This is a genomic window from Gemmatimonadota bacterium (assembly GCA_039715185.1).
Taxonomy (GTDB): Bacteria; Gemmatimonadota; Gemmatimonadetes; order Longimicrobiales; family RSA9; genus DATHRK01.
Map to the genome: position 1 here is coordinate 1 of JBDLIA010000004.1, position 57,671 is coordinate 57,671.

Below are 57,671 nucleotides of genomic sequence, written 5' to 3' on the forward strand. Positions count from 1 at the left end.
GAGATGGGCGCGTCCCGGCCCTGGTCCGACGCGCTCGAGGCGTTCACGGGCTCGCGCGAGATGGACGGGTCCGCGGTGGTGGAGTACTTCGCGCCGCTCATGGAATGGCTCGCCGAGCAGAACGCGGGACGCCAGTGCGGTTGGTAGGCGTCGGCCGTTGAGGAGACGCGAAAAACCCCGCCTCATGGCGGGGTTTTTCTTTGCCTGCGGGGTCGCGGACCTCGCCCGCGGGCTGGCGGTGGCGCAGGCGCAACTCCGCCTCGGGGCACTTCGCAACTAGTTCAGAATTTGAACTAGTTGCTTTCTGCGAATGTGGAGGTCCTCGCCCTCCGCTACGACGTCGCGCGGGCGACTTCGCTCGCGCCCGCCGGCAGGTGCTCCTCCAGCCAGTTCGTCAGCATCGTGAACAGGTGAGGCTGCGCGTTGCGCCGGCGGATGGCGTGCGCGCGGCCCGGATACATCATGAACTCGAACTGGACCCCGGCGTCGATGAACGCGTCGACCATCTGCGACGACTGCTGGAAGTGCACGTTGTCGTCCGCGGCGCCGTGGACGAGGAGCAGGTCTCCCGTCAGCTCGGCCGCGATGTTGGTCGGCGCCCAGTCCTCGTAGCCGCCCGGGTTCTCCCGCGGCGTGCGCATGTAGCGCTCGGTGTAGATCGTGTCGTAGAGCTTCCAGTGGGTCACGGGCGCGACGCTTATGCCGGCGCTGAAGACGTCGCCGCCTTCGCGTAGCATCGACAGCAGCGTCATGTAGCCGCCGTAGCTCCAGCCCCAGATGCCCAGCCGGTCGCGGTCCACGTAGGGCTGGTCCGCAAGCCAGCGCGCCGCCGCGATCTGATCGTCTGACTCGAGCTTGCCGAGCTGCAGGTACGTCTGCTTCTTGAAGTCCCGTCCGCGCGCGCCCGTGCCGCGGTTGTCCACGCTCACCACCACGTAGCCGCGCTCGGCGAGCGCCTGGTGCCACAGGTAGCGGTCGCCGCCCCAGGAATCGCGCACGGTCTGCGAGCCGGGGCCGCCGTACACGTACATGAGCACCGGCCAGCTCTGGTTCTCGTCGAAGCTGGCGGGGCGCGTGATCCACGCGTTCAGAGGCGTGCCGTCGGCGGCCGGGACGGTGATGAACTCGGGGTCGCGCAGCCCCATGCCGGCGAGCTTGGCGACCAAGGCCTCGTTGTCGACGAGGGTGCGCACGGCGCGCCCGTCGGCGCGGTGCAGCACGGTGCTGCCGGGCCGCGCGACGGTGGTGTGGGTGTCGATGAAGTAGCGGAAGCCTGGCGCGACCGCGACCGCGTGCGAGCCACCTCCCCGCGTCAGACGCTCGGGCTCGCCTCCATCCAGCCGCACTCGGTAGAGGTCCCGCGTGAGGGGGCTCTCCTTGGCCGCGCTGAAGTATGCCCAGCCGTTGTCGCGGTCCAGCCCGTGGTAGGCGTTGACCTCCCACTCGCCGTCCGTGAGCTGACGCTCGAGTGAGCCGTCACGGTTGTACAGGTACAGGTGGTTCCAGCCGTCCCGCTCGCTGGTCCAGATGAAGCGCTCGCCGCCGTCCACCCAGGTGAAGTCGAAGTCCACGTCGACGTACGCCTCGTCCTCATCGACCATGACCACCGCGCTCTCTCCGCTGGCCGGGTCCGCCGACAGCATCTCGAGCCGGTTCTGGTGTCTGTTCAGGCGTTCGATGAAGAGCGCTTCCCCGTCCGGAGTCCAGCGCATGCGCGCCAGGTAGATGTCGGTCTCGTCCCCCGTGTCGACCCACGTGATCCCCGAGCCCGTGCCCTCCGCCATGCCGGCCTCTCCCAGGTCGATCACGCCGATGGACACGATCGAGTTGGGATCGCCCGCCTTGGGGTAGGGAAGGTCCAGCGATGTGGGGTAGAGCTCGGACAGGTCTTGCACGCTGAAAATGTCGATGGGGCTCTGGTCGCTGTGCCAGAACGCGATGCGCCCGCCGTCCGGGCTCCAGCTCCAGCCGTCCACCACCGACAGCTCCTCCTCGTAGACCCAGTCGAAGGTGCCGTTGATGACCGTCTCCGAGCCGTCGAAGGTCAGGCGCCGCTCGGCCCCCGTCGACAGGTCCGCGACCCAGACGTCGTTGGCCCGCACGAACCCCACCCGATCCCCGTCCGGCGACAGCTTGGCGTACTGCTGATCGCCGGTCGAAGCGGCGATGGGCTGGAGCGCCCCGGTCGCCAGGTCGAGCACGTAGTAGGTACCCCTGGTGGAGCGCCGATAGATGCCCTGCTGGTCGGTCTGGATGAGGAGTCGGCGCTCGCCGTCGTCGAACGCGTAGGCGTCGATCGTGATCGGCTCATCGTCCCCGGGGCGAAGCAGGCTCGAACCGTCCACCAGCACCGACCGGTCGCCGGATGCGGCGTCCTCCACGATCAGGTCGGTGGCGCCGTCGGCGCGCGTCTCGATGAACGTGAAGCGCTGTCCGTCCGCCATCCACGCCAGGTTGGGCAGGCGGGCGGGCGCGAACTCGCGGTCGGCAAAGATCCGGTCGATCGTGAGCTGTTGAGCCGCCAGCGGGGCGGCGAGCAGGGTTGCTGATGCGAGCGCGGCGAAACGGGGGAGTCGGGTCATTGCGCGCGTGGGTTGAAGGTGTTGATCCAAGTGGCCGGCAGTGGTACCGGGGCGGGTCGGCGTGGTTCCGGCGACCGGCCGAGCCCTACCTTCCCGCCAGCGCCTCCAACTGCGCCGGCGCCACCGCCCCAACCTCGCGCGCGACCTCCTTGCCGTCGCGGAAGAGGATGAAGGTCGGGATCCCTCGGATTCCCAATTTGGCGGACACCTCGGACGCGCGGTCGGTGTCCAGCTTGCCGACGAGGAGCTCGCCCATGCGTTCTCGGGCTATCTTGTCGATGATCGGTGCCATGACCTTACACGGCGCGCACCAGTCGGTGTAGAAGTCCACCAGAACCGGAGCGGTTGAGTCGGCGATGGTCTTGTCGAAGGCTTCCTGCGTGAGCTTGACCGGACGGTCGAGCAGGAACGGCTTGGCGCACTTGCCGCACTTGGGGCGGTGCTCTGCCTTGGAGAGGTCCACGCGGTTGTTGGCGCCGCAGAACGCGCACGGCACGATGGCCGTCGGAGGGGCCTGGGCTGCTTCGGGGTTCATCGATCCACCACGCTCTTGTATTGGCTAACGTAGCTCGCACAGTTTTGGGCAACGATGCGTTCACCCCCGTGGGATAGGAAGGGTCCGCGCTCGGCTCGGGTCGGCACGAGCTTGCCGATCGCGGACACTTGGCTGGCAATCGGCGTTGTTTTCGCCTCGGCCTGTGGCGGTTCGAGCGAGGGCGGTGTGGACGCGGCGGCCGCCCTGGCCGCCGATCCTGCAGCGGCAGGGTACCGCCTGGCGTCTTCGTACGGCGACCTGCCGGGCGAAGAACTCACGTTGGTCGCGGGCCTCGAAGTGCTTCCCTCGGGCAACGTGGTTGTCCTGGATACGGGGGGAGGTCGTTTCATGGTGCTCGACGCCGGCTTGCGGCCGGTCTCGTCGATAGGGCGCCTGGGACAGGGCCCAGGCGAACTCGAGTTTGTCCCATGGGCTCGCTTCGGACGCGCGCCCGACCTGCTTGCCGCCGACGACACCCTCCTCTACGTGGCCAACGGGGCCGCGGCCGTCAGCCTGTTCACGCACGATGGTGCGTTTCGCCGCAACCTGCTCTGGCGACTATCGGCCGCTTCCGGGGTCGACGCGAACCGGAGCCTTCGCCAGCTGGTCGGACTGTCTGCGGACGGAATAGCGGTCAGAGAGCGCCGGCTCGGGCCCGAAGGGGTCGCCGAGAGGTTAGCCGTTCTTTCCTGGGAGGCCCTGGAGCGTCGCACCGCTTCAGGCCGGGATCCGTTGCTCGCTTCGGAGTGGGTATCTCGACCGATCGTGCCCGGGCCCAACGGCGCCCCGGGGACATTCTCTCCGCCCTGCGAAGCCGGTCCGCTTTGGTTCGCCGACGGCGCCACGGTCGTGGTGAGCGACGGTCTCGACTCGGCGATTGGCGGGGTCGGCGGAGCCGTCCGCACCACGGATCTACCAGATCCCGACGCGATCTGTGCGGCGGGAAGCGATATCAAGCGACGCGCGGAGGCGCTGATCGGCGTCGAGAACCTTCCCAGCGTGCGCCGCCGGCTACGGTGGACCGCAATAGCTCTCGACCCCGCCGGATCGCTCTGGCTGCGGGAGTGGCGCCCACCCGGGGAATCTGGACCCGTCGCGGTGATCGTACGTCGCGATGGGAGCGTGGCGCGGGTGCGCCTGCCGGACTTCCCTTGGGCGTTCACTCCAGACGGCGGGTTCGTGGCGGTGCATGAGGACACGGAGACTGGCGTTCAGTCGATACGGCTGTACGCGGCCGAGCCGGGTGCTGACGGCGGCTAGGGCTCCTCCGCTTCATCCTCCGGCTCGGCCGTCAGGATCTCGCGGGCGTCTTCTAGAGCCTCCGAAGGGACAAACACGCGCACGGGGATCGGAGACAGGCCGGCCATTCCGGGCCCGAAGATCCCGGCGCCGGGACCCTTGAGCATGGTGGGGATGCCCGCCGCGGCGAGGATGGCTACGGCGAGGTCGGCCTCGTACTGGGCCGCGTACTCGATGACCTGGGTCCAGGTTGGTTCGCTCATACCTCTGATACCTGTCACTCGCGATCGGGTTCATGCAGGCGTTCGGGCAACCCTTTGCGCTCGGCCCGAATCGGATTGGCGGTTCGGGCGCGCAGCGGCCCGTCTCGCTATGTCGCGAACTCAAGAAGCGAGGCTAGATTGAACAGGTTGCTCTCCCAGCCCGAAGGATCCCTCCCATGACCCGACGATCCTGGCTCGCCCTGGCCGTCGCCGTCCTCGTCGTTACCGCGCTGGCCGCGGGCGTGGTCCTTCGACTCGGCGCGGTCGACGGCGCTTCTGAAAACGCCGCATCCGAGGCCGGCGAAACCGTAGAGGCCGGTGGAGCGGCGCGCGCGTCGGACGTGCCGATCCCCGTGGAGGGGGCCGAGGCGGTGCTGGACACGCTCGTGCTCGCGGTGAAGGCGAACGGGCGGGCGTTTCCCGAGCGGTCGACGACGCTGCTCGCGCAGGTGGGTGGCCAGGTGGCCCGCGTTCCGGTCGGCGAGAGCGACAGGGTAGGCGGCGGGCGCGTGCTCCTGTCGCTGGACCCGACCGAGTACCAGCTCGCGGTCGACGACGCCGAGGCCCAGGTGCGCCGCGCCGAGGCCGAGTACCGCTCCATCACCCTCTTCGACGACCGCATCGAGGACACCGCGGTGCGCGAGGAGCGCGGCCGCGTCGCCCGCGCGCGCAGCGGCCTGGACCAGGCTGAGATCGCCTTGCGGCGCGCCGAGTTGGACCTGTCCAGAACGCGCGTCACGTCACCTTTCGGGGGCCGAGTCGCCGACGTCCAGGTCGTGGCGGGTGAGTGGGTGCGGGCCGGCGATCCTCTGCTCACGGTGTCCGATCTCGACCCCATCCGCGTCGAGGCGCAGGTGCTGGAGACCGAGGTCGGCTATCTCCAGCCGGGCGGCGACGCGGCGGTGAGTTTCGCCGCGTGGCCGGACGAGCCGTTCCGCGGCACCATCCGCACGATCAATCCCCTGGTGGAGGGCGAGTCGCGCGTCGTGCGCGTTACCGTCGAGGTACCAAACCCCGACGGCCGCATTCTGCCGGGCATGTTCGCCGAGGTGTCGCTCGACGCGAGGCGCTTCCCGGACCGCGTGCTGATCCCGCGCGAGGCCGTGGTGGAGCGCGACCGGCGCAGCGTGGTCTTCGTGTACGAGGGCGATCGGAGCTCGGGGCTCGCCAAGTGGCGCTACGTGACGCCCGGTCTCGAGAACGACCTGGTCGTGGAGATCCTCGACGATCCCGAGACGGACGGGGTCAGCCCCGGCGACGTCGTGCTGACCGGCGGGCACTACACCCTCATCCACGACGCGCGCGTCCGACTGGTCGAGGACGCGGCGCGCTCCGGTGGGAGGCCGGACTGATGCGGGGCGCGACGGCGGTGGTGGCGCTCGCGCTGCTCACGTTGCCAGCCTCGGCGGCAGCCCAGGCGGACGCGGTCCCGGTCGACCTCACGCTCGAGCGCGCCCTCGAGATCGCGCGCCTGCGGAGCCCTGCGCACGCGCGTAACCGTAATGACGCCGGCACGGCGTCCGCGCGGGTGAGAGCCGGCTGGGGCGGACTGCTGCCCAGCGTGGACGCGTCCATGGCGCTGTCCGGCTCGGACGCGCGGCGCGTGACCGGCGAGGACGACTTCGGCGAGCCGGTGCGGCTGTCCCAACCGCTGGAGTTCCAGAGCAGCAGCTCCAGCCAGCGCTTCTCCCTGGACTTCACGCTCTTCGACGGCGGCGCCAACTGGAACCGCCTTGCTTCCGCCAGGGCGCAGGAGCGCGCCACCACGGCGCGCATCGCGGGATCCTGGATCGCGGTCGCGGCGGCCGTTGAGAGAGCCTATTGGGACGTGGCTCGCGGCGACCTGCTGGCGGGGCTGGAGGAGCGACTGCTGGCTGCCGCCCGGGAGCGGCTCGAGGCGACCGAGGAGCGGCTGCGGGTGGCGGCGGTGTCGCCCGTCGACGTGCTGGGGGCGCGCGTGGACGTGGCCACGCAGGAGCAGTCGCTGGAGGCCGCGCGGGGAAGCGCCCGCAAAGCGCGCCTGGCGCTGCTGGAGGTGATCGGCGTCGGCGGGTGGGTGGAGGTCAGCCCGAGCACCACACCGCCCGCCGTCTTCGACCCGGCCGGCTTGGCGGGCGACGACATCGTGGCGCTCGCGGTGGGGTCGAATCCATCCGTTCGCGAGGCGGACGCGCTCCTCGACGCCGCCGCCGAGGACGCGGACGTCGCGCGCGGCGACTGGTGGCCGCGCATATCGGCCAACCTCGGCCTCACGCGCGGCGCCAGCGTGAGCAGCTTCGACGCGCTCAGCGAGTTCAACCCCGAGAACCGCACGCTGAGTTTCGGCTTCGCCGCGTCGCTGCCGATCTTCGACCGCTTCGACAGGAGCTCGCGGACGGCCGCCGCCAACGCCGCCGAGGACGACGCGCGCCAGGACCGGCGGGCCACCTCGCTGCGCGTGGAGCGGGAGGTGCGTGAGGCGCTCATCGACCTGCAGAACGCTTACCGCGCCGTGCTGCTCGCGCGGCAGGCGGCTTCGCTTAGCGTGGAGCGACTCGAATTGCAGCAGGAGCTGTTCGCGCTGGGCTCGGTGCAGTTTACCGACCTGCAGCGGGTCATCGAGGAGGCCGCCGCGCAGGAGCGCCGGGCGATCAACGCGCGCTACGACTTCGAACGCGCCCGCGTGACGCTGGAGGAGCGCGCGGGCGCGGCAGTGCGCCCGTGAGCTTGCCGCGCCTGTCGATCGCGCGCCCCGTGGGCGTCGCGATGCTGTTCATCGGCGTGCTGGTGCTGGGCGCGATCTCCTTCGGCCGCCTGCCCACGGACCTGCTGCCGGACGTGTCCTATCCGCGCCTGGTTGTGTTCACCGCGTACCCGGATGTCGCGCCCACCGAGGTCGAGCGCCTGGTCACCGAGCCGGTGGAGGCGCAGGTGTCCGCGGTGGCCGGAGTGGAGCGCATCGAGAGCGTGTCGCGCGAGGGCGCCTCCTACGTGACGCTGCGCTTCGCGTGGGGCATCGACATGGACTTCGCGGCGCTGGGCGTGCGCGAGAAGCTCGATAACCTGCGCGACGTGCTGCCGGACCTCGCGGACCGCCCGGTGGTGCTGCGCACCGACCCCACCGCGGACCCCGTCATGGCGCTCAGCGTCACGGGACCGGTCGACCTGTGGGGGCTCAAGGAGCAGGCCGAGTCGGTCTTCAAGCGGCGCCTGGAGCAGATCGACGGCGTGGCGCAGGCGGCCGTCGTGGGCGGGCTCGATCGCGAGATCCAGGTGGACGTGGACCCGCGCAAGCTGGACAACCTGGGCCTCACCGTCGCCGACATCGCGCGCGCGCTGGACGACGCCAACGTGAGCGCCCCGGGCGGCAGCGTGCGGCGCGGCCGCTACCGCTACTCGCTTCGTACGCTGGGCGAATTCCAGGCCGTCGATGAGATCGCCCAGGTCGTGATCGGCCCCGCCCGCGGGGCACCGGGGTTCGATCCATCCTCTCCGGCCGGCTCGACCGGAGAAGAGAGCGCGACGGGCGCGGCGCTGATTCGGGTGCGCGACGTGGCGACCGTGCGCGACGGCTTTCGCGAGCGCGAGTCGATCGCCCGCGCCAACGGCCGCGAGGCGGTCGGGCTGCTGCTGTTCAAGGAGTCGGGCGCCAACACCGTGCAGGTGGCCGAGCGCGTGGAGGACGCGCTCCTCATCCTGCGCGCGGAGTATCCCGACCTGGATTTCGCCGTGCCGATGAGCCAGGCCGGCTTCATCTCGGACGCCATCTCCAACGTCGCGCAGGCGCTGCTGCTCGGGGGCGTCCTGGCGTTCCTGGTGCTCTTCCTGTTCCTGCGGGACGCGCGCTACCCGGTCGCTATCGCGCTCGCCATCCCCATCTCGGTCGTCGGCACCTTCGCCCTGCTGGACGCGGCGGGTGTGTCGCTGAACATCATGAGCCTGGGCGGGCTCGCGCTGGGCGTCGGCATGCTGGTCGACAACTCGATCGTGGTGCTGGAGAACGTCTTCCGGCACCGTGAATCCGGCGAGAGCCTCAGCGACGCGGACAGCGCGGCCCTCGGCGCGGAGGAAGTGACCGGCGCCATCACCGCTTCCACGCTGACCACAATCGCCGTGTTCGGTCCCGTCCTGTACGTGCGGGGAGTGGCCGGCGAGTTGTTCGGAGACCTGTCGCTGGCGGTGGCCTTCTCGCTGCTCGCGTCGCTGCTGGTGGCGATCACGCTGCTGCCCGCGTTGGCGGCGCGCTGGGTGGGAGGGGGCGCGGACGCCGGGCCCGTGAGGCGCATCGCGCGCGCGGCGGGCGGAGCCATCGGCGCGCTCATCGCGGCCGCCGCCAGGCCCGCTCTGGACGCCTTCGACCGCGCCTTCGGGCGCTTCGCCGAGTGGTACCACGGCGTGCTGGAGGCGGCCCTCGCGCGGCGCGCCCGGGTGGTGGCGGTGTCCGCCGCGCTGCTGGCGCTGGCCGTCCTGGTGGGCGTCTTCACGGAGCGCTCGGTGCTCCCCGAGGTTGAGCAGGGCGCCTTCCAGGCCCGGCTCGAGCTGGCCCGCGGCACGCCCCTGGAGGCCACCGACGAGATCGCCGCGCGTGTGGAAGCGGCGCTGCTGGAGGACGCCGACGTGGAGGCCGTCTTCACCCGGGTGGGTCGGCAGAACGCCGTGGGCACGCTGAACGAGGACGAGGGCGGCCTGCACACCGCCGTCCTCGAGGCGCGGCTCACGCCAGGGGCCTCCAGCCGCGACGTGATCGCCCGCACCCGCGCCGCGCTGCCGGGACTGCCGGCGGGCGCGCTGACCATGGAGGCCGGCCAGGCCACCGCGCTGGGTCGGCTGGTGGGGGGAGATGACGGCTCTGACCTGGCGGTGCGCGTGCGCGGGGAGGAGCTGGAGCCGATGCTCGCCTACGCGGCCGAACTGGAGAGTCGGCTCGCCGAGCGACCCGGCCTCGACAACGTCCGGCTGGGCGTCGAGCTGGGGCAGCCCGAGGTGCGCCTGAGCGTGGACCGAGACCGGCTCGCCTCCTACGGACTGCGGCCCTCCGAGCTGTCGGGCACGGTGGAGGCGTACATGCGCGGGAGCGTCGCGACCGAGTTCGTGGCGTTCGACCGCAAGGTCCCGGTCGTGGTCCGCCTCCCCGAGGACGCCCGCCGCGATCCCGCCACGCTCGACCGGCTGCGCGTGGGTGACGTGCCGCTGCGCCAGCTCGTCCGCTCGACCGAGCAGCTCGGCCCGGCCGAGGTGCGTAGGCTGGACCAGAACCGCGTCGTACCGGTGCACGTGGACGCCGCGGGGTCGATCGAGGACGGCGTCGCGGAGGTTCAGGCGGCGCTCGCCGGGCTGCCCACGCCGCGCGGCATCCGCGTCGAGGTGGCCGGCGAGAACACGGAGATGCGGCGCAGCTTTCGCGAGCTCGCGTTCGCGTTCACGCTGGCGCTGCTGCTCGTCTACATGATCCTGGCGGCGCAGTTCGAGAGCTTCCTGCATCCCTTCACCATCCTGCTCAGCGTGCCGCTCGCGCTCGTCGGCTCGCTGCTGGCCCTGGCGGTCACCGGCAGCGGCCTCAACACCATGAGCCTCATCGGCGTGGTGATCCTCGTGGGCATCGTGGTGAACGACGCCATCATCAAGGTGGACTTCATCAACCAGGCGCGCGCCCGCGGGGCGGAGGTCCACGCGGCGATCCTGGAGGCCGGTCGCGCGCGCCTGCGGCCGATCCTGATGACCACCGTGACGACCGTCCTGGGCCTGACCCCCATGGCGCTCGGCATAGGCCGCGGCGCGGACCTGCGGGCGCCGCTCGCCATCGCCGTAATCGGCGGCCTCCTGACCGCCACCGCGCTGACGCTGATCGTCGTGCCGGTTGCGTACGCGCTGGTGGAGGATGTGCGGTTGGCGTTTGTCGGCGCCCCGGCGAGCGTGGAGGCCCCACGGTGATCCGCCACATCGTGCGCCGGCCCGTGGCCGTCACCATGGCCTACGTGGCGGTGGCGTTCCTGGGCGTGGCGGCGTGGCGCAACGTCCCCGTGGAGCTGCTGCCGGACGCGGACCTGCCGCGCCTGAGCGTGCGCGCGGAATGGCCGGGGTCATCGCCCGAGACCACCGAGGCGTTTCTCACGTCGCCGCTGGAGGCCGCGGTCCAGCAGGTGCGCGGCGTGGAGAAGGTCACGTCGGTGTCCAGCCAGGAGTTCGGGAGAGGGATAGCGAGCGTGGACGTGGAGTTCGCGCGCGACACCGACATGGACTTCGCGCGCCTGGACCTGTCGGAGCGGGTCGCCGCGCTGGAGAACGACCTGCCGCCGGGCGCCGGGCGCGTGGAGGTCTCCGACTGGGTCCCCGACGAGTTCAGCGACCAGAACCAGCCGGTCCTGGCCTACACGGTCACGGGACCGCACACGCTGGAGGCGCTGCGCGAGCACGTCGAGGAGAAGATCGCGCCCGAGCTCAGGCAGGTCGAAGGGGTGTCGGAGGTATTCGCCTACGGCGGCCGCGACCGCGTGCTCGAGGTCGAGCTGGACGAAGCTCGAGTCCGCTCGCTGGGACTGGGGGTGGGCGAGGTGCGCGACCGGCTGCTCGAGCTGGAGCAGGTCATCGAGGCCGGCGCCGTGGAGGCCGGCGGCGTGGTGCGCAACGTGGCCATCCGCGACCGACCGGAGTCGCTGCAAGCGCTGCTGGACGCGCCCGTCATGACGACTGCGGACCGCACCGTCCGCCTGCGTGACATCGCCAAGGTGCGCGCCACCTTCGACGAGGCGCGCGGCTACTACCGCATCGACGGCAGGCCCGCGGTCCAGTTCGTTGTCTACCGGCGGTTGGGCGCCAACACGGTGCGGCTCGCCGACGACGTGAAGGAGCGGGTGGCCGCGCTGGAGGCCGGCTTGCCCCCGGGGGCGAGCGTGATCCTGGACGACGACCAGAGCCGGGACATCCGGGCGCAGCTCTCCGACTTGCGCTTCCGCGCGTTCTTCGCCGCCGGCGTGATCTTCCTGGTGCTGCTGGCGTTCCTGGGGTCGGTCGCGTCGGCCGTCATCGTCTTCGCCACCATCGCCTTCAGCATCCTGCTCGCCGTCAACCTGATCTACTTCGGCGGGCTCACGCTCAACGTGCTGACGCTGATGGGCCTGGCGATGGGCTTCGGGCTGATCGTCGACAACGCGATCGTCGTGCTGGAGAACATCTTCCGGCACGTAAGCCGAGGCCAGGCGGGCGGGCGCCTCCAGGCTGCGGAGGCGGGCGCCTCCGAGGTGATCCTGCCCATTCTGGCGGCGACGGCCACCACGCTGGTCGTGCTGATCCCGTTCGTGTACCTCCAGGGTGAGCTGCGGGTGTACTACGTGCCGCTCGCGACCGTGGTGGGCTTCGGATTGCTCGCCAGCTTGTTCGTCGCGTTCACGTTCATCCCCGCGATGGCCGGGCGCGTGCGGCTGGAGGGCGGCGCCCGCGCGGCGCGCGGCAGGGAGCGGCCCCCGAGGTACCTTCGCCTGTACCGCGGCCTGGTCGGCATCACGCTCAGATTTCCGATCGTGACCGTAGCCATAGCTGGGTTGATGCTAGGCGGTTCCGCGTTCTTGTTTCAGCGATACGTGAGTCGAGGCGTGGTCTGGGGCGGGCTGAGCCAGCAGGAGACGTTCGTCGACGTGCAGATCCGCATGCCGCGCGGCGAGGAGCTGGCGCGCGCGGACGACCTGGTCAGGCACTTCGAGGCGCGCGTCGCCGGGCTGGGAGACATCGACCGCTACGTGAGCCGGGTGCGCCCCGGCTGGGGCTGGATCCGGATCACGTTCCCCGAGGACGTCGAGCGTACCGACTATCCTCTCGCGGTCCAGGACGAGCTCACCGCCTACTCGTACCTGTTCGGCGGCACCAACGTGCGCGTTTTCGGCCGCGGGCCGGCCTTCTACGGAGGGGGCAGCTCGCCGCCCAACTACTCGATCAAGGTCCTGGGCTACAACTACGTCACGGTGCGGGAGATCGCCGTGGACCTGGGGCGCAGGCTGGAGCGCTTCAGCCGCATACGCGAGGTGGACACCAACGCCAGCGGTCAGTTCTTCCAGCGGGATAGGGCGACCGAGGCCGTGCTGGCGCTGGACCGCGTGGCGCTGGCCCGACACGGCCTCACGGCGCGCGACGTCGTGGAGGAAGTGAACGCCGCGGTGCGCACCAGCGAGCGCGGCCGCCCTGTGCGCATCGAGGGCGACGAAATGCAGGTATCGGTCAAGCTCGCGGGGCACGAGACCATCGACAACGTGGAGCTGCTTCAGCTCCTGATCCCGGCGCCCGCGGGCGGCACCGTGCGCTTGGCCGACGTCGCTACGCTGTCCGAGCGCGACGTGCTGGCGCGCATTACGCGCGAGAATCAGCAGTACGAGCGACGCGTCGCCTACGAGTTCCGGGGGCCCCGCAAGCTGGGCGACGAGATCACGCGGCGGGTCATCGAGGCCACCGCGGTCCCCACCGGTTACACGATCGAGTCGGGCAATCTGTGGGCATGGTCCCTGGGCGAACGGAACCAGATCTACGGCGTGCTGCTGGTGTCCCTCCTGCTGGTGTTCGGCGTCACCGCGACCTTGTTCGAGTCGCTCAGGCAGCCGTTCGTGGTGTTGTTGACCGTGCCGATGGCGCTGGTGGGAGTCTTCCTGGTGTTCTTCTACACGGGCGCGAGCTTCACGCGCGAGGCGTACGTCGGCGTGATCATGATGGGCGGCATCGTGGTCAACAACGCCATCCTGCTCGTGGACCACGTGAACCAGAAGCGCCGCCGCGACGGCCTGGCGCTGCGGGACGCGGTGCTGGAGGGGACGCTCGAGCGGGTCCGGCCCATCCTGATGACCAGCGCCACGACGATCCTGGGCCTGCTGCCGCTGGTGTTGTTCAGCGGCGCCGCGGACGCGAACATCTGGAACGCGCTGGGCTACGCGCTCGTCGGCGGCCTGGCCGCCAGTACCGTGTTCGTGCTCACCGTGACGCCCGCGCTCTACCTGCTGGCCGAGCGACGCGCGGAGCGCAGGGCAGGGGAATCGGTGCGTCCGCCGCGCACCGGCGCTGTCCTGCCCGCGGCCGCCGGATCGTTCTCGGGAGGAGGGAGCATCTAGGCCTTTCCCGGGAGACGAAGACACGCGATGTCCTGCATGCCACGACGTTCGATCCCGTCCTTCGTTGTGTTTCTCTCTTGCCTGGTCTTCGGCTGCGGCGATGACGGAACCACGCTGGCGGGAGATCCGCCCGATTCGGGGCCTGAATTCTCCGGCACGCTCCTGGTGGTCAACAAGAGCGCCGCCAGCCTCTCCTTCGTCGACCCCAACGACGGCTCCAGGCTCGCCGACGTGACTACCGGCTTCGGGCCGCACGAGGTCGCGCTGTCGCCCGACGCGTCCACCGCGTACGTGACCAACTACGGCAGCGGCCCCTCGCCCGGTAACTCGCTCACCGTGGTGGACGTGGCGACCCGGAGCCGGCTGGCGACCGTGGACCTGGGAACCGACACCGCCCCGCACGGGATCGCCACGTCGCAGGACGGGCGCGTCTGGGTCACCACCGAAGGACCCGGGCGGGTGATCTGGGTGGACCCCGACGCGCTCACGGTGGACGACGGCTTCGCCACCAACCAGGCGGTGACTCACATGATCGCGGTGACGGCCGACGGCGGTCGAGCCTATGCGGCGAACATCGGCGGCGGCAGCGCCACCCGCATCATCACCTCCACCGGCGCGGTGACCAGCGTGGCGACGGGCGCGGGCGCCGAGGGGATAGCGCTGTCGGCGGACGGTTCGCGCCTCTACGTGACCAACCGGGCCGCCGGCACCGTGAGCGAGATCGACACGGGTTCGTTTCAGGTGCTCCGCACGCTATCGACCGGAAGCTTCCCCATCCGAGTGCAGATGCGCGCGGGCGCCGGGCAACTGATCATCACCGACCCGATGGACGATGAGCTCGTCGTGGTGGACATCGGCGACTGGATCGTGTCGACCAGGGTGGCGGTGCAGGGAGCTCCCATCGGCGTCCTCCTGGACCCCTCCGGCCGCTACGCCTTCGTGGCGCGAACCGCCGCCGACCGAGTGGCGGTCGTGGATCTCCAGGACGGCTCCACCGTGCGACAATTGCCCACCGGGGCGAACCCCGATGGTCTCGCCTGGCTGCCTTGAAGTGGCGATCTTGAAGGAACCCCACCCGGGCGTCGTAGGGGTGCGGGGACTTCACACCACGCCACGCGGAGGCAGCCATGGACGAGTACTCCCAGCAGGAGCCGCCGGTCCAGGAAGAGGCGGCTAGCGAAGCCGGCTTGTTCGAGGATCTGATCGACGTCTTTTTCAACCCGAGGGAGCTGTTCGCGCGTCGTCGGGACGGGAAATTCTGGGGCGGCCTCATCACCCTCGTCGTGCTGTCGGCCGTGCTCGTATACGCTGCGGCGAGCGCGATCGGCCCGGTCCTGCAAATGGAGGCTATCCGCCTCATGGCGGCCAACCCCAACGTCGAGCCCGGAACGGCGCCGCCAGGCTTCCTGACCAACCCGGTCCTGCAGGCTGGCTTCGGTGCGGTCATGACCTTCATCAGCATGTTCGTCTTGGGTCTGTTCATCTGGGCGGTGGGACGAATCCTCGGCGGTGAGCTCGGCTACGGTCACGGCGTGGCGATCGGCACCTTCGCCGCGTTCCCAAGGCTGCTCGCGCCCATCGCCGAAATCGTCCAGAGCCTCTTCGTGGACCTCAACGCTCTTACCGCGCGCGCCCAATTGTCGCTGGGGCCTGCCCGCTTCCTCGATCCGGAGACTTCCAGCGCCGTCACCCAGGCGATCGCGGGGCGGCTGGATCTCACGGTCGTGTGGGCCACCATCCTGATCGGCGTGGGTTACGTCGTCACCGCGCGCCTGACGCGGGGCAAGGCTGCCACCGGGGCGATCCTGATCTGGGGCGTCGCGACCGTGCTCGCGCTGGGCGGCGCCGCCCTCTCCGGGGGCTGATCCGACGTTGACGCTCCGCGCGGGTGCCGGTAGTCTGCGGCACCCGCGCCCGGAGCATCCGGGAGCGCGTCCGGGTCGACGCACCTCCGTTCCCGAACCAGCGCAATGAGCTCAGACCTTCGCGTCCGTTTCGCGCCCTCGCCGACGGGCTTTCTGCACGTCGGCGGCGCCCGCACGGCGCTCTTCAACTGGCTGCACGCGCGCAGGCACGGAGGCGTGGTCCTGCTGCGCATCGAGGACACCGATCGGGCGCGTTCCACCGACGAGATGACCGGCGCCATCCTGGACGGCATGACGTGGCTGGGGCTGGACTGGGACGAGGGGCCGGTGTACCAGGCGGACGGGCTGGAGCGACACAAGGGCGACGTCGCTCGGCTGCTGGAGGTGGGCGCCGCGTATCGGTGCTTCTGCACGCCGGAGCGCATCGAGGCGGAGCGGAGGGCGGCGGCCGAGCGCAAGGAAGCCTGGCGCTACGACCGGCTGTGCCTGCGCGAGGTCACGCCCGAAGAGTCCGCCCGACGGGCCGAGGCCGGCGAGCCGTTCGTCGTGCGCATGGGCATCCCGGAGGGCGAGACCACCTGGGAAGACGCGGTCCACGGTCCCATGCGCTTCGCCAACAAGGACATCGAGGATTTCATCGTCCTGCGTACTGACGGCACGCCGATCTACAACCTGGCCGTGGTGAGCGACGACGCGCACATGCGCGTCACCCACGTGATCCGCGGCGACGACCACCTCTCCAACACGCCCAAGCAGATCCAGATCTACCGGGCGCTCGGTTGGCCCGAGCCGGTCTTCGCGCACGTGCCCATGATCCTCGGGTCGGACGGCAAGCGGCTGTCCAAGCGGCACGGCGCGACGGCCGTCGCGGAGTATCGCGAGCTTGGCATCCTGCCGTGGGCGATGGTCAACTTCCTGGCGCTGCTCGGTTGGTCGCCGGGTCAGGACGAGGAGATCTTCGACGTCGACGAGCTCGTCGCCCGCTTCGACCTGGCCGACGTGCAGAAGCGCAGCGCGGTATTCGACACGCGCAAGCTCGAGTGGCTGAACGGTCAGCACATCAGCCGGGCATCGGCCGAGACCCTGGACGGCATCGTCACGCCGATGCTGATCGACAGCGGACTGGTCGACGCGAACGCGCTGGACGAGCGTCGAGCCTGGTACCTGGGTCTCCTGGACATGCTGAAGGTGCGCGCGCGCACCTTCGACGATTTCGTGAAGCAGGCGCGGCCCTACTTCGAGGAGGACGTCGAGTACGAGGAGGCCGCGACCAGGAAGCACTGGAAGCGGCCGGCCGAGGTCGCGAGCAACCTGGCCGAGTTGCGGACCAGGTTCGCCGGCGTCGCCGAGTGGGGCCAGGAACGCCTGGAGCCGGCGCTGCGAGGGCTCGCGGAGGAGCGCGAAATGGGCGCCGGGAAGCTGATCCACCCGCTCCGCATCGCGCTCACGGGCATGGCCGTCTCGCCGGGGATCTTCGAGGTTCTCGGCGCGATGGGACGGGAGCGCACGTTGCGCCGGATCGACGCCGCCTTGCCCGAGTTGGAACGCCGCGCTGCGGAGGCGATCGAGGCCTGAGGCTGGGTGGTTGACCCCTACCCGGCCCGCTCGTACCGTATCGACTCGCCGTTCTTGCCCCTTGGTGTAACTGGCAACACGCCTGACTCTGGATCAGGAGAGTCCTGGTTCGATCCCAGGAGGGGCAATGCCGCCGCTGGCGGAAGCCGCACACGCTCGCACCTGACGACGGGACTGAGCGATGGAGCCTCTCACGGCCCTCGAGCGGGACATCTACCGTTACCTGGTGGAGTACGTCCGGGAGCACACCTACCAGCCGTCCGTGCGCGAGATCGGGCGCCGTTTCGAGATCGGGAGCACCAAGACGGTCGCGGCGCATCTGTGCGCTCTCGCGGGGAAGGGTTGGGTCGAACGCGACCCGTCCCGGTCGCGCGGAATTCGACTCGTGGGCAGCAGCGTCTTTCCCGACTGCATCGAGGTGCAATCGTTCCGCGGCGTGGCCACCGAGGGCGAACCGTTCTGCGAGGATCTGTGCGACGGCAGCTATCACCTCGATCGCTCGCTCGCGGGCTGCGACGAAGCCTTCCTGTTTCCGATGGCGGACGACAGCATGAGCGAGGATGGCATCCTGGACGGGGACACCCTCGTGGTCGCCCCGGCGACGGAGCGAGACGTCAGCGCGGGCGAGCTCATCCTTGCGCGCATCGACGGCGACAGCGTCGTGAGACGCGTCCCCGAGGACCCTCGCGGGGGGAGCGCGGGCAACGGCTCCACGCCGTCGTGGCTTTCCCCCGAACACCGGCCGGCGCGCATCCTGGGTCGCGTGGTGGGCGTCTATCGGCAGTACGCCGGCCGCGCCCGCTGACGAGCTCCCACTCGCGGCGCGCGCCGCGCCTATCCCTCTCGTGAACGCACCCCCGGACGGACCCGTCGCCGCGCCGTTCACCCCCGCCGAGCCGCAGGACGCGCCGTGGATGGAGCGCGCCCTGGAACAGGCGCGGGCCGCGGCGCGCGCCGAGGAGGTGCCGGTGGGCGCCGTGGTCGTGAAGGACGGCCGCCTTCTGGCGGAGGCCTCCAACCGCACCTGCACCGACGCCGACCCCACCGCGCACGCCGAGATTCTGGCGCTGCGGCTGGCCGGCTCACGCGTGGGCGACTGGAGGCTGGAGGGCGCCACCCTCTACGTCACGCTGGAGCCGTGCGCGATGTGCGCGGGGGCCGCGGTGCTGGCGCGCCTCGAACGGGTGGTGTACGCGGCCGCCGATCCCAAGGCCGGAATGGTGGGATCGCTCGGCTGCATCCCCGCGGACCCGCGCCTCAACCATCGCCCGCGCCTGACCCGAGGCGTGCTCGCCGAGGAGGCGGGCGAGCTCCTGCGTGGCTTCTTCCGGGAGCGCCGGTGAGCGAGCACCGGGTGCTCGTGGCCGGCCAACTCGCGGAATTCCTGGCGGAGACCGAGATCCCAGACGACGTCCAGGTCTCCCTCCTCGCCGAAGAGGATCCCGTGCCGCGCGACGACGCGGTGGGCCTGCTTCCGCTCCTGACCCGCCGGGTGGGCGCCGACGAAATGGATCTGCTGCCGCAGCTCCGCGTCATCGCCAACTACGGTGTCGGCCACGACAACGTCGACCTCACCGCCGCCCGCGCCCGCGGCATCGGCGTGTCCAACACACCGGGCGCGCTCACCATGGCCACCGCCGAGCTGACGTGGGCGCTGATCCTGGCGGTGGCCCGGCGCATCGCCGAGGGCGAGCGACTCGCGCGCAGCGGCGCGTGGGACGGGTGGCACCCCACGCAGCTCCTGGGGATGGGGCTGGACGGCCGCGTCCTGGGTATCGTCGGCGCCGGCCGCATCGGCACCGAGGTGGGCAAGCGGGCTGCCGCGTTCGGCATGGGGGTGGTCTACACCAGCCGCTCGCACAACCGTTCATTGGAGCGTCAGGTCGGGGCCCGGCGGGTTCCCCTGGATGAGCTGCTCGTGGCCGCCGACGTGGTCTCGCTGCACGTGGCGCTGACGCCCGAAACGACCCACTTGATGGACGAAGCCGCGCTGGACCTGATGAAGCCCGGAGCGATCCTGGTGAACACCGCGCGCGGACCGGTGGTGGACGAGGAGGCGCTGACCGACGCGCTCGAGTCGGGGCGACTGAGGGCCGCCGGACTGGACGTGTACGAGGCGGAGCCCCACATCTCCGGGCGCCTGCGGGCGCTCCCCAACGCGGTGCTGCTCCCGCACCTGGGCAGCGCCACCGACCGCGCCCGCCGGGGCATGTGGGAGTTGGCCTGGGACAACCTCCTGCGCGGGGTGCGCTTCGGGAAGCTGCGCAACCCCGTTACGACGCGCCGGCCGGAGGGTCCGGAGCGAGGCGAAGGCGCTTCCTAGACCGCCTCCAGCGCTTCCTCGGCCAAATCCTGGCTCGACTCCAGGGGGCCCCCATCGACAGGCTCGCCCAGGGTCCTCAGCGCTACTATCAAGACCCCGATACCGATCAGTATCGACAGCCACGGCGGCATCCCGAGAGCCGACGCCACATCGCCCACCACGATCGCCACGAACGCGACCAGCAGCGCGTACGGCAGTTGCGTGCGCACGTGGTCGACGTGGTCGCAGGCCGACGCGAGCGAGCTCATCACCGTGGTGTCCGAAATCGGCGAGCAGTGGTCGCCGAAGATCGAGCCGGCCATGATCGAGCTGATCGCCCCGAGCAGGATCGTCTGACCGGCGCCTCCGGCGAAGCCCACGCCGGCGCCCATGTTCACCGCGAGCGGCACCACGACGGGGAAGAGGATGGCCATCGTGCCCCACGAAGACCCTGTCGCGAAGGCCACCGCTGCGGCGACGATGGTGACGAGCGCGGGCAGCGACCACAGCGGCAGCGACTCGCTGAGCACTCCGGTCAGATACGGCCCCGTCCCGAGCGCCTCGGTGACGTCCCCGATCGACCACGCGAGCGTCAGGATGACCATCGCCAGCATCATCGAGCGCATGCCGCCGACGAACGCGTCCATCGCCTCGGCGGCGCGCAGCAGGCGCTGGCCCGTGGCGAGCAAAACCGCCGTGAGCGCGCCCAGCATGGAGCCCCAGAGCAGCGACTTGTAGGGGTCGGCCGCGCCGACCACCTCCCACACCGTGTGGTCGCCCTCGCCGAGGCTCGCCGCCCCGCTGGTCCAGATGCCGGCGATCACCCCCAAGACGACGACGATGACCGGAACCGCGGCGTTGGGCCAGCGGTGGGGAGTATCCTCGTCGGGCTGCATCAGGCCGCCGTCGGCGCTGGTGGCGGGAGCCGAGCCGGGCCGCGTCACGCCGCCGCCCGAGGCCGCCCGACGCTCCGCCTGGAGCATCGGCCCGAACTCGCGTCGCATGATGATCGTGAGCACCACGAAGAACAGCGCGAGGATTGGGTAGAACAGGTAGGGGATCGAGTGCAGGAACACGCTGAACGGGTTGTCCGCGCCCGCCTGCAGGTCCGCCGCGAGGGCCACGTCGGTGGCCTGCGTGGCCGCCGCGCCCAACGCCTCCCCGATCAACGAAATCTCGAACCCGACCCAGGTGCTCACCACCGCGATGGCGGCCATGGGAGCGGCCGTGGAATCGACCACGTAGGCCAGCTTCTCGCGCGAAATACTGAGCCTGTCGGTGACCGGCCGGAACGTGTTGCCTACGATCAGCGTGTTGGAGTAGTCGTCGAAGAAGATCACTAGCCCGCCCAGCCAGGTCAGGAACTGGCCGCGTCTGCGCGAGGTGGCGTAGGGCCGCAGCGCCTCGACGATCCCCAGCGTGCCTCCGGACCGGCTCATCACCCCCACCATGCCCCCGAGCAGGAGGGTGAAGATCACGATCGCGACGTGGTCGGCGTCGAACAGGGCCCCCAGGAGGAACTGGTCCACGGTGCGGAGCGTGGCCGCGAACGGGTTCCAGTCGGCGAGGAAAAGGGCGCCGAGCCACACCCCCGCGAACAGGGAGATCACGACCTCCCGGAACACCAGGGCGGCGGCGATCGCCGCCAGGGGAGGCAAGATACTGAGCCAGCCGGGCTCTATGATTTCCATCGGCAACGGGTCTCCAGGGTCTCTCGCCGGGCGAATCCCGGGGGCGCTCCACGGGTAATACCGGCGGCGATTATAGACGGGTCCGCGCCCGCGCTGCAACGCGACGGGGCGCGCGCAAGCGCGTGCCCCATCGACACATTGACCATCCCGGGGGGCGCCGATACCTTGGCGCGACTCCGTGCTGGCCGCTGCGGCCGCGGGGCCCGACGACCCCCCTCAACCGGAAGCCGATGAGCCCGGGTACGCCCAGGGAACTGATGGACGAGCGTGCCGTAGAGCGCGCGCTCGCGCGCATGGCGCGCGAATTGGTGGAGCGCAACGGCGGCGTACGGGACATGGTACTGGTCGGCGTCCACCGGCGCGGCGTGCCGCTGTCGGAGCGCCTGGCGGACGAGATCGAGCGCGCCGAGGGCGCACGTCCGCCGGTGGGGTCGCTGGACATCACTCTGTACCGTGACGACCTGATGGCGATCGGCCCCAGGCCAGTGGTCGGCGAGAGCCGGCTGCCGGAGGGGGGCATCGACGGCCGCGCCGTGGTGATAGTGGACGACGTCTTCTACACCGGCAGGACCGTGCGGGCCGCGTTGGACGAGCTCGCCGACTTCGGCCGCCCCTCCCGCATCACCCTGTGCGTGCTGGTGGACCGCGGCGGCCGCGAGCTACCGATCCAGCCGGACGTCGTCGGCCTGACCGTTCAGGCGCGCGCCGAGCAGCGGGTCGAGGTGCTCATCCCACCTCTGGACGAGCGACTGGCCGTGGTCATGGCTGACCGGCCGGGGGACGAATCGTGACCAGCCTGCCGACCTTTCTGGGCAAGGACCTGATCGGCCTGGAGCACCTTTCCGCCGAACAGATCCTGGCGATTCTCGACACCGCGGAGACCTTCAAGGAGATCAGCGAGCGGCCCATCAAGAAAGTCCCCGTGCTGCGCGGAAAGACCATCGTCAACCTGTTCTTCGAGCCCTCCACGCGCACGCGCATTTCCTTCGAGTTCGCGGAGAAACGGCTCTCGGCGGACACGGTCAACGTGGCCGCGACGGGGTCCAGCGTAGCCAAGGGGGAGACCCTGGTGGACACCGCGCGCAACCTCGAGGCGATGCGCATAGACATGGTCGTGATCCGCCACTCGGCGTCTGGCGCGGCGCGTTTCCTGGCGGAGCGCATCCCGTCCAACGTGGTCAACGCCGGGGACGGACGTCACGAGCACCCCACGCAGGCGCTGCTGGACCTGCTCACGATCCGGGATCACCGCGGCAGGATCGACGGACTGAAGGTGTGCATCGTGGGTGACGTCCTGCACTCCAGGGTGGCGCGCTCCAACATCTGGGGCTTGCTCAGGCTGGGAGCCGAGGTGGCGGTATGCGGCCCGGCCACGCTGATGCCCGCGGCGGTCGAAACGCTGGGCGTGAGGTTCTTTCGGCGCATCGAGGAAGCCATCGAGTGGGCCGACGTGCTCAACGTGCTGCGGCTCCAGTTGGAGCGCATGCAGGCCGGCTACGTGCCGAGCCTGCGCGAGTACAACCGCTTCTTCGGCGTCAGCAACGACCGCCTGGCGGCGGCGTCCGACGACATCCTGGTGTTGCACCCGGGACCCATGAACCGCGGCGTGGAGATCGACAGCGACGTGGCCGACGGGCCGCACTCGGTGATCCTCGACCAGGTGACCAACGGCGTGGCCGTGCGCATGGCGGTCCTCTACCTGCTTGCCGGCGGCGCTCCGGAGGCGGCCGAGGCCGCCAAGGGCGGGGGACGATGACGCGCCCGCTGCTGATTCGGGGCGGCCGGGTGATCGACCCTTCGCGCGGCTTCGACGATGCCGCGGACGTGCTGCTCGTGGGTGGCCGCGTGGAGGCGGTGGGCACCGCCCTCGGCGCTCCGGATGGGGCGGACACGCTGGACGCCGCGGGGAAGGTGGTCTGCCCGGGGCTGGTGGACGTCCACGTGCACCTGCGCGAGCCCGGCGGGGAGCGCAAAGAGACCATAGCAACGGGTTCGCTCGCGGCGGCCGCGGGGGGCTTCACCACCATCTGCGCCATGCCCAACACCGACCCGCCGATCGACGACCCCGCGGCGGTGGGCTTCGTGAGCGCGGCGGGAGCACGCGCCGGACACGCGCGCGTGTTCCCCCTGGGCGCGGTGTCCGTGGGCCTCGCAGGCGAGCGGCTCGCCCCGGTCGGCGAGATGGTGGAGGCGGGCGCAGTGGGCATCACCGACGACGGCCATCCGGTCTACGACGCCGGTCTGATGCGCCTGGCCCTCGAGTACGGCCGCTCGTTCGACATCCCGGTGGCGAGCCACTGTGAGGTGCGGAGCCTCTCGCGCGGGGGCTCGATGAACGAGGGGGTCGTGTCGACCCGGCTCGGGCTGACCGGCATGCCGAACGCAGCCGAAGACGTGATGATCGCGCGCGACCTGTTTCTGGCGGAGCTGACCGGCGGCAGGGTTCATATCCAGCACGTCACCACCAAGCGGGGCACGGAGCTGATTCGGGACGCCAAGGCGCGCGGCGTGACGGTCACCGCCGAGGGCACACCGCACCATTTTTCGCTCACGGATGAGGCCGTCGAGGGGTACCAGACCCACGCCAAGGTGAACCCGCCGCTCCGGTCCGAGCAGGACCGCCGCGCGGTCCTCGCGGCGGTCGCGGACGGGACGCTGGACTGCATCGCGACGGACCATGCCCCGCACCACTACGATGAGAAGGAGCAGGCCTTCGACGACGCGCCGTTCGGCCTGATCGGGCTGGAGACCGCGCTCGGTGTGTCTCTGAGTAGATTGGTTGTGGATCAACATCTCAGCCTTCCGGACCTGATTCATCGAATGAGTACCGGACCCGCGCGCGCGTTCGGGCTGAACGCGGGCACTCTGGCGCTGGGCGCTCCCGCTGACGTGACCGTGATCGACACGGCGGCGAGTTGGACGGTGGACGCGCGTACGTTCCGCTCGCGCAGCCGCAACACCCCCTTCGACGGCTGGACCCTGACCGGCCGGGCGGTCGCAACGATCGTGGGCGGCGCGGTCGTGCACGCGATGGATGGGGCGGAATGAGCGAGGCCCAGGCGCTCCAGACGCCGCGCGAGTGGCTAGGCGAGGCTCCGTTCCCGTGGCCCTCGTTCGAGTCGGTGGAGGACGGCGCACTGCTGCGCGCGTGTTTCTTCGTCACCGAACTGCGGGCTGACACCACGCGCGCCGGGCAACCGTACCTGCGCCTCCGCCTCGCCGATCGCAACGGCCTGCTGGAAGGGATGGTTTGGGACGACGTCGAGCGGATCGCGCCGACGGTTCGGCAGGGGGCGTACGTGGGCGTCAGCGGCCGGGTCGGCAGCTACAACGGGCGCAAGCAGCTGCGCGTCGAAGCCCTCGCGCCGCTGCGCGTGTCGCCGGAGGAGGCCGAGCTCTTCGTGCCGCGGTCGAGCCGCGACCCGCGCGAGATGGCGGCCGAGCTCGACGATCTGGTGGAGTCGATTTCCGACGATGGCCTGCGCGCGGTCGTGCGCCGCTGCCTGGACCCCGCGACGGACGTGGGTCGCCTGTTCTTGCGCTCGCCGGCCGCGAAGCGCAACCACCATGCCTACGCCGGTGGCCTGCTGGAGCACACGCTCTCGGTCACGCAGGCGTGCGACGGGCTGGCCCGGCACTACGGAGAGGACGTCGACCGCGATCTCCTGGTGGCCGGGGCGCTGCTGCACGACATCGGCAAGACACGCGAGATCAGCCTCGCGCCGGGTTTTCCCTATAGCGATGAGGGCCGCCTGCTGGGCCACATCGTCATCGGGCTGGCCCACGTCGAAGCCGCCGCGCGCCTGGAGCCCGGGCTCGACGAGGGGAGACGGACGCTGCTGCTGCACCTCATCGCAGCGCACCAGGGTCGCTACGAATGGCAGAGCCCTCGCGAGCCGATGATCCTCGAGGCGCTCCTGCTGCACTACGCGGACGATCTGGACGCGAAGATGGCTCAGGTGCGCGGGCGGCTCGCGCACGCCCCCGCGGCCGGCTGGAGCGGTTACGACCGTTCGCTGGGTCGAGAGTTCTACCGGCACCTGGCTCGCGAGCGCGCGGGAACGGGAGTGGTCGATGCGGCCGCGGAGGGGCGCTACGATACCGCCGATGCGGGTCCCGGCGCCGAGGATGTGGAGCCCGCCGAGTCGGGTCCGGGTGCGCCGTCCCTGTTCGACGCGTTGCCGGACTGAAGCCGATCCGCCGTAGCCTGGATGCGAAAAGGCCGCGCACCCCCTGCGGGAGTCGCGGCCTCGGCGCGTCGGTCCTAGGAGCCGCTCTAGGGCTGTCCGCCGAGCTCGGTCACGCGCTTGGCGAGCTGGGACTTCTTGCGCGCGGCCTTGTTGGGATGGATCAGCCGCCGAGAGGCGTACCGGTCGAGTATGGCGGCGGTCTCGCGGTAGGCCTCAGTGGCCTCGCCGGCGTCCGTCGCCGTCATGACCCGCTTGATGGCCGTACGCATGCGCGAGCGCTGGGCGCGATTGCGCTCCGAACGCTTGCGCGCCTGACGCATACGCTTCTCGGATCCCTTGATATTCGGCACGAAGAAAGTCTCCTGGACCGCTGCAACCATGGTTTCGGCAGCCAGCAACTCTACCGGGGCGGCAGGCGCCTGTCAATCCCGCGCGCGCTCGCAGGGCACGCGCTCGCGCGCGCCTGGCGCCGCCCGATTTCTTTGCCTTAGCTTCCCGGCCCATGGAACTGCTGCTTTTCCTGCCGCCGCTGCTGGTCGCCGTCGTCGTGCATGAGGTGGCGCACGCCTGGATGGCGCTCCGGCAGGGCGACGACACCGCCGCCCGGCTCGGGCGTGTCAGCCTACGGCCGCTGCGCCACCTGGATTTCTTCGGCAGCTTCCTGGTGCCGGTCATCCTATGGCTGGGCAACGCGCCGTTCCTGTTCGGCTGGGCGAAGCCGGTGCCGGTGAACCCGAGCAACTTTCGTGACCATCGTCGTGGCGACATCCTCGTGTCGCTTGCGGGCCCGGCGTCCAACTTCCTGCTGGCGGCCGCGAGCGTTGTCGCGGCGGTCCTCTTCGTCTGGGTGGGGCGCGTTGCGGGGCCGGTCGAGCCAGGCGTGTCTTTCGTGGCCGAAATGGCCCGCTTTTCGGTGTTCATCAACTTGCTTCTGGGGATTTTCAACCTGATCCCGATCCCGCCGCTGGACGGGTCCCACGTCCTCTACCACCTGTTGCCGGAGGAGCTGGGCCTCGCCTACCGGCGCGCCGGGCGCTTCGGCATCCTGCTGCTCGTCGGGCTGCTGTTCTTCGTGCCGGGTGCGTTCGACGTCATGTTGTGGCCGGTCGCGGCGATCGACCGCGTCGCGCTCGACCTCATCCGGTTGGCCACGTGAACGACCACGAGCGGCTGGAGGAAGTCCGGCCAGGCGAGGGACTGGAGGAGGCTGCGGTCAGGGCCGCCGTCGGGCCCGATGGGGCGCCCCCGCCGGTAGAGGTGGAGATGGTCGACCCGGAGGCGGTCGAGAGGGAAGCCCATGCGCCCGCCGCCCCGGACGCGGGGGGCGAGCCCCCGGACGAGTTCCTCGTCAGTCTGGACCGGTTCGCGGGTCCGTTGGATCTCCTGCTGCACCTGATTCGCGAGCAGGACATCGACATCCTCGATATCCCGGTGGGCAAAGTCACCGAGCAGTTCCTGGCGGCGATAGAGGGGATCGACGTGACGGGGCTGGACAACGCCGGTGACTTCCTGGAAATGGCGGCGACGCTGGTCCGCATCAAGGCGCGCATGCTGCTGCCCCGGCCGGCCGGTGCCACCGACCTCGAATCGGATCCGCGCTACGAGCTGGTGCGCCGGCTGCTGGAGTACGAGCACTTCCGCGAGGCCGCCAGGCGCATGGAGGTCGCCGAGACCGAGCGCGCCCGCCACTACGCGCGGGGCTACGTGCCGCCGGCTCCCGCGCCCAGCGTGCCCGAAGAGCTGCCCATAGAGTGGGCGGACGTCTGGGAGGCGACGCTGGGACTGGAGGGGCGCGAAAGAGAGCTCCGTCAGCATCAGGTAGCCCGGCGGGGGGTGCCGGTCGACCACAAGATGCGCGTGATAGTCGGCGCGCTCAGGCGCCTGAAGCGGGTCGAATTCCGGGAACTGGTGGCGCCTTTCCGCGACCGCCTGCACTCGATCGTGACGCTCCTGGCCGGGCTCGAGTTGGCCAGGAGTCAGCGGGTTTCCCTGAAGCAGAGCACGCCCTTCAGCCCCCTGTGGCTGTTCCGGGGGGAGAAGATCGACGAAGAGGACCCGGAGGGTCCGGGCGCCGAGGAGGGAGCGAAGCCATGACGCTGGTGCGGATCGTCGAGGCGCTCCTGTTCGCGAGCGACGCCCCGCTTTCGGCGGCGGACATCGCGCGCGCCGAACCCGACGTGGACGAGGCCACGGTGCTGGAGGCGATCGACGCCCTGCGGCGTGAGTACGACGAGGCGGACCGCGCGTTCGGCGTTTACGAGCTCGCGGGAGGCTTCCAGATCCTGACCCGGCCGGAGTTCGTTCCCTACCTCGAGCGTTTCGCCACGGTGAGCCGCAGCGCGAGGATATCCCCGGCCGCGCTGGAAGCGCTGGCCATCGTGGCCTACCGGCAACCGATCGGGCGGGCCGAGATTGAGGAGATCCGCGGCGTCGGCTCCGTCGGCGTGTTGCGGACCCTGGCGGAGCGGGACCTCATCGAAGTCGTGGGCCGGGGAGAGGGCCTGGGCCGGCCGCTCCTGTACGGAACCACGCGCAGGTTCCTGGACCACTTCGGGTACGCGTCGCTGGACGACCTGCCGAGGCCCGAGGAGTTGCCGGTGGTTCTGCGGCAGCAATTCGCGCTCGAGCCGGCAGAAGCCTCGGCGGAGACCGAAGCGGGCGGCGAGCCGGAGGCCGGAGCGCCTCCGGACGCGCGCGACCGGGAGGCCGAAGGAGCCCGCCTGGCCATGGTGGTGGAGGCGGAGGTGGACCGCGTGGTCGCCGCGGCCACGAGCCGCCCGCCGCCCAGTGAGTGAGGCCGGCGCCGAGGGGGTTCGGCTGCAGCGTCACCTGGCGCGGTGCGGGCACGGATCCCGGCGCAGCGCGGAGGCCTTGATCACGTCTGGACGGGTGCGCGTCAACGGTCGCCTCGTGACCGAGCTCGGCACCCGGGTGCGCCCCGAGCGGGACCGCGTGGAGGTCGACGGTCGCTTGGTCAGGCCGAGCGCGGAGACGTGGATCGCGCTGCACAAGCAGCGCGGGGCGGTCACCACGAGGCGCGATCCGCGGGGGCGACGCACGATCTACGACGCGCTCCCCGAGGAGTACGGCGAGTTGTTCCACGTCGGGCGCCTGGATCGGCAGAGCGAAGGGCTGCTGCTGCTGACCAACGATGGCGACACCGCGTACCGGCTCATGCATCCGCGCTTCAGGGTCCGCAGGGAATACGTGGTCCAGCCGGAGAAACGCCTGACTGACGCGGAGCTCGCTCGCCTGCGCGCGGGGGTCAAGCTGGAGGATGGCCGGGTGAGGCTCCTCACGCTCGAGCGCGTCGGCGGGCCCGGGGAGGAGGATGTGCGGATCCGCCTCGCGCTCGCGGAGGGCCGCAACCGAGAAATTCGTCGGCTTCTGGAAGCCATCGGCCACCGGGTGGTTCGGCTCCGGCGAGTTCGTTACGGACCGATTCGATTGGGCAAGCTGGCGCCGGGGCGGTGGCGGGAACTGACCGCCGAGGAGATAGAGGCGTTGAAGAAAACGAAGGCGGGGAAGGGGAGGCGGACCGCCTAATGGACATCGCCGGTAAGAGGGTGCTGATCCTGGGTGGGTCGGGGCTCGTGGGCCTCGCGGTCGCGCGCCGATTGCTGGAGCTACGCCCGGCGCGGTTGACCATCAGCGCGCTGCGACCGCACGAGACCGAGGCGGGGGTGGCGGAACTCGCTAGCGACGCGGAGCGCGCGGGCGCGGATCTGGGTGCCTCGTACGGCAACCTGTTCGTACCCCTCGCTCTCAAGGATCGCCCGCGCCGGGAAATCCTGGCGCACGCCGAGGCCCGCGGCCTCATTCTGGACGACATGCTGGGGGAGTTCAGCGCCGAGGTGGTGGAGCGCTCGACCCTCGGCGCGCTGGTGCTGGAGGAGCGGCCGGACATCGTCGTCGATTGCGTGAACACGGCGACCACGCTCGCCTATCAGAACGTATTCGAGAGCGCCCGCGGACTGCGCTCCGAGGCCGCCGGCGGAGGCGCCCCCGCGGATTCGGTCGAGCGGCACCTGGCGACCCTGTACCTGCCGCAGATGATCCGACACGTGCAGATCGCGCTCGACGCGATGCGTCGCGTCGGCACCGGATTCTATCTGAAGATCGGCACGTCCGGGACGGGAGGCATGGGGCTCAACGTGCCGTTCACCCACTCCGAGGAACGCCCGAGCGCGGTGCTGCTGGCCAAGGCGGGTTTGGCGGGCGCGCACACCATGTACCTGTTCCTGATGGCGCGCACGCCTGGCTCCCCCGCGGTGAAGGAGATCAAGCCGACCGCGGCGATCTCCTGGAAGCGAATCGGCTTCGGCCCGGTAAAGAGGGGCGGCGCGGCCATCGAGCGGTTCGACGCGGTGGAGCCCGTCCGGCTCGAGGGTGCGTTCGCGGGCGTATCACAGGGGGAGGCGTGGAGGCCCGCGGGCGGGCCGCTGGAGGGCGTCTACCTGGACGCGGGCGAGAACGGGCTCTTCAGCGCGCCCGAGTTCGAGGCGCTGACGGCGCTCGGGCTGATGGAGTACATCACCCCCGAAGAGATCGCTGACTCGGCGGTGCGGGAGATCACCGGGCGCCCCACGGGGCATGACGTGGTGGGCGCGCTGGACGCCGCCACGTCCGGGCCCACGTACCGGGCCGGCGTGCTCCGCGAGGTGGCGCTCGCGCGCATGGCGGAGCTGGAGGAGCAGCACGGCGTCGAACCCATCGCCTACGAAGCGCTGGGCCCACCCCGCCTGTCCAAGCTGCTCTTCGAGGCGAGCCTGCTGGGCCGACTCTTCGAGACCCTGGCGGACGCGGCCGAGCTGGACCCCGACGCCACCGCGGCGGCGGCGTGGAACATCGTCCAGCGCGACGACGAACTCCGCATCCGCATGATCAGCGTCGGCTTTCCGGTCCTGCTGCCGGACGGGTCGAGCCTGCTGCGGGGTCCCGTCGTGGTGGTCCCCCCCGACGACGGCACGCCTTTCGACGCCAGCGCCATCGACGCGGGCTGGGTGGACCTGCGCCCCCGCAACTGGGAGCGCTGGAAGGACAGGTTCGGGGCCATGCGCGAGCTGCCGACTGGGGCCGAGGCGGTGGACCGGGGATCGGGCGCGGACGTGGACCCTGGAACCCTGCGGGGGGCGCTCCGGCCCGGGCGCCTGGCAGCCTGGGTACTGCGCTACGAGGAAGCCGGGGAGCGGATCAAACGCTGAGCGCGCCGGCAGAGTCGCAGCAGAAGGATCCGTTCGGCGTGCGGCGCGTACTAGGGGGTCGCGCGCGCGGTACGGGGCGGCGGGCGGGGTGACGACAACCAATATGACCGAGCGGTCGGGACGCGCGGTGCGGTTCGACCTGGAGGCACGGTGGACGGATACGAGAACGAGGGCTACGGGGCTGCTTCGCCGGCGGACGCGGGAGTAGAGGGCCTGGTGCCCGCTCCCGAAGGCGGCGCGGCCTACCCGGAGACGAGCACGACCGCTCCGGTTCGGGGAGCACCGCCCTCTCCCGGGTTGGAGCTGGCCCGGCGGATCACCGAGCAGATCCGCAAGCGGGTCGTGGGTCAGGACCTCCTCGTCGAGCGTCTGCTGATCGGGCTTCTGGCCGACGGGCACGTCCTGCTCGAGGGCGTTCCCGGGCTCGCGAAGACGCTCACGGTCAGTTCGCTGGCGGACGCCATCCGGGCAGATTTCCAGCGCATCCAGTTCACCCCCGACCTGCTTCCAGCCGACATCGTCGGCACCATGATCTTCAACCAGGCGAGCGGGGAATTCACCCCCAAGCGGGGACCCATTTTCACCAACATCGTACTCGCCGACGAGGTCAACCGGGCGCCGCCCAAGGTCCAGTCTGCGCTGCTGGAGGCGATGCAGGAGCGCCAGGTCACGTTCGGCGGGGAGACCCACCAGCTCGACGCGCCGTTCCTGGTCCTCGCGACCCAGAACCCCATAGAGCACGAGGGCACGTATCCGTTGCCCGAGGCACAGATCGACCGCTTCATGCTCAAGCTCGTCGTGCGCTACCCGGCGCGCGACGAGGAGAAGGAGATCGTGCGGTTGATGGCGGGCCGCGAACCGGTCGACATCGACCCGGTGGCGGGCCCCGAGGACGTGTTCGCGGCGCGGCGCGAGGTCCGCGCCGTCTACATGGATGACAAGATCACCGACTACATCGTCGACATCGTGCGCTCCACGCGCCACCCGGACGAGTTCGGAGCCTCGGAGTTGCGCCCGCTCATTCACTTCGGGGCTTCACCGCGCGCCAGCATATACCTGGCCGAATGCGCTCGCGCGCAGGCGTTTCTGCGCGGCCGCGAGTACGTGCTGCCCGAGGACGTGAAGGAGCTGGCGCCGGACATCCTGCGGCACCGCGTCATCACCACCTTCGAGGCGGAGGCCGAGGAGGTCACCGCCGATGACATCATTCGCAGGTTGCTCGAGGTTGTGCGCGTGCCGTGATCGGCTGGCCCCTTCCCCCCAACGAAGAGCACGCGCGGCCGGAGCGGGAGCGAGCCGGAGGAGGCGTTCCACGCGAGGTTCTGCGCCAGGTTCGTCTGATCGAGCTGCGCACGCGCGGTCTCGTGGACAACATCTTCGGCGGTGAGTACCAGTCCGTGTTCCGCGGGCAGGGCATCGAATTCGCCGAAGTGCGCGAGTACCTGCCCGGAGACGACATCCGGACCATCGACTGGAACGTGACGGCGCGCATGGGCGAGCCGTTCGTGAAGCAGTACGTCGAGGAGCGCGAGCTGACGCTACTGCTCCTGGTCGACCTCTCCGGGTCCGAGCAGTTCGGCACTCGCAGCCGATTCAAGGCCGAGCTGGCCGCCGAGATCGGCGCGGTCATCGCGCTGTCCGCGGCGCGCAACAACGATCGCACCGGCCTGCTGATCTTCACCGACCGGGTGGAGCATTCGGTACCGCCCAAGAAGGGTCGCCGGCACGTCCTGCGGCTGATCCGCGATGTGCTGGCCTTCCAGCCGCAGGGCAGCGGCACCGACCTGGCTGGCGCCCTCGACTACGCGGGCAGGGTTCTCTCGCACCGCGCCATCGTATTCGTGCTCAGCGATTTTCATCTGCCGCCCGAGGCCGAGGCGAACTTCGATCATAGGCTGCAGGTCGTGTCGCGACGCCACGACGTCGTCGCGGTGAAGATCTCCGACCCGCGCGAGCTGGAGCTGCCCGACGCCGGGCTCCTGCGCCTGCGCGACCCCGAGACGGGCGAAGTCAGGGTCGTCGACACGGGTCGGCTGGACGTGCGCCAGCGCTTCCGGGCGACCGCGCTGGCCCGTGAAGCGGCCATGCGCAGGCGCTTCCGACGGCTCGGCGTGGACGAGATCGAGGTTGCCACCGACCGGCCGTACGCCCCGCCGCTGCTCGAGTTCTTCGAGCGTCGGGCGCGCGCCGGGCGGCGATGAACCGGGGCGCGGCCGCTCTTCTGGCCGCCAATTGGCTGGTCTTCGCGGTCGCGGCGGTTGCCGCCCAGGCGCCGCCGAGCGCGTTGCTGGTTGGCGCCGACAGCGCCACGGTCGGGGACCGAGTGGTGCTAGTGCTGCGCGCGCCGGTCGGGCCTGGTGAATCGGCCCTCTTTCCGGATTCATTCGCGACCGCCCCCGACGTCGAGCTCCTGGGCGTCGCTCCGGGTGACCTGCTCCCCGCCCGGGAGGCAGGTTCGGCGGTCGCCGCCTACCTGATCACCGCCTGGCGGCCCGGCGAGCATCCCCTGGAGCCGATCGAGGTGCGGGTCGTGGGGGAGGGCGGGAGTGAGCGCTCGGTGACGTTTCGGCCGCCGCCGCTGCGGGTCCTGTCGGTGCTCCCGGAGGACACGGCGCAAATCGAGCCGCGCCCGCCGAAGGACGTGATCGGGCCAAATCGGACGCTTCTTCCCATCCTGGTGGTTCTGGTCCTCCTGGTCGCCGCCGCTGTCGCCCTCGCCCGCTGGGCGTCTCGGCGCGCGGCCGCGCGCCGAACGTTCCCGACGCCCCGGATTGATCCCGGAGAGCGGGCCCTCGTCGAGCTGGACCGGATCCACAGGTCCGGCCTCCTTGAGCGTGGTGAAGTCAAAACGTTCTATGTACTTACGACGCGAACGCTCAGGGATTACCTGAATGCTGTCGAACCGGCTTGGGGCGCCGGGCTGACCACGGCGGAGATAGACTCTCAGGTCGATCCCGGCCTGCGCCCGCGGGAGCGAAGGGAGCTGGTCACGGTCCTGTTCCGAGCGGATCGCGTGAAGTTCGCGCGGCACCGTCCCGACCTGAGCGAACCCGAGGAGCTGTGGCGCGTGGCTCGAGAGTGGGTCGTCGCGCACGAGGCGGGGCGGGCGCACCGGGCGGCGGAGGCCGCGGAGGCCGCGGAGGCCGCGGAGGCGGCGGCGGTGGGCGCGGGAGGAGCGAAGTGAGCGTCGGGTTCGAGCGGCCCTGGCTGCTGCTCCTGTTGCCGGGCGCGGTGCTCCTGGGGTGGTGGCTGGTGGTGCACACTCCGGCCGCGCTCCGCTTCTCGCGGGTCGACGGCCTGCCCGCCGGGGACCGCTTTCTGCGCGCGCTGTCCGTGGCGCCGGAGTGGCTCAGGGCCGGGGCGATCGGCGCGCTGGCCGTCGCGCTCGCGGGTCCGCGCACCGGAGTGTCGTCGGTGGAGATCGACGCCGAGGGGATAGCCGCCGTGGTGGCCCTGGACATATCCAGCTCGATGCTCGCCGAGGATTTCGCGCCCGACAATCGGTTCACGGTGGCGCGGCGCCAGGTAGCCGAGTTCATCCGTGGCCGCACCTACGACAGGATCGGCCTGGTGGCCTTCTCGGGCGAGGCGCTGACGCAGGTACCGATCACCATCGACTACTCGGTTCTGTTCCGCGCGCTCGAGCGGCTGCGCGTGGGTCAGCTCGAGGACGGAACCGCTATCGGCACCGCCATCGCCACGGCGGCGAACCGGTTACGGCGCGCCCCCGGAGAGTCGCGGGTGATCATCCTGATGACGGACGGCGAGAACAACCGGGGCGAGGTGGACCCGCTGACCGCGGCGCGCGCGGCGGCGGCTTTCGGCGTCAAGGTCTACGCGATAGGCGTGGGCAGCGAGGGCGTCGCGCAGATGCCCATCGGGCGCGACCTGTTCGGCAGGTTCCAGTACGCCACGGTGGAGGTGCACATCGACGAGGAGCTCCTCACCGACATCTCCGAGCTCACCGGCGGGCGCTACTACCGCGCGACGGATGCGGCGGCGCTGGACAGCATCTACAGCGAGATCGACGCCCTGGAGACGACCGAGGTCGAGGTGCGCCGGTTCGTGGCATATACGCCGCGCTACCTGCCCTTCGTGCTCATCGCGGGGCTCCTCTTCCTGGTCGAGTTGGCGCTGCGGGCAAGCCCGTGGGGCAGGCTGCCATGACCTTCGCGCGCCCGGAGCTGGTGTGGCTCGCGCTGGTGCTTCCCCTCATCGCGGCGGCGGCCGTGTGGGGCATCGCCACGCGCCGCACCCGCGCCCTGCAGCTGCTCGGAGACCTGCCACTCGTGCGGCGGCTGCTTGTCGGGACGTCGCGGGAGCCCACGCCGCTCGCGGCGTTGCGGCTGGGCGTGGCGGCCGCGGCGATCGGCATGGCCGCGTCGGGGCCACGCTGGGGGCTGGAGGAGGTGGAAGCGACCGGCAGCTCGCGCACGCTGGTGCTCGCCGTGGACGTATCGCGCTCGATGCTGGCGACGGACCTCGACCCGGATCGGTTGGAGGCGGCTCGCTTGATGCTGCGCAGGCTGCTCGCCGCGCTGCCCGGGGACCGCATCGGTCTGGTGGCGTTCGCGGGCAACGGCTACGTGCTGTCGCCTCCCACGGTCGACCATGGGGCTTTGGGGCTGTACGTGGACGCCCTGGCTCCGGACATCATGAGCCAGGGCGGGTCGTCGCTGGCGGCCGCGCTACGGGAGGCCACCGCGCTGGCGCGAGGGGAAGAAGAGTCCGTGGGCGGGCGCCGCGCGGCGGTCGTCCTCACCGACGGAGAGGCGCACGAGGACCGCGACGCGGTCATGGAGGAGGCGAACCGGGCGCGTGAGGCGGGGGTAATTCTACACGTCGTCGGCGTCGGCACCTCGCAGGGAGCGCGCATCCCCATTCGCCGAGCGCCGAACGGCCGGCCGATCCGGTATCTGCGAGGGCCCGACGGTGAGATCGTGGTGAGTCGCCTGGACGAGACGCTGTTGAGCGACGTGGCGAGCGTGGCCGGCGGCAGCTACGTGCGGCTCGGCGACGCCGGCGCGTCGGCCGCGCTGGTGGACGCGCTCCGCTCCGTCGCGGCGGACGAAGACGCCCGCGAGCGCCAGGTGAGGCCGCGCGAACGGTACGCCTGGTTCGTCGCTCTGGCCCTCATCCTGATCGCCGCGGACGCGTGGGCGCAGCGCACGCCGCCGCGCCGCAGCGGGCGCGCGGGAGAGAGCGAGTGATGGGCAGGCGCCTCCCCCGCGTGTTCGGCGTCATCGTCGGCGCGTTGCTCCTCGCGGGCTTCGGCGACACCGAGCGCGGCAATCGACTGTTCAGGGATGGCCGCTACGAAGAGGCGCTGTCGGCATACCGGGAAGCCCTTCAGGCCGGCCGTGATGACCCCGAGCTGCGCTACAACATCGGCACGACGCTTCTCAGGCTCGGACGCTACGCCGAGGCCGAGCGGCAGTACGCTCGGGCGCTGCGCAGCGTGGACCCGGAGCTCCGGACCCCCACGTTTTACAACCTGGGCCTGCGCTTTCTCTCCGACGGTCGCGGCAGCCCCGACCCGCGCGCCCAGGCGCGCCTTTTCGACGCGGCGGTCGAGGCGTTCCGGCAGTCGCTGAGGCTGGATCCGGCTGACACCGACGCCAAGTGGAACCTCGAGATGGCGCTCCGGGACCGCGAGGAAGCCGGGGGCGGGGGTGAGGGGGAGGACGAGCAGGAGAGCGATGAGCCGCAGGGGGGTCAGCAGCAGCAGCCCGGCGGCCAGGGCGCTCCGCCGCCCGGCGGCGGCGCGGGTCCCAGGCCCGAGCGGGCGCCGGCGCCGGGGGAGATGACCCGCGAGCAGGCGGAGCGAGTGCTCGGGGCGGTGGAGCAGGACGAACGCGAGCTCTTCCGCGACCAGCTTCGCGACGCTCAGCGCGACCGGCCCGTCCTGCGCGACTGGTGAGCGCGCCGAGGCCGCTCCGCGCCGCCGCCGCCGCCGCCGTTCTGGTGGCCTGCGCGGGCGGCTCGCTGGCGGGCCAGGAGCGGGAGATCACCATCCGGACATCGGTGTCCGAAGAGGTCGTCATCGTGGGCGCGACCGTGGACTACGAGATCGTGATCGAAGGCGAGGGGCGGGAGACCTTCGAGATCTCACCACCGGCCATGCCGTCCGGTCTGGTCGTCACCGGGCAGAGCCAGTCGAGCTCGCTGGACATCCGACTGCCGGGCGGCGTGACGCGGGTGCAGCACCTGACGCTGTCGGTGCTCGCGCGCTCGGCGGGTGAGTACCGCATATCGGGCCCGGCGGTGCGCGGCGGCGGTGCGGTGGTTCGCGGGGACGCGGTCACGCTCACGGTGATCGACGGCGGAGGTTTCGCCGGGCCTCCCGGGGCGCCCGGGCCTGGGGCCGACGACATCTCGGTGCGCGTGATCCTCACCGCCGACACCGTCTACGTGGGCGAGCCGGTGGAGCTCACCACGGAGGTGCTTCTCTCCGACGCCGCGCGGCGTCGACTCCGCGGCGCCCCCCAGTATTTTCCGCCGACCCCCGCCGGCTTTCTCATCCACGACCTGGGCGGCGGGGCGCGCCGGTTCGCCACGGCGAGCGACGGACGGCGTTTCGAGGTGCAGCGCTTCCGGCGCGCGTTCGTCCCGCTTGAGGCGGGCACGTTCCGGCTCCCGCCGGCCCGGGTGGAGCTGGATCTGCGCCAGAGTCTCTTCGACCCGGAGTTCCCCCAGTTCGTGGAGAGCGATCGGCCCGGCCTGGTGGTCCTGCCCCTTCCTTCCGACGGTCAACCGGACGGGTTCCGGGGGGCCGTGGGTCGGTACGCGGTGGACGCGGCGATCGATCCGGGCACGACATCCACAGGAGAAGCCGTGCGGCTGGAGGTCATCGTGCGCGGACGAGGCTACGTGAAGCCCCTGCCGCCGCCCATGATCGCGGCGGGCGACGGCCTGGACTTCGTGTCGCCGGTGGAGGAGGCCGACGTCGAAAGCCTGAACACCGGGCTCGGTGGGGAGAAGCGCTTCTCGTGGATCGTGGTGCCCGAGCGACCCGGCGTTTTCGAGCTACCGGAAGTGCGCTACCCGTACTTCGATCCGGAAGCCGGGCGCTACGCGGTCGCGCGCGCGGCGCCCATGCGGCTGGAGGTTCGCAGCGTTCCCGACGGGCCCGCCGTCGCGTCGACCACGCTTGCCGCGCCGCGCGAAGAACCGAGGCCGGGCGGCCCCCTCGCCTGGGTGCGATCGGCGACCTTCGTGGCGTCTCAGGCGGCGCCCTTGGTTGCCATGGCGCTGGCCCTTCTGGCGCTCCTCGGTGGCGGCCGTCGCGCCGTGTCGAAGGGCGAGTTGGATGGGCGTACCGAGGACATGCTACGCCACTGGGCCTACTCCGACGCGCAGACCCGCAACGCCACCCTGCGCCGGTGGCTGGTCGATCGGCTGGAACGTCCGGACCTGATCGGGGCGACGGCCGACGACATCGCGGCGGCGGTCGGAGGGATGGTGGCCGCTCCCGATCAGGCGCGTGAGCTGGAGGAGCTGCTGCGCTCGCTGGACGCCACCCGCTACGGGCGCCGCCGCGGCGTCGCGCTGGACGGCGACGCCGGACGGGAGCTGATTCGCGCCTTGCACGCAGAGCTGCCGAGGCCGGTCGCACCAATCGACGCGTCGGACGCGAGGCGCCGCCGGCCGCGGCGCGCAGCCGTGGCCGCGCTGCTCGCGGGCCTGGCGCTGCTCGCGACCGCGGCGCTTACGGGAGCTGGCTCGGCGGCGGACCTGGAGCAATTCGGCGCCGGGCTGGGCGCGCTACGCGGCGGCGAGCCGGCGCGCGCCGCTGAGGCGCTGGAGGCGTACGTCCGGGCTAATCCCCGGGATCCGGCGGGGTGGTACAACCTGGGGCTGGCGGAGGCCGGCCAGGACGACTCGGGGCGAGCCATCTGGGCCTGGCTGAACGGAATCCGGCGAGCGCCGTCGGACGAGCTGGCGCGGGCCAACGCACGCGCGCTGGGAGCCCAGGAGTCGGCCATCGTCCGGGCGCGCGGGCGCGTTCCGGCCTCGCGCGCCGCGCTGACCCTTCTGGCCACCCTGGCGCTCTACCTGGCGGCCGTCAGCGTGCTGATGGCCGCGCGCCCGGGCGCCCAGGGGAGCTGGCGCGTCGCCGCCGGCCTGGTCGGCGCCGTCGCGGTCTCGGCCGCGCTTGCCGGCGTCGTCCGCGACCGCGCGCGCTCTCTCGCGGTGCCGCTGGCGGCGAGCGAGCTGCGGTACGAGCCCACCCGGGCCGGCGAGGCGGCGCAGACGCTGATCCCCGGAACCGCGTTGCTCATGGGTGAGCGCAGGGACGGGTGGGTGCGGGTACGGCTGCCCAATCCGGGCTCGGACCGCCTCGCCGAGGGGTGGATCGAAGAGGCCGAGGTCGCGCCGATAGGGTCGCACGCCGTACCGTAGAGCGGGTTCGTTTCGACAGCGTCTCCCGGGAGCCTCATGCCGCACGAATTCGCCAACCTGACCGTCGTGGAGCACCCGCTGGTGCGCCACAAGATGACGCTCCTGCGAGACCGCGACACGTCCAAGAAGCAGTTTCGGGAGCTCGTCGACGAGATCTCCATCCTGCTCGCCTACGAGGCGACCGGGGACCTCACCCTGGAGCCGGCGGAGGTGGAGACGCCGCTGGAGGCGACCGTGCAGGAGAGGATCGCCGGCAAGAAGCTCGTGCTCGTGCCCATCCTGAGGGCCGGCCTGGGCATGGTGGAGGCGATCCTGAGGCTGATTCCGTCGGCGCGCGTGGGCCACATAGGGATGTACCGCGACCACGAGACCCTCGAACCGGTGCCCTACTACGTGAAGATCCCCGCGGACGCCGAGACTCGGGACGTACTCCTGCTCGACCCGATGCTGGCCACGGGCGGCTCGGCCGCGGACGCCATCACCCAACTCAAGAAGGCGGGCGCGGCCCGGATCCGGTTCGTGTGCATTGTCGCGGCACCCGAGGGAGTGCAGCGCCTCCTGGAAGCGCATCCGGACGTGCGCGTCTACACCGCGGCGCTGGACCGAGAGCTCGACGAACACGGGTACATCCTGCCCGGGCTGGGCGACGCGGGGGACAGGATGTTCGGCACGCGGTAGGGCTCCCGGGGCGAGGCTCGCGCGGCGCCCTTCACCTCGGCGTGGGCTTCACCTAGATTGCCGCCGCGACGGGCCCGTAGCTCAGTTGGTTAGAGCATCCGACTCATAATCGGCAGGTCGTGGGTTCGAGTCCCACCGGGCCCATTGCGCTAAGAGGCCGCTACACCGCAAGCTCGCGATAGCCGCCTCGAGCACGGGCGTAAGCATGAACGACTTCGTGAACGACGCGCTGGAGCGCGCGACGGGAAAACTGGTGCCAGCATGAACGATACACCCACGGCGACGGTTGGCGGCTACGCCGGCCACGGCTACGTGACCCTATACCGTCGACGCCGTTCCGCTCGCACTCACGATGGCGGACCGGATTACATCGACGGCCGAGCCAGTGCGGAGGGCCGCGTCCTAGTGGCCGACCTGGCGGCGCGTCGCCTACTCCACACCCGGGTCCAGTATGAAGGGGAGATCCGCGAGCGGGGCCGAGAGACGGTTCGCCGGACAGAGACCCTCTTGGTCAAAACAGCCACGCCCACCGACGGCGGCCTCATCCTGCATCTGACCTAGCCAAAGCTCGGTATCGAGACTGTGTCCCAACTGTGTCCCGGCGCACTGACGGGCTCGCGTTCGGTAGCGAATGGCACCTCCGGGTCGGTCACCTTTACCGTGCCCAGCGGCCAGCACGACCACCCGTCCATCTGGTTGGAACTAGCAGCCACGATCGTCTTCGCGAGACACGATTTGGGGTAGGCTAGCGCTCGATGGAGTGCACGCGTACCTGCCACTTCCTGTCCACCTCCACTTTCCCGAGGACCCAGTCGTCGCCCACTTGCTCCAGGCGCAGCCCGTCAGGCAGCGCGACGCTACCGAGCCAGGAGCCGTCGGCGTCGAGGACCGTCCACGTCGTCGCCGCCTGCCCATCCGGCGCGAAATCGGCGAGCCAGAGTCGCCCCGCCGGGTCGGCCAGGATGCGTCCGAAGGCGGGAGCGGTTGCGGGGCGGGGGAGCTCCTCGAAGGTGCCGGACGCGACCTCGGCCTTGGCCTCCAGCGGATCGGCGCGCAGGCGCCCGCGCAGCATCGCATCGAACTCGGCCTCGTCCACCGGGCGCAGCGGCAGCTCGAGGACGGCGCTGCGGACGAGCGCGCCGTCGGCCGTGCGCGTGTCCACGGACCAGGCGTCGTTCGCCCCCCCGTGGATCAGCGCACCCTCCACCTGCACGACGGAGAAGCGGCCGAACGGCACCAGCGCCAGGTCGAGGACCTCCTCCGCCAGGAAGATCCACGCTTCGTATCCGGGCAGCGTATCCAGCACCGTGGCTGGGCCGCCGTCGCGTCCGTAGCGGAGCAGCAGCAGGGGGTCTCGCGCGGCGCCCGGGGTGCGGGGCAGAGCAGGAGCGATCGCCGTCGCGATCCATCTCCCGTCGTCCAGCGCGCCCACCAGGATGGGCTGCGGCGCACCCGCCAATCCCAGCAGGCGGGCAGCGGCGCGCACGGACCCGTCCGCGGCGAGGTCGGCCGCGTGGCCGGTCCTTCGCGCGAAAGTCAGCAGTCCGCGCCCGTCCGGCGCGGCCTCGAGCCAGTCGGCCGCACCAGCTTCGGGCGGCAGCGGTACGGTGTCCCTTTGCCTGCCGGCGTGGCGGATCAGCCAACCATCGGGAGCCAGCACGAAGACGGCTCCGTCCAGCGTGCGCGCCGCGCCCGTGACCGGAGGTCGGCCGCGTTCATCTCTCCCACCCAGCGCCAGGCGAAAGGTCGGCTCCTCGGCGATGCGCCAGGCGCCCCCGTCCTCCCAGGCGGGCGCCGGGGAGCGGACCACGAGCGCCGCGCTCGAATCCGCACCAAGGGGCGGCGCCGGGGGTGGGTCGCCGCAGGCCGTGGCGGCTCCGCCCAACGCCAGCGTGCACGCGATGCGCGTTACCCGCCACCGCCGTTGAAAAGGTGACACTCGGCCGCTCGCTCGCCGTTGTTTGCGGCCCAGTTCGGCCACGTTGCGCTCCTTCGCGAAGACTTCGCCGACCGGCGTCGGGCGCCACTCGCGCCGAGCGATTGACCGGGCCGGCATGGGCCGGGCACATTGGCCGTCCAGTCGATCCAGCGCCAGAAGGAGAATAGCCTTGCCTGCCCAACGCAGAATCCTCGCTCTCATCGCCGGGTTCGTCGCGGTCGGTTGCGCCGCCGAACGTCCGGACTCCGCGGACGCGCAGGACGGGGAGACTCCCGTTGTCTGCGTCGAAGACAACGGAGGCATCACCCTGCCGCCCGGATTCTGCGCCAGCGTGTTCGCGGACGAGGTCGGCCCTGCCCGGCACATCGCCGTGCGAGAGGACGGGATCGTGTTCGTCAACCTGCGCGCTCCCCGGGGCCAGGGCTGGGGTGGGCTCCTGATGCTGAGGGACGGCGACGGGGACGGCGTGGCCGATGCGAGCGCCAGGATCGACGACCTCGGGGGCGGCACCGGCGTGACGCTCGATGGCGACCTCGTGTACGTGGCCGCGACCACGGCGGTGCATCGGATCCGCGTGCCGATGGGGACCATGGAGGCCGTGGGCGCGGTGGATACGATCGTGGCCCACGTGCCGAGGAGCTGTTGTCGGGGCGGCACCCACCAGGCAAAGCCGCTCGTCCTCCGCGACGGCTGGCTCTACCTGAACGTCGGCTCTACGGGCAACGCCTGCGCGGAGGCACACGGGCAGCCCGGCATGGATCCCTGCGCCCAACTGGACTCGACCGGCGGGATCTGGAGATTCTCGACAGAGGCGACGGGTCAGATGCAGGCGGACGGTGAGCGGTACGCCACCGGCACGCGCAACGTGATCGGCCTGACCCTGGGGCCGGACGGGCTGCTTTACGGCGTGCAGCATGGCCGCGACATGCTGGTCTCGTGGGGCTTCTCGGTGGAGGACAACGCCGAGAAGCCGGCCGAGGAGATGTTCCGCATAGAGCAGGGCGACGACTTCGGCTGGCCGTACTGCTATTACGACCGGCAACTGGAGCGCAAGGTTCTGGCCCCAGAATATGGCGGCGACGGCGAAGTCACCGGCCGCTGCGCCGACAAGAAGGATCCGATCGTCTCCTTTCCAGGGCACTGGGGCCCCCACGCCATCACCTTTTACGAAGGCGACGCCTTCCCGGAGCGTTATCGGGGCGGCGCGTTCGTCGCCTTCCACGGCTCCTGGAATCGTGCTCCGCTCCCGCAGGGAGGATACAACGTCGCGTTCGTACCGTTCGCGGATGGCGAACCGAGCGGCGACTGGGAGGTCTTCGCCGATGGCTTCGCGGGTGCGGATGTCTCGCCGCGCGGGGCGACCCACCGACCGGCCGGCGGGGCTGTCGGCCCCGACGGGGCGCTGTATGTCACGGACGACAGAGGCGGCCGCGTGTGGAGGATCGTGTACGCGGGCGACTGACCCGCGGCCCTTCTTTTCCACGTTGACAATGGCCGCCCGCCCGGCGAGCTTTTTCCGTCTTTGTCACAGGTTCTCGAACCCCGGTCCGAGCGCGCCCCGCCAGACTCCACGGCGGGCGTTCTCAGAGGCCAGCGACGTCAGGAAGTCAGCCGATGCTTGGCACCCTCAGAGGCAGGGCCATCGTCATACTCGCGGTCATCGCGGGTGCGTTCTACTTCCTTTGGGATACGCGCCAGGAGCTGTGCGAGCCCACCTCCGACGATCCCGCGGCCGGCGAGGTGGCGATCGGGTGCTCGTGGGTGAACCTCGGGCTCGACCTCCAGGGCGGGTCGCACTTCGTGCTGGAGGTGAGCGACCCCGACGGGACGCTCACGGACGAGGCCAAGCGCGACGCCATCGACCGCGCCGAGACCGTGATCCGAAACCGCATCGATGAGCTGGGCGTGCGCGAGCCTCTCATCCAGCGCGTGGGCGCCGAGCGGCTGATCGTCGAGCTGGCCGGCAGCCAGGACCCCGAGCGCGCCAAGGGCGTCATCAAGGCCAACGCTTTCCTGGAATTCCAGCTCCTGCACGAGGGGCCGAGGCTGGCCGACTTCGTCGCCGCGCTGCCTCGCATCGACCGCGCGATCGTCAACGAGCTGGGCCCCAACGCTCTGGGGGACCGCGCCCTGGAGTCGGTGGACGGAGGCGGCAACACGGCCGTGGAGGAGCTCCTGTTCGGGGGCGGGGACGCGCCCGAGCTGACCGCCGAGGGCGACTCGGCCGAGGCCGAGGCCGGCGCCGAGCAGGCCGCCGAGGGCGACACCGGCGCGCAGACGGCCGAGGGCCCGATCGAGGGCGACGAGGACGGGGCAGCCGCGCAGGACTCGGCGGCCGGCGAGGAGGAGGCGGACACGCTGTCAACGGAGCCCGAGGATCGTCCGTTGACCGCGCTGCTTCTGAACAGCGGCCAGCCCGGCATCTACTTCGTGCGCGAGAACGACCGCGAGCTCGTCGAGCGCTTCCTGGCCCTGGAGTCGGTCGACCGGGCGATGCCGCGCGACACCGAGATCCTGTGGGGCGCCGACCCCATCGGCGTGGGCGCCGAGCCGTACTGGGAGCTCTACATCCTCAACGACGAGCCCGCCATCACCGGCGAGCACCTCGAGGACGCGATTCCCAACATCGACCCCCAGTTCAACCAGACCATCGTCCAGTTCGAGTTCAACCGCCGTGGCGGCCGGATCTTCGAGCGCTTCACGGGCCAGCACATCGGCGACTACATGGCCATCGTGCTGGACAACAAGGTGTTCAGCGCGCCGGTCATCCAGGCGCGCATCGGCCGACGCGGGCAGATCGAGCTGGGCGCGGCGCCGCTGCTGGAGGCGCAGGACCTCGCGCTGGTGCTGCGCGCGGGCGCGCTGCCGGCGCCGCTGGACATCATCGAGGAGCGGACCGTCGGGCCGACGCTGGGTCAGGATTCGATCGACAAGGGCACCCTGGCGGGCATCGTGGGGATCCTCCTGGTGATCCTGCTGATGGCGATCTACTACAAGGTGGCGGGCTTGCTGGCGATCGTAGCGCTGGGGGTGTACTTGGTGCTCGTGCTGGGTGGCCTGGCCGCGTTCGGAGCCACGCTCACCCTGCCGGGGATCGCCGGCCTGATCCTGTCGATCGGCATGGCCGTGGACGCCAACGTCCTGATCTTCGAGCGTACGCGCGAGGAGTTGGACGCGGGCAAGCCTGCCCGGACGGCCGTCGATGAGGGGTTCCAGCACGCGATGTCGGCCATCGTCGACTCCAACCTGACCACGCTTCTCACGGCGTTGATCCTTTTCCAGGTGGGCACCGGACCCGTGCGCGGATTCGCGGTGACGCTATCGATCGGTATCATCGCGTCGTTCTTCTCGGCCGTGTACGTGACCCGGACCCTGTTCCTCTTCTACCTCGCGAGGCGCCGCGGCGCCCGCCAGGTGAGCATCTGAGGCGCGAGGAATCATGAGGATTCTTTCCGACACGAGGTACGATTTCCTGGGCCTGCGCCGTCGCACCTACGTCTTCAGCGCGGTGGTCGTCGGCATCGGCGTGGTGGCGCTGGCGGTCTTCGGGCTGAACTACGGCGTCGATTTCACCGGCGGCACGCTCGTCCAGCTACAGTTCCAGCAGTCCACCGACGCCGGCGCTGTGCGCGCGGCGCTGGGTGACCTGGGCGCGGACGCCGATATCAGCCAGTACGGATCGGACGCCGAGTTCCTGGTGCGTATGCCGAGCTTCGAGCAAGCCGGCCAGAACGTGACCGAGCGGCTGGATGGCTTGATGGACGCCGCCTACGGCGCGGACGTGGGCAGCGTGGTGCGCGTGGAGGCCGTCGGCCCGAAGGTGGGGAGCGAGCTCCAGCTCAGGGCGCTACTCGCCATACTTCTCTCGTTCGTGGTGACGCTGGTCTACCTGGCGTTTCGATTCGAGATGCGCTTCGGCGTCGCCGCGGTGGTCGCCACCGTGCACGACATCCTGGTAACGCTGGGCCTGCTGGCGCTTCTGCGCATGGAGGTTTCGCTCGCCACCGTGGCGGCGGTGCTGACCATCATCGGGTACTCCCTGAACGACACCATCATCGTGTTCGATCGCATCCGGGAGAACTTCGGCAAGGGCGGGCGCCGGGCCGACTACAAGGCGCTCGTGAACCGTTCCATCAACGAGGTGCTCCCGCGCACCGTGATTACCTCGGGCACGACGCTCGTCGCGCTCCTGTCGCTGGCCATGCTCGGCGGGGAGATCATCCGCCCGTTCGCGCTGATCCTGATCCTGGGGGTCATCGTGGGCACGTACTCGTCGATCTTCGTGGCGTCGCCGGCGCTGCTCGAGATCGAGGATCGGTGGAAGCGCAAGCAGGGTGGGGTGGCCGGATCCGATTCGCGCAACGCGAAATCCCCCGCAACGCCCCCCGCGGCGGCGCGGAGTCAGGCGAGCTGACCGGCCCACCGAGCTTTTTCGACTCGCACTGTCACCTCACCGAGGAGCGCCTGCGGGTCGACGTCGACGAGATCCTCGAGCGCGCCCGCGCCGCATCGGTCACGCGGGTGGTCTCGATCGCCAGCGACGCGCGGGACGCGACCCGAGCGCTCGACCTCGCCCGCTCCCACCCTGGGGTGTTCTGCACCGCCGGCATCCACCCGCACGTGGCCGATGAGGCGAGCGAGGAAGCGCTTGGTCGCGTGGCCGCCCTGCTGGACGAAGCGGAGGTCGTGGCGGTCGGCGAGACGGGCCTCGACTACCACTACGACAACGCGCCCAGGGCGGCGCAACGGCGCGCCTTCGAAGCGCACATGAAGCTGGCGGGCGACGCCTCGCTGCCGGCGGTGGTGCACTGTCGCAGCGCCGACGCTGACACCGCCGCAGTGATCCGCGACTTCGCCCCCGATGTGCGCGGCGTCTTGCACTGCTTCGCGGGCGAGGCGCCCCTGCTGGAGGCCGGCCTGGAGGCGGGCTGGTGGGTGTCTTTTTCGGGGCTCGTCACGTTCCCGAACTTCCCTCCTCGGGACCTGCTCTCGGCCGTTCCGGGCGACCGACTCCTCATCGAGACCGACAGCCCGTACCTTGCTCCGGTCCCTCACCGGGGCAAACGCAACGAACCGGCGTACGTGGTCGAGGTCGCCAGGGCGGTCGCTGCCGAACTCGGGGTGGACGTCGATGCGGTGGCGCGCCAGACCACCCGGAACGCGTGCGAGTTCTACGGCCTGAGCGCCTGACGCGAAAGAAAAGGGGGTTGTATGCGGACGATCGCCGCGCTCTTCGCGCGCTCGCCGTTCGGGCCGCTGCTCGAGCACACCGAGCGGGTGCACCAGACAGTCGAGCTCGTGCCCGAGCTGTTCGAGGCCTTCACCGCTTCCGATTGGAGCCGGGTACAGGAGGTGTACGAGAGGATCTCCCGGCTGGAGCACAAAGCCGATGAGGTGAAGAACGACATCCGGGACCACCTGCCGAGCTCCCTGTTCATGCCGGTGGACCGCGGGGACTTGCTCCTCTTCCTGAAGGAGCAGGACGCGATCGCGGACAGGGCCGAGGACCTGGCGGTGCTTCTGACGATGCGACAAACGCCCACGCCCGACGGCCTGCGGGAGCCCCTGGCGGCGTTCGTCGACCAGGTCGTGCGCACGAGCGAACTGTGGTACGAGACCGCGAGCGCGCTGCCCACGCTGCAGGAGGCGTCGTTCGCCGGCCCCGAGGTGGACAAGACGCTGGAGCGGATCAAGCGCATCTCCGACTACGAGTGGGAGGCCGACAAGCGTCAGGCCGAGACGACCCGCGCGGTGCTGGCGCGGGAAGAAGAGCTCGGGGCCGTCTCGGTGATCTTCTGGATGCGCATCCTGGCTACCCTGGGGGACATCGCCAACCGGGCCGAGAACACCGCCGACCGGCTGCGCCTCATGCTGGCGCGGCGCTAGGCGATGGATCTCGGCAGCGGGCTTCTGGTCGTCACGCTGATCGGCGGCGCTTACATGGCGTGGAACATCGGCGCCAACGACGTCGCCAACGCGATGGGTACGTCGGTGGGGTCGGGAGCGCTGACGCTGAAGAAAGCGATCATCCTCGCCGCGATCTTCGAGTTCCTCGGCGCCTTGCTCGTCGGCTCGCACGTCACCGATACGATCCGCAAGGGCATCGTCGAGGTATCGCTCTTCGCTCCCACCGGCCCGGCGGGCGCCGACGGCCCCCTCCTGCTCGCGCTCGGCATGCTCGCGGCGCTCATATCGGCGGGCGCCTGGCTGCACGTGGCCACCCACCTGGCGCTGCCGGTGTCGACCACCCACTCCATCGTCGGGGCAGTGGTGGGCATCGGCGTCGCCACGTTCGGCCTCGCCGGGGTCGACTGGGGGACGATGCTCGAGATCGTCCTGAGCTGGTTCGCGTCTCCGGTGCTGGGGGCGTTGCTCGGGTTCCTGACGTTCGTCTTCATCCGCCGACGCATCCTCCAGAGCGAGGATCCCGCGGGGGCGTCCAGGAAGATCGGCCCGTACCTGGTGGGCCTGGTAGTCACGATCATCTTCCTGTCCTTCATCTACAAGGCGCTCAAGAACGTCATCGAGGCGCCTCCGTTCGCACTCGCGGTGGGCGTCTCGCTCGCGCTGGGGGCGGTCGCGACCCTGGCGTCGCGGCCGCTCATCAAGCGCGCGGACGCCCACCCGGGCGGACCGTACGAGCACGTCGAGAGGATGTTCGCCGTGCTGCAGGTCGCGACCGCGATCTTCGTGGCGTTCGCGCATGGTGCCAACGACGTCGCCAACGCGGTCGGCCCGCTCGCGTCCGTGGTGACGCTGGCGCGCACGGGGTTCCAGGAGATCGCCACGACGGTGCCCGTGCCGCTCTGGGTGCTGTTGCTCGGCGGCGTCGGCATCGTGTTGGGGTTGGCCACCCTCGGGTATCGCGTGATCGAGACGGTGGGCCGGCAGATAACCGAGATGACCCCCACTCGAGGCTTCTGCGCCGAGTTCGGGGCGGCCGCGACGGTGCTCATCGCGAGCCGCATGGGCATCCCGGTGTCGACGACTCACACGCTCGTCGGTGGCGTGATCGGGGTGGGGCTGGCGCAGGGCATGGCGGCGCTCAATATGCGCGTGGTGCGCAACATCATCGCGTCCTGGCTGGCGACCGTACCCATCGCGGCGGCGTTCAGCATGACCATCTATTTCGTGCTCCGCGCGATCGTCTTCTAGGGGACCGATGCGCCCGCTCGCCGTAACCCGCCGCATCCGCCTGCTGCCCGACGAAGTGGTCAACCAGATCGCCGCCGGGGAGGTGGTAGAGCGGCCGGCGTCGGTGGTGAAGGAGTTGGTGGAGAACGCACTGGACGCCGCGGCCACGCGCATCGAGATCGAGATCCGCAACGGCGGCAAGACCGACATCCGCGTGGCCGACGACGGCGTGGGCATGAACCGCGAGGACGCCAGCGTGGCGTTGGACCGCCACGCGACGAGCAAGATCACGGCCGCCGACGAGCTGGCCGGGGTCCTCACCTTCGGCTTCCGCGGGGAGGCGCTGCCGTCCATAGCCAGCGTGTCCCGGTTCGCGCTGGAGACGGCGGAAGCCGGCGGCGTCGGTACGCGCCTGCGCGCCGAGGCGGGCCGGCTGGTGGCGATCGAACCGTGCGCCCGCCAGCCGGGCACGACGGTGCGGGTCTCCGCGCTGTTCGGGAACCTGCCCGCGCGCGCTGCCTTTCTGCGCTCGGCGGCCGCGGAGGCGCGCGCCACCTCGGCGACCGTGACGACCCTCTCGCTGTCCAACCTGTCGTGCGCGTTTCGGCTCGTGTCGAACGGCCGCGAGCTCCTGGATCTGCCGGCGGCGGCAGTGCTGGGCGAGCGCGTGATCCAGCTCTGGGGGTCGGACGCCGCGGAGACGCTCGTAAGCGCGGAAGCCGAGGGCGACGGCGTGCGTGTATTCGGACTGGTGGAGCGGCCGGACGCGGCGGCGCGCGCGGCCGGCAGGCGGGTGCACCTCTTCGTGGGTGGTCGGCCTTTCCGGGACCCGGGCATCACCGCGGCCGCCGAGCGCGCGTACCGCACGACCGTGCCCGAAGGCGAGCGCGCCCGACCGACCCTGCTCCTCTACCTGGAGGTGGAGCCCGGCCGCGTCGACGTGAACGTCCACCCCACCAAGGCCGAGGTCCGCTTTCGCGCGCGGGCGGACGTCGAGGCCGCCGTCGAGCGGGCCGTGCGCGGCGCCCTGGCCGGACTCGACAGCGCGGCGGCGCTGGGCTCGGCGCCACCGGGCCGCCTGCGCTGGACCCCCTCGCTGAAAGACGCCGAGGCGGCGACGCCCGAGGCGCGCCGAACCCCTCCCGAAGAGGACGCGCCGCTGAACCAGCTCGGCTTCCTGGGGACGGCAACATCGACGGAGCCAGTGAGGGACGCTGAGGCGGCGGACGAGCGCTCGCCGGAGCGAGCCCCCCCGCCCGCCGCTGCGTCCGCGCAGCGCACCGCGGCCGGCGGGGCGCCGTACCGGACCGGACTGTGGCAGCTCAACGAGACCTACATCGTCGCCCAGACGAGGGGTGGCCTGCTGCTGGTCGATCAGCACTCGGCGCACGAGCGCGTGCTGTTCGAGGCGACCATGCGACGGATGAGCGAGGGCGGGGCCGAGGTGCAGACGCTGCTCTTTCCGCTGACGCTGCGGCTCGCCCCCGCCGAGTACGACGCGGTCGAGCAGTCGGCGTCGATCTTCGCGCAGGCGGGCTTCGAGGTGCAGCCGTTCGGGGGTCGCACGGTGCTTGTCAGCGGGGTGCCCGCGGCGCACCCGCGTTTTGACGCCGAGCGCTGCCTTCGGGACATGATCGCCGAGCTGGCGGAAGGCAGCTCGCTCACCCGCGCCGCGCGCAACCAGCACGAGCGCATCGCGATGACGTTCGCCTGCAAGGGAGCGATCAAGGCGGGCGAGCGCCTGGATTCGAGCGAAATGGAAGAACTCTTCGACCGACTGTTCGCCACCGAGCTGCCCGCGCACGATGTGCACGGCCGCCCCACCATCGTTCGCATCTCCATGGAGGAGCTGGCGCGCCGTTTCGGCCGCGCTTGAGGAGACCTTGCCGGTCCCTGTGACCCCGCACGGCCTGGCGATCGTCGGCCCCACCGCCGTCGGCAAGTCGGACCTGGCGTTGGAGCTCGCCGGGCGACTCGGCTGCGAGATCGTTTCGGTGGACAGTCGCCAGGTCTACAGGGGCTTCGACATCGGCACGGCCAAGGCGAGCCTGGCCGAGCGCGCCCTCGTGCCGCACCACGGCATCGACCTGGTCGAGCCGGAGGAGCGCTACAGCGCGGGCCGTTTCGGGCGCGACGCGGCGCGCTGGATCGCCCAGATTCGTGACCGGGAGCGGGTACCGTTGCTGGTCGGCGGTACCGGCTTCTTCCTGCGCGCGCTCACCCACCCGCTGTTCGCAGAGCCGCCGCTCCCGTCCGGCCCGCGTGACGCGCTGCGGTCCTACCTGGAACAGTTGTCCGGCGAGCAGCGGTCGCGCTGGCTCTACGCGCTGGACCCGGAGTCGGCGAGGCGCCTGGCGCGGGGCGGCGGGCGGCAGCGCGAGTTGCGCGCCCTGGAAGTCGCGCTGCTCAGCGGGCAGCCCCTGAGCCACTGGCACGCGGCCGGGACCGCGCGGGCCGCGGTGCCTCTCCTGGTCGTGGTCCTGGACCTCCCCACCGAGATCCTGGCGGATCGTATCGGGCGGCGCGTAGAGCGCATGCTGGCGGCGGGCCTACTGGAGGAGATCCGGGGCCTGGCCGAGCGGCACGGCACCGACGTGCCTGCTTTCGGGACCACCGGATACGCGGAGTTCGTTCCGTGGCTGCGCGGTGGGGAAGCGGTGGCGGACGCGGCCGCCAGGCTCGCCGCCAATACCAGGCGTCTGGCGCGCAGGCAGCGCACGTGGTTCCGACACCAGGTGGCGGCGTCCGCGCTGAGGCTGGACGCGTCGTCCGGCCCGTCCGCTCTGACCGACGCGGTCCTGTCCCGTTGGGCCCGGGCCACCGAGGGGGTTCCCTGAACGTGGGCGCGCGTCGATCTTCCGGCCGGTCCGGGTTGGCCGGGCCGCCGAACGGGGCTGCTGAATGCGCATAGGCATTACGGGATATCCGGTGTACGGGGGGTCGGGCGTCGTGGCCACGGAGCTGGGGCTCGAACTGGCCAGCAGGGGACACGAGGTCCACTTCATCACGTACGCGCCGCCGTTCCGCATGCCGCGCTTCGTGGAGGGGGTGTTCTACCACGAGGTGGAGGTGCCCTCCTATCCGTTGTTCGAGTATCCGCCGTACTCGCTCGCGCTGTCGGTCGCCATGCAGGACGTGTCTACCAAGCACGACCTGGACGTCCTGCACGTGCACTACGCGGTCCCGCACGCCACCTCGGCGCTGCTGGCCAAGCAGATGCTCGGCGAGGCCGCGCCCAAGGTGGTGACAACGCTGCACGGCACGGACATCACGCTGGTGGGACACGACCCCTCGTACCGCACGGTCACGCGCTACTCGATTCGCAGCTCGGACGCCATCACCGCCGTGTCCGAGTACCTGCGCGCGGAGACGGTGGATCGCTTCGACGTGCCCCAGGACTGCATCGACGTGATCCCGAACTTCGTCGACCCCGACATCTACAAACGCGATGCGCGGCCTTGTCACCGGGCGACCTTCGCGCAGTCGGATGACGAGCGCCTGATCGTGCACGTGTCCAACTTCCGCCCCGTGAAAAGGGTGGAAGACGTGGTGCGCGCCTTCTGCCTCATGGCGGAGGAAGCGGAGGTACGTCTGCTGCTGGTCGGCGACGGTCCCGAACGGGGCAAGGCGCAGCGGATCGCCGAGGAGGAAGGCATCGACCACCGCGTGGTGTTCCTCGGCAAGCAGCAGTCGGTCGTGGAGATCCTGTCCTGCGCGGACCTCTTCCTGCTGCCCAGCGAAACCGAGGCCTTCGGGTTGGTGGCGTTGGAGGCCATGTCCTGCGGCGTCCCGGTCGTGGCGTCCGACGTGGGCGGGTTGCCGGAGGTCGTGCGCCAGCCGGACTCGGGCCTCCTGGTGCCGGTCGGTGACGTGGACGCGATGGCGGCGGCCGCGCTGTCCTTCATCTCGGACAAGGCGACCTGGGCGGCCGCCAGCGCGGCCGCGCGAGACGCGGCGATGGCGTTCGCGGCCGACGTGGTCGTGCCCCGCTACGAAGCTCTGTACGAGCGGGTGCTGGCCGGGTGAACGCGCTCGAGGCCGCGCTCCTCGGGTTGGTGCAGGGCCTCTCGGAGTTCCTCCCGATATCGAGCTCGGGGCACCTCGTGATGGCGCAGTGGTTTCTGGGGGTTCCGGCCCCGGGCGTAGTCGTCGAGGTCGTGCTGCATGTGGCCACCCTGCTGTCGGTCGCCGTCGTGTACCGACGGCGCCTGGCGGACCTGGCCGCGGGGCTGGCGCGGCGCGAGCCCGAGGCGTGGCGTTACGCGGGGCTGCTCGCGCTCGCTTCCGTGCCCGCCGCGGTCGTGGGGCTGGGCTTCGAGGACGCGCTGGAGCGCGCCTTCGACGCGCCCGCCATCACCGGCGCGATGCTCCTCGTGACCGGCGCCGTGCTCTGGTCCACGGCCGCCAGGTCCGGCGGCGATTCGCCCATCGACGCTAGCCGCGCTCTGGCCATGGGCGTGGCGCAGGCGTTCGCCATCCTGCCGGGGATCTCCCGATCCGGAACGACCATCGCCGCAGGCCTCTGGGGTCGCGTCGACGCGGAGCGCGCGGCGGAGTTCTCGTTCCTCATGTCCATGCCCGCCGTGGCCGGGGCCGCGCTGCTGAAGACGCCGGAGATCGGCCGTTCGGTCGGCGGCGCGCAGGGCCTGGCGCTCGGGGCCGGCTTCGTCGTGGCGCTCGTGTCGGGGGTGGTCGCCATCCGCTCTCTCCTCTGGCTCGTGCGGCGCCGCGCTTTTCACACGTTCGCCTACTACGTGTGGCCGGCGGGCCTGCTGTTCCTGCTGGCGCTATGGGTTCGCGGATAGCCGCCGACGGGCGCTGGGAGGGCCGCACGGGGGCCGAGTGGCGCCGCGTGCTCGGCGCGCCCGCGGTGCGCGCGCGCGGCGTCGTGGGTTCGACCAACGACGAGGCGCGCGCGTGGGCGGGCCAGGGGGCACCCGCCGGGGCGCTCGTCATCGCCGACGCGCAGACCGACGGGCGCGGCCGGTCCGGGGACAAGTGGTGGTCGCCGCCGGGGCTCTCGCTCTACCTTTCGGCGGTGCTGCGGCCGGCGCGGGTACCCGGAGCGGGAGCGGCGGTCGGCGTGGTCTCCTTGCGCGTCGGCCTCGCGCTCGCCGCGGCGCTCGAGGACGCGTTCTCTCTGGACACCCGCATCAAGTGGCCCAACGATCTGCTGGGTCCCGGTGGAGGCAAGCTCGCGGGCGTTTTGTGCGAGGCCGCATTCAAGGCGGACCAACTGGAGTACGTGATCGCCGGAGTCGGCGTGAACGTCGGGCACGACGTAGCCTCTCTGCCCGAGGAGATCAGGGAGACGGCCACGTCGGTCGCCCACGAGACGGGCGGCGCGGCGTTGCGTCCAGCGCTGCTCACGGCGCTGGCGCCGAGGCTGGCCGGACTGGCGACCGCGCCGCTCGAGCCGCTTTCTCCCGAAGAATTGCTCGCGCTCGACGCGCGCGACGCGCTCAAGGGTCGCGCGGTACGGGTGGATGGCGGACCAGAGCTGGTCGCTCTGGGCATGGATCGCGGCGGCGCGCTGCGGGTCGCGCACCCGTCGGGGGCCATCACCCTCGTCCAGGCCGGCAGGGTCCGGCCGGTGCAGACACGCGTCGGCGGCGGCGCGCACACCCGGAGGCTGGAATGATCCTGGCGATCGACGTGGGCAATACGGACATCGCGTGCGGCCTGTACGCTGGCTCGGAGCGAAGAGACGCGTGGCGCCTGGCGACGGGCGCCCTGCGCAGCGCCGACGAGATGGCTCTGCTGATCTCGACCATGCTCCAGCACCGGGGGTTCGAGCCGAGCGCCATCCACGCGGCCTCGATCGGGTCCGTGGTGCCTCGCGTGACGGGTCCCCTTGGTGAGGCCTGCACGGTCCTGTTTCAGGTGGAGCCGCTGGTCGTGGACGCGACCACTCCGCTGCCCATCACGTTGGATGTGGACGAGCCGTTGACGGTGGGTGCCGACCGCATCGTCAACACGCTCGCGGTCGCCCAGCGCTTCGGCGAGGACACGATCGTCGTCGACCTCGGCACCGCCACGACCTACGACTGCATCACCCGCGCTGGCGTGTTCATCGGCGGCGTGATCGCGCCCGGGGTGCAGACCAGCGCGGACGCGCTGGGGAAGAGCGCGGCCAAGCTGCCCAGGTTCGAGCCCGTGCGTCCGGAGCGGGTCATCGGGCGCCGCACCGAATCGTGCCTGGCCAGCGGCCTGTTCTGGGGAGCCGTCGATGCCATCGACGGAATCGTGGTCCGGATCCGCGAGGAGTGGGGCCGGGAGGAAGTTCTGACCATCGCGACCGGCGGACTCGCCACCGCCATCGCTCCCGCGTGTCGCACGGTGTCCCGCGTCGAGCCGTGGCTCACGCTCGAAGGGTTGGCGCTCGCCTACGAACACGCGCGCGGGAAGGCCCGGTAGGGCAGTTTGGCAGCATCCGGGCGAGCCTCCGTCGTCCGGACACGTTCCAAGGGGCCACAATCTGCCACCCTGACAGGTGTTTCGGGCACGGCGTATGCTTCGGCGTAACATCGGCGGGGCGCTTGACATAGGTCGAGTGCCCTCTACATTGCCGATGCGTTGTTAGCAGTCGCGACCGGTGAGTGCTAACGGCCGTTCGGCCAAGTCGGATGTGTCACCTTTTCAACCAGGCATAGGGAGGACCAGGGACATGGCGACAGTCAGCGCCACGAAGATCACCCCGCTCGCGGATAGGGTGGTCGTCAAGCCCCTCGAGGAGACCGAGGAGATGCGCGGTGGGCTCTACATTCCAGACACCGCCAAGGAGAAGCCACAGCAGGGCGAGGTGGTCGCGGTTGGACCCGGCAAGGTGAACGACAAGGGCGATCGCACGCCCATGGAGGTCAAGCCCGGCGATCGCATCCTCTACGGCAAGTACAGCGGGACCGAGATCACGATCGATGGAGACCAGGTACTGATCCTTCGCGAATCGGACGTGCTCGCCATCGTCGGATAGTACCGCGCCGACGCAGGACCCTGCGAGATTCATTTCAGATAGGAGGAACGCAGCCATGGCTGCAAAGGAACTCGAGTTCAACGTCGACGCGCGCTCGCGCCTCAAGAAGGGCGTGGACAAGCTCGCGAAGGCGGTGAAGGTGACGCTCGGTCCCAAGGGCCGCAACGTCGTTCTGGACAGGAAGTTCGGCTCTCCCACGGTGACCAAGGACGGCGTCACGGTGGCCAAGGAGGTCGAGCTGGAGGACGCGGTCGAGAACATGGGCGCGCAGATGGTCAAGGAGGTCGCGACCAAGACCTCCGACAACGCCGGCGACGGCACCACGACCGCCACCGTGCTGGCGCAGGCGATCTTCACCGAGGGCCTCAAGAACGTGACCGCGGGTGCCAATCCCATGGCGATCAAGCGCGGCATCGACAAGGCCGTCGAGAAGGTGGTCGAGGAGCTGCACGGGGTTTCGACCGAGACCAAGGGCAAGAAGGAGATCGCCCAGGTCGGCGCCATCTCCGCGAACAACGACATGGAGATCGGCGATCTGATTTCCGACGCCATGGAGAAGGTCGGCAAGGACGGCGTGATCACGGTCGAGGAGGCGCGCGGCCTGGAGACCACGCTCGAGACGGTCGAGGGCATGCAGTTCGACCGCGGCTACCTCTCGCCCTACTTCATCACCGATCCGGAGCGCATGGAAGTGGTGCTCGAAGATCCCATGATCCTGGTGCACGACAAGAAGATCGGCGCCATGAAGGATCTCCTCCCGGTGTTGGAGAAGGTCGCCCAGATGGGCAAGCCGCTCCTGATCATCGCCGAGGATGTCGAGGGCGAGGCGCTCGCCACTCTGGTGGTGAACAAGCTGCGCGGCACGCTCAAGGTGTGCGCCGTCAAGGCTCCTGGCTTCGGCGATCGCAGGAAGGCCATGCTTCAGGACATTTCCGTCCTGACCGGCGGCCAGGTCATCAGCGAGGACGTGGGCTTCAAGCTGGAGAACACGGTCCTGGACGACCTGGGGGGCGCCAAGCGAGTGGTGATCGACAAGGACAACACCACCATCATCGACGGCGCTGGTGACAGCGAGGAGATCAAGGGGCGGATCGAGGAGATCCGCGTCGCGATCGACAAGTCGACGTCCGATTACGACCAGGAGAAGCTCCAGGAGCGGCTTGCGAAGCTCTCCGGGGGCGTGGCCGTGATCAACGTGGGCGCCGCGACCGAAACCGAGATGAAGGAGAAGAAGGCTCGGGTCGAGGACGCGTTGCACGCCACGCGCGCCGCGGTGGAAGAGGGCATCGTTGCCGGTGGCGGCGTGGCACTGCTGCGCGCCCAGGGGCAACTCGAGAATTTCAAGCTCGATACGGAGGACGAGCAGATCGGCGTCGTGATCCTGCGCCGGGCGCTCGAGTCGCCGATCCGGCAGATCGCCGCGAACGCGGGCGCCGAAGGTTCGATCGTCGTGGAGCGGGTGCGCGCGAGCAAGGACGCCAACTACGGCTACAACGCGCAGACCGACGTGTACGAGGACCTGGTCGAGGCGGGGGTGATCGACCCGACGAAGGTGACCCGGACCGCGTTGCAGAACGCCGCTTCCATAGCGGGTCTGCTGCTCACGACCGAAGCCGTCGTGGTCGAGAAGCCCGAGGCCGAGACGGCCCCCGCAGCCGGCGGCATGCCCGGCGGCATGGGCGGGATGTACTAGGAGGGTTCAGGCTTCACGCCGGGAGGAAAAGCGGGGGTCGGCCCAAAGGCCGGCCCCCGTTTTCAGTATCTAGCCGCGCACGTCCCGGAGGTCGTCGCGCAGGTCCCGGCCGACCCGGCTCGCGGCGGCGTCGACCATGCCGTCCACGGCTCGCTCCAGGTCCTCCACCGTGACGTAATGCAGCGTAGCGGCCGTTACGACTCCGCCGAGGTCGGCGTGGACGCGGGGGGTGAGCCGGTCCCAGGCGTGCACGCTGCGCCGCCAGAGCTCGATTCCGTCCGCATCGAAGAGGTATACGTCGGCCTCCAGAAAGGCGCTGGCAGATGCGTCATCCGCGCGG

At 70.6% G+C, this 57,671-nt stretch carries 51 protein-coding genes and 2 tRNA genes (1 of these 53 running past the window's edge); 46 read left to right on the forward strand and 7 right to left on the reverse strand.

What is annotated here, in order from left to right; translation table 11 throughout:
- On the forward strand, positions 1–147 hold a 147-nt coding region (locus ABFS34_01335), incomplete at its 5' end, for a M2 family metallopeptidase (protein ID MEN8374073.1).
- Positions 148–332: 185 nt separating this feature from the next.
- On the opposite strand, the gene ABFS34_01340 is transcribed toward ABFS34_01335, so the two are convergent.
- Positions 333–2,582 carry a S9 family peptidase gene (locus ABFS34_01340; GenBank protein ID MEN8374074.1) on the reverse strand — a complete coding sequence of 750 codons (2,250 nt, stop codon included), beginning with the start codon at positions 2,580–2,582 and terminating at the stop codon, positions 333–335.
- 85 nt (positions 2,583–2,667) lie between these two features.
- Positions 2,668–3,117 carry a thioredoxin gene (gene trxA / locus ABFS34_01345; GenBank protein ID MEN8374075.1) on the reverse strand — a complete coding sequence of 150 codons (450 nt, stop codon included), beginning with the start codon at positions 3,115–3,117 and terminating at the stop codon, positions 2,668–2,670.
- Between the two features lie 186 nt (positions 3,118–3,303).
- Between trxA and ABFS34_01350 the strand changes: the two genes are divergently transcribed.
- Complete coding sequence (locus tag ABFS34_01350) at positions 3,304–4,377, forward strand: hypothetical protein (protein MEN8374076.1); 1,074 nt, start codon at positions 3,304–3,306, stop codon at positions 4,375–4,377.
- On the opposite strand, the gene ABFS34_01355 is transcribed toward ABFS34_01350, so the two are convergent.
- Positions 4,374–4,619: a DUF2007 domain-containing protein gene (locus ABFS34_01355; protein MEN8374077.1), complete on the reverse strand. Its 246-nt coding sequence runs from the start codon at positions 4,617–4,619 to the stop codon at positions 4,374–4,376. The genes ABFS34_01350 and ABFS34_01355 overlap by 4 nt on opposite strands.
- Positions 4,620–4,795: 176 nt before the next feature.
- On the opposite strand from ABFS34_01355, the gene ABFS34_01360 reads away from it, so the two are divergent.
- The 11 genes from ABFS34_01360 (at position 4,796) to ABFS34_01410 (ending at position 19,447) form a co-directional block, all read left to right on the forward strand.
- A complete protein-coding gene (locus ABFS34_01360; GenBank protein ID MEN8374078.1) occupies positions 4,796–5,971 on the forward strand; it encodes an efflux RND transporter periplasmic adaptor subunit in 1,176 nt (391 codons plus the stop codon).
- Entirely contained in the window at positions 5,971–7,323 is a 1,353-nt protein-coding gene (locus ABFS34_01365; GenBank protein MEN8374079.1) for a TolC family protein, read from the forward strand. Before ABFS34_01360 ends, ABFS34_01365 begins: the two co-directional genes overlap by 1 nt.
- Positions 7,320–10,529 carry an efflux RND transporter permease subunit gene (locus ABFS34_01370; protein ID MEN8374080.1) on the forward strand — a complete coding sequence of 1,070 codons (3,210 nt, stop codon included), beginning with the start codon at positions 7,320–7,322 and terminating at the stop codon, positions 10,527–10,529. Before ABFS34_01365 ends, ABFS34_01370 begins: the two co-directional genes overlap by 4 nt.
- Positions 10,526–13,684, forward strand: coding sequence for an efflux RND transporter permease subunit (locus tag ABFS34_01375; GenBank protein MEN8374081.1), 3,159 nt, complete (start codon positions 10,526–10,528; stop codon positions 13,682–13,684). The genes ABFS34_01370 and ABFS34_01375 overlap by 4 nt, the downstream gene beginning before the upstream one ends.
- Positions 13,685–13,720: 36 nt before the next feature.
- On the forward strand, positions 13,721–14,734 hold the full coding sequence (locus ABFS34_01380; protein ID MEN8374082.1) for a hypothetical protein: 1,014 nt from the start codon (positions 13,721–13,723) through the stop codon (positions 14,732–14,734).
- A gap of 77 nt (positions 14,735–14,811) precedes the next feature.
- Entirely contained in the window at positions 14,812–15,549 is a 738-nt protein-coding gene (locus ABFS34_01385; protein MEN8374083.1) for a Yip1 family protein, read from the forward strand.
- A 105-nt stretch (positions 15,550–15,654) separates the two neighbouring features.
- The gene (gltX, locus tag ABFS34_01390) at positions 15,655–17,124 is read left to right on the forward strand and encodes a glutamate--tRNA ligase (protein MEN8374084.1); all 1,470 of its coding nucleotides are present in this window, start codon (positions 15,655–15,657) and stop codon (positions 17,122–17,124) included.
- Between the two features lie 55 nt (positions 17,125–17,179).
- A tRNA-Gln gene (locus tag ABFS34_01395) sits at positions 17,180–17,252 on the forward strand.
- Positions 17,253–17,305: 53 nt separating this feature from the next.
- A complete protein-coding gene (lexA, locus tag ABFS34_01400) occupies positions 17,306–17,929 on the forward strand; it encodes a transcriptional repressor LexA (protein MEN8374085.1) in 624 nt (207 codons plus the stop codon).
- Positions 17,930–17,969: 40 nt separating this feature from the next.
- Entirely contained in the window at positions 17,970–18,467 is a 498-nt protein-coding gene (gene tadA / locus ABFS34_01405) for a tRNA adenosine(34) deaminase TadA (protein ID MEN8374086.1), read from the forward strand.
- Positions 18,464–19,447 carry a D-glycerate dehydrogenase gene (locus tag ABFS34_01410; protein MEN8374087.1) on the forward strand — a complete coding sequence of 328 codons (984 nt, stop codon included), beginning with the start codon at positions 18,464–18,466 and terminating at the stop codon, positions 19,445–19,447. Before tadA ends, ABFS34_01410 begins: the two co-directional genes overlap by 4 nt.
- On the opposite strand, the gene ABFS34_01415 is transcribed toward ABFS34_01410, so the two are convergent.
- Complete coding sequence (locus tag ABFS34_01415; protein ID MEN8374088.1) at positions 19,444–21,117, reverse strand: Na+/H+ antiporter NhaC family protein; 1,674 nt, start codon at positions 21,115–21,117, stop codon at positions 19,444–19,446. The two genes, ABFS34_01410 and ABFS34_01415, sit on opposite strands and share 4 nt — an antisense overlap.
- 230 nt (positions 21,118–21,347) lie before the next feature.
- Here ABFS34_01415 and pyrR point away from each other — a divergent pair, with 230 nt between their 5' ends.
- The 4 genes from pyrR to ABFS34_01435 are packed head-to-tail and all read left to right on the forward strand — an operon-like array spanning position 21,348 to position 25,307.
- Positions 21,348–21,908, forward strand: coding sequence for a bifunctional pyr operon transcriptional regulator/uracil phosphoribosyltransferase PyrR (gene pyrR / locus ABFS34_01420; GenBank protein MEN8374089.1), 561 nt, complete (start codon positions 21,348–21,350; stop codon positions 21,906–21,908).
- A 5-nt stretch (positions 21,909–21,913) separates the two neighbouring features.
- Positions 21,914–22,873, forward strand: a complete 960-nt coding sequence (locus tag ABFS34_01425) for an aspartate carbamoyltransferase catalytic subunit (protein ID MEN8374090.1) — start codon at positions 21,914–21,916, stop codon at positions 22,871–22,873.
- Complete coding sequence (locus tag ABFS34_01430; GenBank protein ID MEN8374091.1) at positions 22,870–24,165, forward strand: dihydroorotase; 1,296 nt, start codon at positions 22,870–22,872, stop codon at positions 24,163–24,165. Before ABFS34_01425 ends, ABFS34_01430 begins: the two co-directional genes overlap by 4 nt.
- The gene (locus ABFS34_01435) at positions 24,162–25,307 is read left to right on the forward strand and encodes an HD domain-containing protein (GenBank protein MEN8374092.1); all 1,146 of its coding nucleotides are present in this window, start codon (positions 24,162–24,164) and stop codon (positions 25,305–25,307) included. Before ABFS34_01430 ends, ABFS34_01435 begins: the two co-directional genes overlap by 4 nt.
- A gap of 86 nt (positions 25,308–25,393) precedes the next feature.
- On the opposite strand, the gene rpsT is transcribed toward ABFS34_01435, so the two are convergent.
- On the reverse strand, positions 25,394–25,657 hold the full coding sequence (gene rpsT, locus ABFS34_01440; GenBank protein MEN8374093.1) for a 30S ribosomal protein S20: 264 nt from the start codon (positions 25,655–25,657) through the stop codon (positions 25,394–25,396).
- A gap of 152 nt (positions 25,658–25,809) precedes the next feature.
- Between rpsT and ABFS34_01445 the strand changes: the two genes are divergently transcribed.
- From ABFS34_01445 to ABFS34_01515, 15 genes are all read left to right on the forward strand, one after another.
- Complete coding sequence (locus tag ABFS34_01445; protein ID MEN8374094.1) at positions 25,810–26,463, forward strand: site-2 protease family protein; 654 nt, start codon at positions 25,810–25,812, stop codon at positions 26,461–26,463.
- The gene (locus ABFS34_01450; protein ID MEN8374095.1) at positions 26,460–27,401 is read left to right on the forward strand and encodes a segregation/condensation protein A; all 942 of its coding nucleotides are present in this window, start codon (positions 26,460–26,462) and stop codon (positions 27,399–27,401) included. Before ABFS34_01445 ends, ABFS34_01450 begins: the two co-directional genes overlap by 4 nt.
- Positions 27,398–28,102, forward strand: coding sequence for an SMC-Scp complex subunit ScpB (scpB, locus tag ABFS34_01455; GenBank protein ID MEN8374096.1), 705 nt, complete (start codon positions 27,398–27,400; stop codon positions 28,100–28,102). Before ABFS34_01450 ends, scpB begins: the two co-directional genes overlap by 4 nt.
- Complete coding sequence (locus ABFS34_01460; GenBank protein MEN8374097.1) at positions 28,095–28,853, forward strand: pseudouridine synthase; 759 nt, start codon at positions 28,095–28,097, stop codon at positions 28,851–28,853. The genes scpB and ABFS34_01460 overlap by 8 nt, the downstream gene beginning before the upstream one ends.
- On the forward strand, positions 28,853–30,511 hold the full coding sequence (locus ABFS34_01465) for a short-chain dehydrogenase (GenBank protein ID MEN8374098.1): 1,659 nt from the start codon (positions 28,853–28,855) through the stop codon (positions 30,509–30,511). The genes ABFS34_01460 and ABFS34_01465 overlap by 1 nt, the downstream gene beginning before the upstream one ends.
- Positions 30,512–30,808: 297 nt before the next feature.
- On the forward strand, positions 30,809–31,753 hold the full coding sequence (locus ABFS34_01470; GenBank protein ID MEN8374099.1) for a MoxR family ATPase: 945 nt from the start codon (positions 30,809–30,811) through the stop codon (positions 31,751–31,753).
- Entirely contained in the window at positions 31,750–32,712 is a 963-nt protein-coding gene (locus tag ABFS34_01475) for a DUF58 domain-containing protein (GenBank protein MEN8374100.1), read from the forward strand. Before ABFS34_01470 ends, ABFS34_01475 begins: the two co-directional genes overlap by 4 nt.
- The gene (locus ABFS34_01480) at positions 32,709–33,695 is read left to right on the forward strand and encodes a hypothetical protein (GenBank protein ID MEN8374101.1); all 987 of its coding nucleotides are present in this window, start codon (positions 32,709–32,711) and stop codon (positions 33,693–33,695) included. Before ABFS34_01475 ends, ABFS34_01480 begins: the two co-directional genes overlap by 4 nt.
- The gene (locus ABFS34_01485) at positions 33,692–34,678 is read left to right on the forward strand and encodes a VWA domain-containing protein (protein ID MEN8374102.1); all 987 of its coding nucleotides are present in this window, start codon (positions 33,692–33,694) and stop codon (positions 34,676–34,678) included. The genes ABFS34_01480 and ABFS34_01485 overlap by 4 nt, the downstream gene beginning before the upstream one ends.
- Positions 34,675–35,721: a VWA domain-containing protein gene (locus ABFS34_01490; GenBank protein MEN8374103.1), complete on the forward strand. Its 1,047-nt coding sequence runs from the start codon at positions 34,675–34,677 to the stop codon at positions 35,719–35,721. The genes ABFS34_01485 and ABFS34_01490 overlap by 4 nt, the downstream gene beginning before the upstream one ends.
- On the forward strand, positions 35,721–36,431 hold the full coding sequence (locus ABFS34_01495) for a tetratricopeptide repeat protein (GenBank protein MEN8374104.1): 711 nt from the start codon (positions 35,721–35,723) through the stop codon (positions 36,429–36,431). The genes ABFS34_01490 and ABFS34_01495 overlap by 1 nt, the downstream gene beginning before the upstream one ends.
- Positions 36,428–38,914: a BatD family protein gene (locus tag ABFS34_01500; GenBank protein ID MEN8374105.1), complete on the forward strand. Its 2,487-nt coding sequence runs from the start codon at positions 36,428–36,430 to the stop codon at positions 38,912–38,914. Before ABFS34_01495 ends, ABFS34_01500 begins: the two co-directional genes overlap by 4 nt.
- Positions 38,915–38,950: 36 nt before the next feature.
- A complete protein-coding gene (gene upp, locus ABFS34_01505) occupies positions 38,951–39,592 on the forward strand; it encodes a uracil phosphoribosyltransferase (GenBank protein ID MEN8374106.1) in 642 nt (213 codons plus the stop codon).
- Positions 39,593–39,662: 70 nt separating this feature from the next.
- Positions 39,663–39,736: transfer RNA gene (locus tag ABFS34_01510), tRNA-Ile, on the forward strand.
- 117 nt (positions 39,737–39,853) lie between these two features.
- Positions 39,854–40,153, forward strand: a complete 300-nt coding sequence (locus ABFS34_01515) for a hypothetical protein (protein ID MEN8374107.1) — start codon at positions 39,854–39,856, stop codon at positions 40,151–40,153.
- 184 nt (positions 40,154–40,337) lie between these two features.
- Here ABFS34_01515 and ABFS34_01520 read toward each other — a convergent pair whose 3' ends face one another.
- A complete protein-coding gene (locus tag ABFS34_01520; protein ID MEN8374108.1) occupies positions 40,338–41,531 on the reverse strand; it encodes a hypothetical protein in 1,194 nt (397 codons plus the stop codon).
- Between the two features lie 169 nt (positions 41,532–41,700).
- Here ABFS34_01520 and ABFS34_01525 point away from each other — a divergent pair, with 169 nt between their 5' ends.
- The 14 genes from ABFS34_01525 to groL all read left to right on the forward strand — a co-directional run bounded on the left by ABFS34_01525 (position 41,701) and on the right by groL (position 57,331).
- Positions 41,701–42,993 (forward strand): PQQ-dependent sugar dehydrogenase, encoded by a 1,293-nt coding sequence (locus ABFS34_01525; GenBank protein ID MEN8374109.1) that lies wholly within the window; start codon positions 41,701–41,703, stop codon positions 42,991–42,993.
- Between the two features lie 152 nt (positions 42,994–43,145).
- Positions 43,146–44,957 carry a protein translocase subunit SecD gene (gene secD, locus ABFS34_01530; GenBank protein ID MEN8374110.1) on the forward strand — a complete coding sequence of 604 codons (1,812 nt, stop codon included), beginning with the start codon at positions 43,146–43,148 and terminating at the stop codon, positions 44,955–44,957.
- Positions 44,958–44,970: 13 nt separating this feature from the next.
- The gene (gene secF / locus ABFS34_01535) at positions 44,971–45,945 is read left to right on the forward strand and encodes a protein translocase subunit SecF (GenBank protein MEN8374111.1); all 975 of its coding nucleotides are present in this window, start codon (positions 44,971–44,973) and stop codon (positions 45,943–45,945) included.
- On the forward strand, positions 45,849–46,721 hold the full coding sequence (locus tag ABFS34_01540) for a TatD family hydrolase (GenBank protein MEN8374112.1): 873 nt from the start codon (positions 45,849–45,851) through the stop codon (positions 46,719–46,721). The genes secF and ABFS34_01540 overlap by 97 nt, the downstream gene beginning before the upstream one ends.
- A 21-nt stretch (positions 46,722–46,742) precedes the next feature.
- The gene (locus tag ABFS34_01545) at positions 46,743–47,417 is read left to right on the forward strand and encodes a TIGR00153 family protein (protein MEN8374113.1); all 675 of its coding nucleotides are present in this window, start codon (positions 46,743–46,745) and stop codon (positions 47,415–47,417) included.
- Positions 47,418–47,420: 3 nt separating this feature from the next.
- Positions 47,421–48,686, forward strand: coding sequence for an inorganic phosphate transporter (locus ABFS34_01550; GenBank protein MEN8374114.1), 1,266 nt, complete (start codon positions 47,421–47,423; stop codon positions 48,684–48,686).
- A gap of 7 nt (positions 48,687–48,693) precedes the next feature.
- Positions 48,694–50,541: a DNA mismatch repair endonuclease MutL gene (gene mutL, locus ABFS34_01555; protein MEN8374115.1), complete on the forward strand. Its 1,848-nt coding sequence runs from the start codon at positions 48,694–48,696 to the stop codon at positions 50,539–50,541.
- A 7-nt stretch (positions 50,542–50,548) separates the two neighbouring features.
- Positions 50,549–51,502 carry a tRNA (adenosine(37)-N6)-dimethylallyltransferase MiaA gene (gene miaA, locus ABFS34_01560; GenBank protein MEN8374116.1) on the forward strand — a complete coding sequence of 318 codons (954 nt, stop codon included), beginning with the start codon at positions 50,549–50,551 and terminating at the stop codon, positions 51,500–51,502.
- A gap of 64 nt (positions 51,503–51,566) precedes the next feature.
- Positions 51,567–52,691 carry an N-acetyl-alpha-D-glucosaminyl L-malate synthase BshA gene (gene bshA, locus ABFS34_01565; GenBank protein MEN8374117.1) on the forward strand — a complete coding sequence of 375 codons (1,125 nt, stop codon included), beginning with the start codon at positions 51,567–51,569 and terminating at the stop codon, positions 52,689–52,691.
- A complete protein-coding gene (locus ABFS34_01570; protein ID MEN8374118.1) occupies positions 52,688–53,470 on the forward strand; it encodes an undecaprenyl-diphosphate phosphatase in 783 nt (260 codons plus the stop codon). The genes bshA and ABFS34_01570 overlap by 4 nt, the downstream gene beginning before the upstream one ends.
- Positions 53,455–54,306 carry a biotin--[acetyl-CoA-carboxylase] ligase gene (locus tag ABFS34_01575; GenBank protein MEN8374119.1) on the forward strand — a complete coding sequence of 284 codons (852 nt, stop codon included), beginning with the start codon at positions 53,455–53,457 and terminating at the stop codon, positions 54,304–54,306. Before ABFS34_01570 ends, ABFS34_01575 begins: the two co-directional genes overlap by 16 nt.
- Positions 54,303–55,082: a type III pantothenate kinase gene (locus tag ABFS34_01580; protein ID MEN8374120.1), complete on the forward strand. Its 780-nt coding sequence runs from the start codon at positions 54,303–54,305 to the stop codon at positions 55,080–55,082. Before ABFS34_01575 ends, ABFS34_01580 begins: the two co-directional genes overlap by 4 nt.
- Positions 55,083–55,332: 250 nt before the next feature.
- Complete coding sequence (gene groES / locus ABFS34_01585) at positions 55,333–55,638, forward strand: co-chaperone GroES (GenBank protein ID MEN8374121.1); 306 nt, start codon at positions 55,333–55,335, stop codon at positions 55,636–55,638.
- A gap of 55 nt (positions 55,639–55,693) precedes the next feature.
- Positions 55,694–57,331, forward strand: a complete 1,638-nt coding sequence (gene groL, locus ABFS34_01590) for a chaperonin GroEL (protein ID MEN8374122.1) — start codon at positions 55,694–55,696, stop codon at positions 57,329–57,331.
- A gap of 69 nt (positions 57,332–57,400) precedes the next feature.
- Here the strand turns inward: groL and ABFS34_01595 are convergent, their stop codons facing one another.
- Positions 57,401–57,671, reverse strand: the final stretch of a protein-coding gene (locus ABFS34_01595) for a hypothetical protein (GenBank protein MEN8374123.1). 425 nt of this gene lie beyond the right edge of the window; only the last 271 of its 696 coding nucleotides appear in the window; its start codon lies off the right edge, out of view — the gene reads right to left on this strand; its stop codon occupies positions 57,401–57,403.

Bases quoted from the DNA above. Each gene is read 5' to 3' on its own strand.
- ABFS34_01340 (MEN8374074.1), bottom strand. From the start codon at position 2,582: ATGACCCGACTCCCCCGTTTCGCCGCGCTCGCATCAGCAACCCTGCTC.
- trxA (MEN8374075.1), bottom strand. From the start codon at position 3,117: ATGAACCCCGAAGCAGCCCAGGCCCCTCCGACGGCCATCGTGCCGTGC.
- ABFS34_01355 (MEN8374077.1), bottom strand. From the start codon at position 4,619: ATGAGCGAACCAACCTGGACCCAGGTCATCGAGTACGCGGCCCAGTAC.
- ABFS34_01360 (MEN8374078.1), top strand. From the start codon at position 4,796: ATGACCCGACGATCCTGGCTCGCCCTGGCCGTCGCCGTCCTCGTCGTT.
- ABFS34_01365 (MEN8374079.1), top strand. From the start codon at position 5,971: ATGCGGGGCGCGACGGCGGTGGTGGCGCTCGCGCTGCTCACGTTGCCA.
- ABFS34_01380 (MEN8374082.1), top strand. From the start codon at position 13,721: ATGCCACGACGTTCGATCCCGTCCTTCGTTGTGTTTCTCTCTTGCCTG.
- ABFS34_01385 (MEN8374083.1), top strand. From the start codon at position 14,812: ATGGACGAGTACTCCCAGCAGGAGCCGCCGGTCCAGGAAGAGGCGGCT.
- gltX (MEN8374084.1), top strand. From the start codon at position 15,655: ATGAGCTCAGACCTTCGCGTCCGTTTCGCGCCCTCGCCGACGGGCTTT.
- lexA (MEN8374085.1), top strand. From the start codon at position 17,306: ATGGAGCCTCTCACGGCCCTCGAGCGGGACATCTACCGTTACCTGGTG.
- ABFS34_01415 (MEN8374088.1), bottom strand. From the start codon at position 21,117: ATGGAAATCATAGAGCCCGGCTGGCTCAGTATCTTGCCTCCCCTGGCG.
- pyrR (MEN8374089.1), top strand. From the start codon at position 21,348: ATGAGCCCGGGTACGCCCAGGGAACTGATGGACGAGCGTGCCGTAGAG.
- ABFS34_01430 (MEN8374091.1), top strand. From the start codon at position 22,870: ATGACGCGCCCGCTGCTGATTCGGGGCGGCCGGGTGATCGACCCTTCG.
- ABFS34_01435 (MEN8374092.1), top strand. From the start codon at position 24,162: ATGAGCGAGGCCCAGGCGCTCCAGACGCCGCGCGAGTGGCTAGGCGAG.
- ABFS34_01445 (MEN8374094.1), top strand. From the start codon at position 25,810: ATGGAACTGCTGCTTTTCCTGCCGCCGCTGCTGGTCGCCGTCGTCGTG.
- scpB (MEN8374096.1), top strand. From the start codon at position 27,398: ATGACGCTGGTGCGGATCGTCGAGGCGCTCCTGTTCGCGAGCGACGCC.
- ABFS34_01465 (MEN8374098.1), top strand. From the start codon at position 28,853: ATGGACATCGCCGGTAAGAGGGTGCTGATCCTGGGTGGGTCGGGGCTC.
- ABFS34_01480 (MEN8374101.1), top strand. From the start codon at position 32,709: ATGAACCGGGGCGCGGCCGCTCTTCTGGCCGCCAATTGGCTGGTCTTC.
- ABFS34_01490 (MEN8374103.1), top strand. From the start codon at position 34,675: ATGACCTTCGCGCGCCCGGAGCTGGTGTGGCTCGCGCTGGTGCTTCCC.
- ABFS34_01495 (MEN8374104.1), top strand. From the start codon at position 35,721: ATGGGCAGGCGCCTCCCCCGCGTGTTCGGCGTCATCGTCGGCGCGTTG.
- upp (MEN8374106.1), top strand. From the start codon at position 38,951: ATGCCGCACGAATTCGCCAACCTGACCGTCGTGGAGCACCCGCTGGTG.
- ABFS34_01515 (MEN8374107.1), top strand. From the start codon at position 39,854: ATGAACGATACACCCACGGCGACGGTTGGCGGCTACGCCGGCCACGGC.
- secD (MEN8374110.1), top strand. From the start codon at position 43,146: ATGCTTGGCACCCTCAGAGGCAGGGCCATCGTCATACTCGCGGTCATC.
- secF (MEN8374111.1), top strand. From the start codon at position 44,971: ATGAGGATTCTTTCCGACACGAGGTACGATTTCCTGGGCCTGCGCCGT.
- ABFS34_01545 (MEN8374113.1), top strand. From the start codon at position 46,743: ATGCGGACGATCGCCGCGCTCTTCGCGCGCTCGCCGTTCGGGCCGCTG.
- ABFS34_01550 (MEN8374114.1), top strand. From the start codon at position 47,421: ATGGATCTCGGCAGCGGGCTTCTGGTCGTCACGCTGATCGGCGGCGCT.
- mutL (MEN8374115.1), top strand. From the start codon at position 48,694: ATGCGCCCGCTCGCCGTAACCCGCCGCATCCGCCTGCTGCCCGACGAA.
- bshA (MEN8374117.1), top strand. From the start codon at position 51,567: ATGCGCATAGGCATTACGGGATATCCGGTGTACGGGGGGTCGGGCGTC.
- ABFS34_01575 (MEN8374119.1), top strand. From the start codon at position 53,455: ATGGGTTCGCGGATAGCCGCCGACGGGCGCTGGGAGGGCCGCACGGGG.
- ABFS34_01580 (MEN8374120.1), top strand. From the start codon at position 54,303: ATGATCCTGGCGATCGACGTGGGCAATACGGACATCGCGTGCGGCCTG.
- groES (MEN8374121.1), top strand. From the start codon at position 55,333: ATGGCGACAGTCAGCGCCACGAAGATCACCCCGCTCGCGGATAGGGTG.
- groL (MEN8374122.1), top strand. From the start codon at position 55,694: ATGGCTGCAAAGGAACTCGAGTTCAACGTCGACGCGCGCTCGCGCCTC.